The sequence below is a fragment of the Lentimicrobiaceae bacterium genome, from assembly GCA_023227965.1.
Taxonomy (GTDB): domain Bacteria; phylum Bacteroidota; class Bacteroidia; order Bacteroidales; family JALOCA01; genus JALOCA01.
Window position 1 is genome coordinate 1 of record JALOCA010000003.1, and the last position, 57,671, is coordinate 57,671.

At 34.9% G+C, this 57,671-nt stretch carries 41 protein-coding genes and 1 tRNA gene (1 of these 42 running past the window's edge); 17 read left to right on the forward strand and 25 right to left on the reverse strand.

What is annotated here, in order from left to right:
- Positions 1–425 precede the first annotated feature (425 nt).
- The 5 genes from M0R21_01550 to M0R21_01570 form a co-directional block, all read right to left on the reverse strand.
- The gene (locus tag M0R21_01550) at positions 426–4,010 is read right to left on the reverse strand and encodes an ATP-binding protein (GenBank protein ID MCK9616500.1); all 3,585 of its coding nucleotides are present in this window, start codon (positions 4,008–4,010) and stop codon (positions 426–428) included.
- 216 nt (positions 4,011–4,226) lie between these two features.
- On the reverse strand, positions 4,227–5,111 hold the full coding sequence (locus M0R21_01555; protein ID MCK9616501.1) for a class I SAM-dependent methyltransferase: 885 nt from the start codon (positions 5,109–5,111) through the stop codon (positions 4,227–4,229).
- Between the two features lie 25 nt (positions 5,112–5,136).
- The gene (gene mnmG / locus M0R21_01560; protein ID MCK9616502.1) at positions 5,137–7,008 is read right to left on the reverse strand and encodes a tRNA uridine-5-carboxymethylaminomethyl(34) synthesis enzyme MnmG; all 1,872 of its coding nucleotides are present in this window, start codon (positions 7,006–7,008) and stop codon (positions 5,137–5,139) included.
- 3 nt (positions 7,009–7,011) lie between these two features.
- Positions 7,012–7,434 (reverse strand): rRNA maturation RNase YbeY, encoded by a 423-nt coding sequence (ybeY, locus tag M0R21_01565; protein ID MCK9616503.1) that lies wholly within the window; start codon positions 7,432–7,434, stop codon positions 7,012–7,014.
- Position 7,435: 1 nt separating this feature from the next.
- The gene (locus M0R21_01570; protein ID MCK9616504.1) at positions 7,436–10,753 is read right to left on the reverse strand and encodes a hypothetical protein; all 3,318 of its coding nucleotides are present in this window, start codon (positions 10,751–10,753) and stop codon (positions 7,436–7,438) included.
- Between the two features lie 94 nt (positions 10,754–10,847).
- Between M0R21_01570 and M0R21_01575 the strand changes: the two genes are divergently transcribed.
- Positions 10,848–12,809, forward strand: coding sequence for a T9SS type A sorting domain-containing protein (locus M0R21_01575; protein MCK9616505.1), 1,962 nt, complete (start codon positions 10,848–10,850; stop codon positions 12,807–12,809).
- A 34-nt stretch (positions 12,810–12,843) separates the two neighbouring features.
- Positions 12,844–14,367 (forward strand): glutamate--tRNA ligase, encoded by a 1,524-nt coding sequence (gene gltX, locus M0R21_01580; GenBank protein MCK9616506.1) that lies wholly within the window; start codon positions 12,844–12,846, stop codon positions 14,365–14,367.
- Positions 14,368–14,499: 132 nt separating this feature from the next.
- Here the strand turns inward: gltX and M0R21_01585 are convergent, their stop codons facing one another.
- From M0R21_01585 to nadA, 4 genes are all read right to left on the reverse strand, one after another.
- Complete coding sequence (locus M0R21_01585; GenBank protein MCK9616507.1) at positions 14,500–15,393, reverse strand: hypothetical protein; 894 nt, start codon at positions 15,391–15,393, stop codon at positions 14,500–14,502.
- Between the two features lie 23 nt (positions 15,394–15,416).
- Positions 15,417–16,112: a hypothetical protein gene (locus M0R21_01590; protein MCK9616508.1), complete on the reverse strand. Its 696-nt coding sequence runs from the start codon at positions 16,110–16,112 to the stop codon at positions 15,417–15,419.
- A 600-nt stretch (positions 16,113–16,712) separates the two neighbouring features.
- Positions 16,713–18,257, reverse strand: a complete 1,545-nt coding sequence (locus tag M0R21_01595) for a toxin-antitoxin system YwqK family antitoxin (protein ID MCK9616509.1) — start codon at positions 18,255–18,257, stop codon at positions 16,713–16,715.
- A 71-nt stretch (positions 18,258–18,328) separates the two neighbouring features.
- Positions 18,329–19,273 (reverse strand): quinolinate synthase NadA, encoded by a 945-nt coding sequence (gene nadA / locus M0R21_01600; protein ID MCK9616510.1) that lies wholly within the window; start codon positions 19,271–19,273, stop codon positions 18,329–18,331.
- Positions 19,274–19,790: 517 nt separating this feature from the next.
- Here nadA and rpiB point away from each other — a divergent pair.
- Together rpiB and M0R21_01610 are read left to right on the forward strand one after the other, a co-directional pair.
- A complete protein-coding gene (gene rpiB / locus M0R21_01605; GenBank protein ID MCK9616511.1) occupies positions 19,791–20,231 on the forward strand; it encodes a ribose 5-phosphate isomerase B in 441 nt (146 codons plus the stop codon).
- 3 nt (positions 20,232–20,234) lie between these two features.
- A complete protein-coding gene (locus M0R21_01610; GenBank protein ID MCK9616512.1) occupies positions 20,235–21,611 on the forward strand; it encodes a lactate utilization protein in 1,377 nt (458 codons plus the stop codon).
- Here M0R21_01610 and M0R21_01615 read toward each other — a convergent pair.
- Genes M0R21_01615 through M0R21_01625 form a run of 3 tightly spaced genes read right to left on the reverse strand, consistent with a single transcriptional unit; the run spans position 21,608 to position 23,512 of the window.
- Positions 21,608–22,486: a fructosamine kinase family protein gene (locus tag M0R21_01615; GenBank protein ID MCK9616513.1), complete on the reverse strand. Its 879-nt coding sequence runs from the start codon at positions 22,484–22,486 to the stop codon at positions 21,608–21,610. The two genes, M0R21_01610 and M0R21_01615, sit on opposite strands and share 4 nt — an antisense overlap.
- A 2-nt stretch (positions 22,487–22,488) precedes the next feature.
- A complete protein-coding gene (locus M0R21_01620; protein MCK9616514.1) occupies positions 22,489–22,929 on the reverse strand; it encodes a hypothetical protein in 441 nt (146 codons plus the stop codon).
- Positions 22,930–22,939: 10 nt separating this feature from the next.
- Positions 22,940–23,512, reverse strand: coding sequence for a sigma-70 family RNA polymerase sigma factor (locus M0R21_01625; GenBank protein MCK9616515.1), 573 nt, complete (start codon positions 23,510–23,512; stop codon positions 22,940–22,942).
- A gap of 129 nt (positions 23,513–23,641) precedes the next feature.
- Between M0R21_01625 and M0R21_01630 the strand changes: the two genes are divergently transcribed.
- Positions 23,642–23,998 carry a hypothetical protein gene (locus tag M0R21_01630; protein MCK9616516.1) on the forward strand — a complete coding sequence of 119 codons (357 nt, stop codon included), beginning with the start codon at positions 23,642–23,644 and terminating at the stop codon, positions 23,996–23,998.
- On the opposite strand, the gene thpR is transcribed toward M0R21_01630, so the two are convergent.
- A complete protein-coding gene (gene thpR / locus M0R21_01635) occupies positions 23,952–24,530 on the reverse strand; it encodes an RNA 2',3'-cyclic phosphodiesterase (GenBank protein ID MCK9616517.1) in 579 nt (192 codons plus the stop codon). The two genes, M0R21_01630 and thpR, sit on opposite strands and share 47 nt — an antisense overlap.
- Positions 24,531–24,685: 155 nt before the next feature.
- On the opposite strand from thpR, the gene M0R21_01640 reads away from it, so the two are divergent.
- Positions 24,686–24,759: transfer RNA gene (locus tag M0R21_01640), tRNA-Ala, on the forward strand.
- A 227-nt stretch (positions 24,760–24,986) separates the two neighbouring features.
- Here M0R21_01640 and M0R21_01645 read toward each other — a convergent pair.
- From M0R21_01645 to M0R21_01660, 4 genes are all read right to left on the reverse strand, one after another.
- Positions 24,987–26,279, reverse strand: coding sequence for a cysteate synthase (locus tag M0R21_01645; GenBank protein MCK9616518.1), 1,293 nt, complete (start codon positions 26,277–26,279; stop codon positions 24,987–24,989).
- 81 nt (positions 26,280–26,360) lie between these two features.
- Positions 26,361–28,199: a glutamine--fructose-6-phosphate transaminase (isomerizing) gene (glmS, locus tag M0R21_01650; GenBank protein MCK9616519.1), complete on the reverse strand. Its 1,839-nt coding sequence runs from the start codon at positions 28,197–28,199 to the stop codon at positions 26,361–26,363.
- A gap of 117 nt (positions 28,200–28,316) precedes the next feature.
- Positions 28,317–29,627 (reverse strand): DUF4270 domain-containing protein, encoded by a 1,311-nt coding sequence (locus tag M0R21_01655; protein ID MCK9616520.1) that lies wholly within the window; start codon positions 29,625–29,627, stop codon positions 28,317–28,319.
- A 32-nt stretch (positions 29,628–29,659) separates the two neighbouring features.
- Positions 29,660–30,481: a glycogen/starch synthase gene (locus M0R21_01660; GenBank protein ID MCK9616521.1), complete on the reverse strand. Its 822-nt coding sequence runs from the start codon at positions 30,479–30,481 to the stop codon at positions 29,660–29,662.
- A 314-nt stretch (positions 30,482–30,795) separates the two neighbouring features.
- Between M0R21_01660 and M0R21_01665 the strand changes: the two genes are divergently transcribed.
- From M0R21_01665 to M0R21_01695, 7 genes are all read left to right on the forward strand, one after another.
- Positions 30,796–34,032: an FAD-dependent oxidoreductase gene (locus tag M0R21_01665; protein MCK9616522.1), complete on the forward strand. Its 3,237-nt coding sequence runs from the start codon at positions 30,796–30,798 to the stop codon at positions 34,030–34,032.
- Positions 34,033–34,092: 60 nt separating this feature from the next.
- Positions 34,093–34,632 (forward strand): DUF177 domain-containing protein, encoded by a 540-nt coding sequence (locus M0R21_01670; protein ID MCK9616523.1) that lies wholly within the window; start codon positions 34,093–34,095, stop codon positions 34,630–34,632.
- Positions 34,633–34,650: 18 nt separating this feature from the next.
- A complete protein-coding gene (gene rpmF, locus M0R21_01675; GenBank protein MCK9616524.1) occupies positions 34,651–34,836 on the forward strand; it encodes a 50S ribosomal protein L32 in 186 nt (61 codons plus the stop codon).
- A 33-nt stretch (positions 34,837–34,869) separates the two neighbouring features.
- Positions 34,870–35,832: a phosphate acyltransferase PlsX gene (plsX, locus tag M0R21_01680; GenBank protein ID MCK9616525.1), complete on the forward strand. Its 963-nt coding sequence runs from the start codon at positions 34,870–34,872 to the stop codon at positions 35,830–35,832.
- 17 nt (positions 35,833–35,849) lie between these two features.
- A complete protein-coding gene (locus M0R21_01685) occupies positions 35,850–36,848 on the forward strand; it encodes a ketoacyl-ACP synthase III (protein ID MCK9616526.1) in 999 nt (332 codons plus the stop codon).
- A gap of 214 nt (positions 36,849–37,062) precedes the next feature.
- Entirely contained in the window at positions 37,063–37,671 is a 609-nt protein-coding gene (locus M0R21_01690; GenBank protein MCK9616527.1) for a PorT family protein, read from the forward strand.
- Positions 37,672–37,682: 11 nt separating this feature from the next.
- The gene (locus tag M0R21_01695; GenBank protein ID MCK9616528.1) at positions 37,683–38,258 is read left to right on the forward strand and encodes a UbiX family flavin prenyltransferase; all 576 of its coding nucleotides are present in this window, start codon (positions 37,683–37,685) and stop codon (positions 38,256–38,258) included.
- Between the two features lie 6 nt (positions 38,259–38,264).
- On the opposite strand, the gene gldE is transcribed toward M0R21_01695, so the two are convergent.
- The 3 genes from gldE to M0R21_01710 form a co-directional block, all read right to left on the reverse strand.
- Entirely contained in the window at positions 38,265–39,578 is a 1,314-nt protein-coding gene (gene gldE / locus M0R21_01700) for a gliding motility-associated protein GldE (GenBank protein ID MCK9616529.1), read from the reverse strand.
- 88 nt (positions 39,579–39,666) lie between these two features.
- Positions 39,667–40,098, reverse strand: coding sequence for a single-stranded DNA-binding protein (gene ssb, locus M0R21_01705; protein MCK9616530.1), 432 nt, complete (start codon positions 40,096–40,098; stop codon positions 39,667–39,669).
- A gap of 109 nt (positions 40,099–40,207) precedes the next feature.
- The gene (locus tag M0R21_01710; GenBank protein ID MCK9616531.1) at positions 40,208–41,161 is read right to left on the reverse strand and encodes an NUDIX domain-containing protein; all 954 of its coding nucleotides are present in this window, start codon (positions 41,159–41,161) and stop codon (positions 40,208–40,210) included.
- Between the two features lie 254 nt (positions 41,162–41,415).
- On the opposite strand from M0R21_01710, the gene M0R21_01715 reads away from it, so the two are divergent.
- The 4 genes from M0R21_01715 to M0R21_01730 all read left to right on the forward strand — a co-directional run bounded on the left by M0R21_01715 (position 41,416) and on the right by M0R21_01730 (position 45,517).
- Positions 41,416–41,700: an integration host factor subunit beta gene (locus M0R21_01715; GenBank protein MCK9616532.1), complete on the forward strand. Its 285-nt coding sequence runs from the start codon at positions 41,416–41,418 to the stop codon at positions 41,698–41,700.
- A 288-nt stretch (positions 41,701–41,988) separates the two neighbouring features.
- Positions 41,989–43,536: an Rne/Rng family ribonuclease gene (locus M0R21_01720; GenBank protein ID MCK9616533.1), complete on the forward strand. Its 1,548-nt coding sequence runs from the start codon at positions 41,989–41,991 to the stop codon at positions 43,534–43,536.
- Between the two features lie 12 nt (positions 43,537–43,548).
- Positions 43,549–44,544 (forward strand): tryptophan--tRNA ligase, encoded by a 996-nt coding sequence (gene trpS, locus M0R21_01725; GenBank protein MCK9616534.1) that lies wholly within the window; start codon positions 43,549–43,551, stop codon positions 44,542–44,544.
- Between the two features lie 400 nt (positions 44,545–44,944).
- Positions 44,945–45,517: a hypothetical protein gene (locus M0R21_01730; protein ID MCK9616535.1), complete on the forward strand. Its 573-nt coding sequence runs from the start codon at positions 44,945–44,947 to the stop codon at positions 45,515–45,517.
- Positions 45,518–45,680: 163 nt separating this feature from the next.
- Here the strand turns inward: M0R21_01730 and M0R21_01735 are convergent, their stop codons facing one another.
- From M0R21_01735 to M0R21_01755, 5 genes are all read right to left on the reverse strand, one after another.
- A complete protein-coding gene (locus tag M0R21_01735) occupies positions 45,681–49,604 on the reverse strand; it encodes a T9SS type A sorting domain-containing protein (protein ID MCK9616536.1) in 3,924 nt (1,307 codons plus the stop codon).
- Between the two features lie 14 nt (positions 49,605–49,618).
- Positions 49,619–53,065, reverse strand: coding sequence for a C25 family cysteine peptidase (locus M0R21_01740; protein MCK9616537.1), 3,447 nt, complete (start codon positions 53,063–53,065; stop codon positions 49,619–49,621).
- 142 nt (positions 53,066–53,207) lie between these two features.
- Positions 53,208–55,274 carry an Omp28-related outer membrane protein gene (locus M0R21_01745; GenBank protein MCK9616538.1) on the reverse strand — a complete coding sequence of 689 codons (2,067 nt, stop codon included), beginning with the start codon at positions 55,272–55,274 and terminating at the stop codon, positions 53,208–53,210.
- 393 nt (positions 55,275–55,667) lie between these two features.
- Positions 55,668–56,405 (reverse strand): rhamnulose-1-phosphate aldolase, encoded by a 738-nt coding sequence (gene rhaD, locus M0R21_01750; GenBank protein ID MCK9616539.1) that lies wholly within the window; start codon positions 56,403–56,405, stop codon positions 55,668–55,670.
- 6 nt (positions 56,406–56,411) lie between these two features.
- Positions 56,412–57,671, reverse strand: partial view of a hypothetical protein gene (locus M0R21_01755; GenBank protein ID MCK9616540.1) — the 3' portion only. 468 nt of this gene lie beyond the right edge of the window; the window shows 1,260 of its 1,728 coding nt (coding positions 469–1,728); the start codon falls outside the window, past its right edge; its stop codon occupies positions 56,412–56,414.

The window sequence follows — 57,671 nt, forward strand, 5'->3', positions numbered from 1 at the left end:
ATTTATGACGCATTGAACTACAAATATGCACCCTTCCTCCGAAAAAAATCTGTAGTGCCCAAGCCTCCTCCTCAAAAAAATCAATCCCTTGATAACATCCATTTTATTCCCGGATAACTGCAAAAAGGGTTAATATTTCAAGAACATTTACCATTGTTAAACCCAAATCGTTTAAAAATATGTAATTTGTAAATTATTATTTTGAGCGTAATCGAAAAGTGAAGAAAACACAACTTTTGTAACAGTTTTGAATAGTTATTCTAAATCCATCGTTAGAAAGTACATTAAATTGTTTATCAAATATTGATTTATAATTTTCTAATGATGATCGTCAGAAAATTCTTCATTTATTTCATTGATTAAACGTATTATATTTCAAACTATCAGTGTTTAAATGGCGAGTCTGGGATAAATAAATTAGTTTTCTAAAAATTTATTTCAGGCAAAACAATGGTGAAAGTTGTACCTTTTTCTTGTGTTGATTTAAATGTAATTTCACCACCGGTTTCAGTAATAATATTTTTTACAATGGCTAAGCCAAGGCCCATTCCCCCCGATTTTGTGGTAAAATTTGGAGAAAATATTTTTCCCATCTGGTCATCTCTAATTCCATGTCCGTTATCAGAAACCATTATAAATACTTTTTTGTTAAGTAATTTTATCTGAATATCAATCTTACCTTTTTCATTATACCCGATTGCCTGAATAGAATTTTTTATAAGGTTTACAAAAACCCTGTTAAGTTGTTTTTTATCTGCAAAAACATATATAGGTTGTACTTGCTCAAATACTATTTCTATATTATTAGATGTATTTTTGTATAAGTTAACTACATTTGAAATAACATCCGTTATTTCTATTTTTTCTTTTTTACCCTGAGGCATTTGGGCAAAATCCGAAAAAGCAGATGCGATATCTGAAAGTGCATCAATTTGTTCTGTTAAAGTTTGTGTGAAGGTTAATAGTCTTTTTTCCCAATCTTCAGCTTTATCATTCCAAGCTTTTTGAAGATATTGTACGCTCAGTTTCATTGGTGTTAGTGGATTCTTTATTTCATGTGCAACTTGTTTTGCCATTTCCTGCCAGGCATCCTCTCTTTCACTTTTAGCTAGTAACTTTGCACTGGTTTCTAATTTATCAATCATTTTATTATATTCCTCAACAAGACTTCCGATTTCGTCCTTAGGGTTCCTCCATTCAATATGTTCGTTTTGTTTTCCAAGTTTTATCTTGCTTAATTTTTCAATAATTAGGCGTAATGGCATTGTGATATGATTAATAACAATTAATGCAATCGTTATTGCCAGTACGATTATTATAATGTAAATGTTAATATATGATACAAGAAAGCTCGATATTTCTTGCTTATATTCTTCTTCTTTTGCAAAATTGGGTAAGTTTAAATATCCAATTATTTTATTTTGATAATTTCTAAAAGGGCAGTAGGCAGATAAAAATTTATAATTTCCGATATATTCATTTTGTACAAATAATGATTTTTTATTATTAACAAGTAATTTATATGCGTTTTCATTTATTATTTCAGATTGTAGCTTTTTTGCAAATATCTCTTTTCTTGAAGTAGCGATAAGCTGTCCATTTAAATTATACAAATTAATATCAGAAAAATATATATAAGATAATTTTACAAGTAAATCATTTAAATCTTGCGTTGTTTCCTTATTAAAATTAACTTTTGTAGTTAATTTATTTTCAATTTCAATTAAAACCGAATGTGTTTTTTCTCTTAAATTATCTTTATTCTTATCTGTATTTAAATCTGTAATATATTTTAATGAAGATATTCCGATTACCATAAAGGAAACAACGATTATACTAATAATAGATATTTGTATCTTGTCACCAAAACCTAAAGCAAGATATTTCTTTTTAAAAATGAAAATGTCTGCCAATTTCCATATTACTAACAATAAACAATAAATAATAAATAAATATGAGAAAGAAGCAATGTTTTCGATTGAACTTAAGCTCTTCTTACTGATAATGATACTTCTTTCTTGGTTTATTCTATAAAGTAAGTGATTGTATTCATTTTGATTAAAGTATGTAATCTGTTCTTTAGCTATAACATTATCTGTAAGTTTCGATCTGTAATAATACTTCCCAACATTTTTTGTTAATTCATTATTTATATAAAACGCATAGGAATAACCAGATAAATCAGGATGTTTTTCTGATTTACCACTTAAAAGTAATTCTGGATACCCCAATCCTCTTGGAATAAATTTCGAATTGAATTCGATATATAATGTAATGCTTTTCTTTTTACCATTGATTGGAATTACAGATAAATAATTAACCTCATCTGTTCCATTATTTATGAAATATATTTTCTCATTTAATGTTTTTTCTCCATTCTCATTTATTATTTTGTTAAAATAAGTATTACATCCTAAAACAACATTATCCGGTTGGATAGAAAGAAGTTTATTGCTATCACATATGGTTATATTAAAGTTATATTTTGCCAATAATCCATTTAAATATTTACTATTTATATAGTTGCAAATTGTTGATTCACCATTTTGATTATTCTGGTTTTTTGACACTATATTGTATAATATATCATCTTTTTCTATTTCTTCTATCGTTTTATCAAACAAATATTCTGCATATCTGTCCCTTTGATAACATATTTTTTCCGCTATTAATCTTCTCTTTCCTTTTTCCTTAAAATTATTCTCATTTTGCAGGTTAAACGAGGATATAAAGGCAAATATTAATACAATAAATATTAATTTGAAAGTATTTAAATGTTTCAATTTTGTTTTTTCAAATAAATAAAATACTATATAGAATAACAATAATGATAGTGCATTGACAACAATGGCTTTATTATCCAAATTAAGATATAAAAGAATAGAAACAAATAAAATAACCAAAATGGAATAATACCATTTATTTTTTTTATATACAATAATTCTATTTAATATTTTAAAAATCACATAAAAAGAATATACTGTTAACGCGATTATTATCAATCCAATAAAACTATAAATATCTAAGCTAAAAATATTATTAAAATCCAAAGAAAATGAAGAATCAATAACAAGTCTTTTAATTAATTCAATAATTCCTACATATAAAAAAGATGTAATAGTAATGAAACCCAATATAATTACAGAAGTTATTATCTTGCTCCTCGTTTTAAAAAGTAATAAATAATTCCGCTTAATAAATAATACTATAATTAATAATGTGATTATGTGAAGTAATGTATCTCCAAGTGAAAAAAGAAAATTGGAAGAAGCAAATAATATTGGACTGAAAATATCTGAACTGAAAACACAGGTTGGGAACCTGAAATATCCAACAACCCATCTTATAAGTAAAATATCTACTAAAAAAGAAAGTATAAAAAGATGAGGATATGGGAATTGTGGTCGTATCCGTTCATACAATACTCGTAAAAACGAAAGAAAGAAAATGTATGAAATTATAAATAATAAAGCTAATATAGATACTATTTGGGTAGGCATTTTAACTGCAATAGTTAACGGGATAGAAAACAGATATTCATTATTATAAGAGTATATTGCATTTGATTTTTCTTTAACAATATCTATTTCTTCTGGAATAAGAAATGCTCTCTCAAACTTATTTTTTAAATATTCATTATTTTCTTGATAATTATATTTAATTAATATCAGTACATAATATTCTATATCTTTTACTTTTCTACTTCTTATCTCATACCAGCCATTATTAAGTATTTCTACTTTTTCCCTAAAATAATTTGGATTTTTCACATAGACTATGGACGGAACATTCGTTGACCAGTATTTTAATGTGTCTTTTTTATAAATAATGATCGCCAGACCTTTTTTTTCAAAAACTTGTTCAAATCTATTTTCGGAAAAATAAGCTTTCGGATCCTTCTCGGAATTTTTTATCAATTCACTCAAAATTCCATCCGCAGCCTTTTCTTTTTTATGTAAAGTTTTTTCAATGGCATTCCTATATACTTCCCTCTGTTGATTTTGTTTCATAAAATAATTTATTAACAAAATATTTCCCAGAAGAAGCATAGAAATAAAAAACAGTATAAAAACGCTATTTTTTCTTCTTTTTGGAGAGCTCATTTTCTAAAATATTAAAAAACAATGTATAAATACGACTCAAAATAAAGCCTTCTTTTAAACTTTTTCAGCAAAAATGAGTGGTGGCACCACACCTAACCCAGCGTAAGCCGTAGGGTCTTATTTTTAGTTTTTATTTTTAATCACAAAAATCAGGCTAGAATAATTATTTTTTCTTTTTGCCTGACAATTTGATTTCAGTCCATTTAAAAATGCTTTCAAATAATTGTTCTTTCCCCTTTTATATTTTTCGCTTAATATGCTTACGTAAAATGCATCCAATTTCATTGGCAATACTTCTTGAATTTCGAAATTATATTTTTTAAAAAGTGTTTTTATTGATGATTTGCTAAAATGATAAAAGTGCCTTGGTACATCGTAAGCCGCCCAATATTTTTCATAAATTTTAGCATCTGGTGCTTCTGAATTTGGTACTGCGATAATTAATGTCCCATTTTTCTTCAATATTCTCTTTATTTGCAAAATCCGTTCTTCCAAATTTGCCACATGTTCTAAAACATGCCACATTGTAATCACATCGAACGAACCAGCCAAAAAACCATCAATAGTACATTCATCATTTACTTCGATTCCATAATTTTCTCTTGCAAAGTGCTGTGCCTTCTTGCTGGGTTCTATCCCCTGAGTCGTCCAACCTCTTTTTTTAAACTCATTCAAAAACTCACCCGTAGCACAGCCTATATCCAGAATTGCATTTCCATCGGTATTTTTTTTAACCAATAGATATTTTCGATGATGTGTATATTTTCGTACTGTTTTATAAACTACATCAAATAAACTTTTATTATCATCGGAATGCGATATATAGTCTGGAGAATTATAATAATTGCCTATTTTGCCTATTTCCGGGCGAGAATTGGTTAAAAGAAGGCCACATAAGCTACATTTTTGAATTGTAAATTCTTCTCTGGTCAAAAAAAAATCTTTGGTTTTAAGAAAGTTTTGAAATTGTTTCGATCCACAAACTGGGCATTGTTCTATCTTTTCCATAAATGTTGTTTCACGTGAAACTAAATTATCTGCCTAAATAAACTATTAATACAGAAATATCTGCCGGGGATACTCCACTTATTCTGGAAGCTTGGCCAATTGTTCTAGGTTTTATTTTATTCAGTTTTTCTCTTGCTTCAAAAGAAAGAGATTTCATTTGTTGATAATTAAAATCATCTTTAAGCTCAATATCTTCAAATTTTGACAATTTATCTACAACAATCTGTTCTTTTTCGATGTATCCGCCATATTTTATTAATATTTCTACCTCTTCCAAATGTTCACTTTTAAAATCAGGCAAGTCTAATAAAAATCTATTTAACGAATCTAAATGATTTTTTAAACACATTAAGTTAACTTGTGGCCGTAGTATCAAATTGACAATCTTTGTTTTTTGTGTTATTAATGCGGTATTAATATCTTCTAAATAATTATTCACATCCTCTGGCTGTACACTCGTTTCTTTTACAAAACGAATTATCTTTTCAATATTTTGTTTCTTTTTTTCAACTTTTTCAAGACTCTCTTTTGAAGCTAATCCTAAGTTATAGCCAAGCGGGGTTAATCGAATATCAGCATTATCTTGTCTCAATAATATCCGATATTCAGCTCTCGATGTAAACATTCTATAAGGTTCATCAACCCCTTTTGTTATTAAATCATCTATTAATACGCCTATATAAGCTTCTGATCTTGATAAAATAAAATCTTTTTTACTATTTAGCTTATTATGTGCATTTATTCCAGCAATCAAACCCTGACCAGCAGCTTCTTCATATCCTGTAGTACCATTTATTTGACCAGCGAAAAATAAATTCTCAACTTTTTTAGTTTCCAAAGTAGGTTTTAATTGTATTGGTGGGAAATAATCATATTCTATTGCATATCCAGGCCTGAATATTTTTGCATTTTCAAATCCAGGAATATTTACCAAAGCTTTGTATTGAATATCTTCCGGCAAAGAAGATGAAAAACCGTTTAAATAATATTCAACCGTATTCCAGCCTTCTGGTTCAACAAATAATTGGTGTCTCGTTTTATCAGAGAATCTTACAATTTTATCTTCAATAGAAGGGCAATATCTTGGGCCAACCCCCTCTATCCTACCAGTAAACAGGGGTGAATCGGAAAAACCAGTTTTCAGTATATCATGAACTTTGTTATTTGTATAAGTAAGAAAACAACTTTTCTGCTTGTTTAACCGTGGTGTATCAGAAAAGGAAAATCTTTGGGGGTATTCATCTCCTTTTTGTTCTTCCATTTTTGAAAAATTAATGGTCCTTCCATCTATTCTTACAGGTGTTCCTGTTTTCATTCTTTTAAATTCAAAGCCCAATTTATTCAAACATTCTGTTAAACCGTATGAAGAAACATCTCCCATTCTTCCTCCACCAAAATGTTTTTTGCCAATATAAATTATTCCGTTTAGAAAAGTTCCACTTGTAAGTATTACAGATTTTGTCTCTATCTCTAATCCAATAGCTGTTTTTACAGAAGCAATTTTGCCATCAATGGTATTTATTTCTGTTACCATATCCTGCCAGAAATCTAAATTAGGCAAAGATTCCAGTATTTGCCGCCATTTATAAGAAAACAACCAACGGTCGTTTTGAGATCTTGGGCTCCACATTGCAGGTCCCTTCGATTTATTCAACATTCTAAACTGAATCATTGTATGGTCCGTTACTATTCCCGTAAAGCCCCCGAGTGCATCAATTTCTCTTACAATTTGCCCCTTTGCAACTCCACCGATAGCAGGATTACACGACATTTGTGCAATGGATTGCATATTTATCGTTATAAGCAAAACGGAAGAGCCAAGATTTGCTGCAGCTGCAGCTGCCTCACACCCTGCATGCCCTGCACCTATAACGATTACATCATATTTTTTAAACATACCTTACTCTCGTTTCACGTGGAACATCAAACATTCATCTTCCATCCTTCTCATTTCCATTTTATCCCGTTTTGTTTTATCCTTAAAGCCTAACAAATGCAAAATACCGTGAATCATAACCCTTTCCAACTCATCGTCAAATGGAATACTCAAATTTTCAGCATTTTCTTTTACTCTATAAATACTTATAAATATATCACCAGAAATTTTTTTATTTTCGTTATAGTTGAATGTAATAATATCTGTTAATGTATTATGTTTTAGGTAACTTATATTCTTCTCTAATAAATATTCATCACTACAAAAAATATAATTTATATCACCCGCTGTTATTCCATATTTCTGAATAACAGATTTTATCCAGCATTTTACATTATTTTTTCTTTTCAAAGAAAACGTAATATCTTCATAAAAAAAACTAATCATTTTAGAATTTTATATTATACTCATTAATTTTTCTTTTATAAAATGATTTAAACTCCGGTATTTGAGTTCTAATCTTTTCTACATCATTTTCTTTATATAGTAATTCTTTTGAGTATTTTGCTTTATTCTGTAAGTAAGTTACATCAGCCTCCCTTGATTCTCTTTTTGTATCTTTTTCTCTTTGATCCAATGCCTTTTCTGATTCCAACATCCTTGTTAAAATTTCTTTCTGGCGTTTTAACGTTTCATTGGAAATATTTTTGTTAACTAAGTCTTTTTCCGTTTTTCCCATTTGGTTCGTTAAGCTTTTAAAAGTTCCGTTACCACCTCCTTCATCCTTTTGCATTTCATCGCTTAATTCCTGTAGTTGTTTTCTTATCGCCTCCTGCTCTGCAGCCATCCTTGCAAATTGTTCACTGTTTGACCTTGAATTTTTACCTTCTTTTCCGTTTTTCATTAACGATTGTTTCATTTGCTCCATCTGTTGGTTTAACTGCTGCTGCATTTGTTTCATCGTTTTTAAAGATGGTTTCCCAGCTCCAGGTTTTGTACATTTACTTTTCCCTTTCCCTGAACTTTGCATATTCATCTGATTCTGCATTTGCTTCAGTGCTTCATTCAGTAATAATGCAAGATTATTTACCGAAGTCATTATATACTGTTGCTTTGTAGCAGCTATACTAGTATTTCTATCTTCTAAATATTGTAACGTTTGATCTTGAGATAAATTAATATTAGATAGTTCTTTAAGGATAAAAGGTTGAATCATAATTTGTCTTTTACTTAAAGCAGTTAATGAATCTCCAACCATTTTAAAATCATCATTTATGTTTTTTTGTTCCTGAATTATTTTAAGATAATTAGGATCATTCATCGAAATTTTATTCGTCTTTTTTATCAAGTTTTCCTGCTGAAACGAAACTTCTATACAATTTTCCAGTATTTCCCTTAAGGCTGACATGTCTTCTGAAAGACTTTCATCTTCCATTTCCGCCATTTGTTTTTCCAGTTCCTGGCTTAATTCATCCATTTTTTCAGCAGCTTCTTTCTGGGGTTTTGTTGCCTTCGTGTTATTATTTTTGTTAAGTTTTTCTAAACTTTCTTCTATTTTTTTATCTACTTCTTTTTTTATTTCGTCAGCCTTTTCTAAATCTAAATTTTGATCCTGTTCCTTACTCTTTTCCTGCAATTCTTTTAAATCCTTTGATATATCATCAGAATTTTTTTTAATTTCTTCTTGTTTATTTATAAGATCTGTGTCTTTTTCTTGTTTTTTGGTTTCTTCCATTAAACTTTTTTGTTCATCGCTTAATTTCTTAACCTTATCAATAGTTTCTTCAAACTTTTTTTCAAATTGCAATTGTTTAAATAATTCCAAATTTCTATCTAATTCTTTTTCTAGTTCTTTAGCAGACATTTTCATTTTATCGAGCATATCGTTTACCTGTTTCTTATTGGCTTCTTCCAATAACTTTTTCATATCTTCGATCTGCGCCTTCATTTCATCAGGTAGCACCTCTTGAAATAATCGCTCAAGCTCTTTCTTTTTCTGCAATATTTCGTCACTATCTGTATTATACTGTTCTTCTCTTAAGCTTTTTTCTATGTTCTCTTTATTGATTTTCTCTATCCTTTCCTGAATTTGTTTTTGTTTATCTAATAAATTGCTCAATTGTTTTTTGTCCTGCCATGATAAGGTTTTTTTATCATATAACTTTTTTGTCAACTCGCTTATTTTCTGTTGTAATAATTTTGATTCTTCTATAGCTTTCTGAATATCATTTTGTATTTCCGTGTTACTTTTTTCTGTAGCCTTTTCCATTTCTTCTACAGAAGGTAATTTATAGGTCATTTTATTACTTTTTGTTTTCTTTTTTCCATTTACAGCATCATTATCTGAAACCTCAAAATAATATGTAATTTCATCTCCAGGTTGAATATTTAATTTTGACCAATCCACAGAATAGAAAAAATGTTGTTGTATTTTATCCTTTTCAATTAATAAAGTATCTAAATCATATTTATTTTTATCATCTTTTTTATAATAAAATATAAGATTGCTAAAACCATAATCATCTTTTATTGTACCATTAAAGTATAACCGATTATCATAAACAGAATCTCTAATTTCCTGTACATTTATCAAAGGATAAGCGTCTGGGATAACAATTACATTAAAAAAAAGTGAATCATTATTATTTATGAATTGATTAAGCGAATGTATAGAATACCTGCAACTCTTGCGAAATAACCTTGAGTAACCAAAAGTGTTGTCTTTTCCAGAATTCAGCGAAACCCGATTGCCATCAAAACTTAATCTTAACTGGCGGGTATCTTTTGTAAAAAATTTCCAGTTAACCAATGTTCCTTCCGGAATTTGTAAATCACCATTATTATAAACCCTTTCATTTACTTTTTTTATGTAAGCCGGATATACTAAGTTCTCTTCAAAACTCAATATTACAGGTTTTGGAAAAACTCTCAGTAAATAATCCCCGGATGTAAAACCATCTGCTAAAAGTTTAAAATCTATATCTTTCTGTACATTTTTAAAATCATAATGAAAATTTACAGTGTTGTCTTTTCCCGTTTTATAAACGGATCCATCAATTACAATAGATACTTCAGCCGGTATTTCCTCCCCCTTCAGATGTATTTTTAAATGAAAATCTTCCTGCTGAACAGCCTGAAGTGTATTATTTAATATCTCAACAGTAAAAGGAACCTTTTTTTCATACGGCTTATTGAAATGTATAATCCGGTTAGTCGGTTCTATAATCACTGCCGGAAAGGCTATTAATAAACAAAAAATGATGATCAGGGGCAAAATTGCATATTTCAGATATTTTTTGTTCTTCTTAAAATCAATGGCATTTAAAAAAGGAAATGGACGAATTCTTTCTATTTTCTGATTTATTCCAGCTTCAATCAGCTCTCTGCTTTCCGGCATATTTTCAGCAAGTTCATGCAGTTCAAGCGTATTTATAAGAACATCTTTAACTTCATTAAAATGATTTCCAATGATTGTTGCTGCCTGATCATGGGTAATGGTTTTTCCAATTTTTAATAACTTAAAAAATGGAAACAGGATAAATTTAACTATAAAAACAGAAATAATTAATAAAAAAGTATAAAAAAGTATTGTTCTGGCAGCAATTCCCAACCAACCATAATATTCTAACAGAACTATCAGCAAATATAAAATCAGCAGGGTGGAAGTAGAATAAATCGCGCCACGTAGTATTTGATTCTTATAATACTTTCGTATGAACTGATCTAACTTCTGTATTAACAGCCGGTAATTATCATTCTTTTCCAAGCTCAAAACGTTTTAATTTTCATTACTTTTGATTCCATCTAACCAAACCAGCAAAAGTACTCATAAATTGGTTTTTAAAGCTCAAATTTGGAAAATGAATCATGTCTCCAATTTCCCACATAAATTGAAGCTGATTTTATTATTACTTCTTGGGTTTAGCTGCCATGTGATGCCTCAAAATGCTTTGCGGGAATACAACCATTGGTTAGCCCCTAAAGTGAAACACGGTTCGGAAAACTATGATTCATTTTTAAACAAATATGATGTAAGTTTCTACAAAATTGATCTTTCCATGGAACGGTTTAATATCAACCTCTCCGGAAACACCACCATTTTGGCCAAAGTTACCTCTGCGGTTTTGGATACTTTTTGCTTTGAATTATCCTCTATAATAAGCATAGATTCGGTTTTATTTAATCAAAATGCATTTGTTTTCACAAGAAATGACGATTTCGTAATGATTGCATTGGATTTGCAACCTAAAAGTGGTGATCTAATCTCTGTTCAGGTTTTTTACCACGGAACACCTCCTTCTTCCGACGGATTTTGGGGCATTAAAAATGCTTATACCTACGACACGCAAATTACCTGGACTTTATCAGAACCTTTTGCTGCCAAATATTGGTTCCCATGCAAACAAGTGCTGGAAGATAAAGCTGATTCGGCTTATATTTTTATTACGACGGACTCAACCAGCAAAGTTGCTTCCAACGGTTTGCTTTGCAATGTTAAAAAACTTTCCAATAATAAGGTAAAATACGAATGGAAAACCCATATTCCTATTGCTTATTACCTTATATGTGTTTCTGTTTGCAATTACCAGGAATATAATTTCTATGTAAAGCCAGAAAATTACCATGATTCTATTTTTGTTCAGAATTTCATTTTAAAAACACCCAATTATCTTTTGAATAATAAAGAAACCATTGACCGGCTTCACGATTATCTGAACTTATTCTCCAATTTATACGGTTTATATCCCTTTAACAAAGAAAAATACGGCACCTGTATCACTGCTCAGACCGGCGGAATGGAACATCAAACCATGACTTCGCTTCAAAACCATAATTTTGCTCTTTCTGTTCACGAACTAAGCCATCAATGGTTTGGAGATAATGTTACCTGCGGCACATGGAATGATATTTGGCTCAATGAAGGTTTTGCCACTTACTCCGAATACCTTTCATATCAATATCTAAACAATCCACCAGTAACTATTGATGTATGGCTTGCCGAAAAACAGCGGACTGTACTTACCGAAACAGATGGCAGCGTTTATATCCCTATTACAGAAAAGCTCACCGAAGATAGAATTTTCAATGGAAGACTATCTTATACGAAAGGCGGACTTATTCTACATCAACTACGGGCAGAAATAAACGATGACAGCATCTTTTTTGCCATATTCAGGGCGTATCAGGAGAAATTTGGAGGCAGAACGGCTATAAGCAATGACTTCATTAACATTGTAGATAGTTTAACCGGAAAAAATTTCGCCTTTTTCTTCAATCAATGGCTTTATGGCGAAGGGTATCCTGAATTTACAATAATATGGAATCAACAAAATGATTCATTGTTTATTAAATCGTGGCAAAATGGCTCTTCTCCTACTACTTCTCTATTTGAAATGTCTTTAGATTTTACTATTCATTATATTGATGGAGATACTACTTTACGATTGCAGCAATCTGAAAATTATAATTCATTTGCTATTCCGGTAAATAGGATTGTTTCTTCGATTGAGTTGGATAAAGAGAACTTTTTTATGAAAAAAATCATCAGTATTAAAAAAATTAACCAGGCTAACAATAATTCTGAGGGTTTTTTAATTTTTCCCAATCCTGCCGAATCGGAAGTTTCATTATATTTTTTTAATCCTATAACTGAAAATGTATCTCTTAAAATAAGAGATATAAATGGCAGGCTTATTTCTATATCTGGAATTACAAAAAATTTCCAGTATATTGATATTTCATACCTTAAAAAGGGAATTTATTTCTTTACTATTATTAAAAACGGACTAACTTCAACGCAAAAGGTGATTAAAACCCTCTGAGCTTTTTCTTACTTTTGCAGCTAAATTTACAAAGATGAATAAAAGAGTTCGTGTGCGCTTTGCACCAAGTCCTACGGGTCCATTGCACATTGGCGGTATAAGAACTGCCTTGTATAATTACCTTTTTGCTAAAAAACATAATGGTGATTTTATTTTAAGGATAGAAGACACTGATCAGAACCGTTATGTTCCTGGTGCAGAGGATTATATTATTGATTCGCTAAGATGGTGTGGATTGCAATACAACGAAGGTGTAGGTATAGGTGGACCTCATGCTCCTTATCGCCAATCGGAACGTAAACATTTGTATAAACAATATGCCGATGCACTGGTAGAAAAAGGGTTTGCTTATTATGCTTTTGATACTCCGGATGAGTTGGAGAATATTCGTAAACAATTGGAGGCTCAAAAGATAACGTTTCAGTATAATCCGGCTACCCGCAGTAGTATGAAGAATTCAATTACGCTTAATGAGGCAGAAGTTAAGCGTCTTTTGCTTGCTGATACGCCCTATGTTATCCGGATTAAGATACCGGAACATGAAGAAATAATTGTTAATGATATAATTCGTGGTGAAGTGCGGGTGCATTCTTCTCTGATGGATGATAAAGTACTTTATAAGAGTGATGGAATGCCTACTTATCATCTTGCTAACGTGGTGGATGATTATCTTATGGAAATATCACATGTCATCCGCGGCGAGGAATGGCTCCCTTCTGCCCCTCTTCATGTGCTTTTATACCGTTATTTTGGCTGGGAATCTTCCATGCCACAGTTTGCACACCTCCCTCTGCTGCTAAAACCCGAAGGCAATGGCAAGCTTAGCAAACGTGATGGCGATCGCCTGGGTTTTCCCGTTTTCCCACTACAATGGACGGATCCAAAATCAGGAGAAATATCCTCAGGATACCGCGAATCGGGCTATTTTCCCGAAGCTTTCATTAATATGCTTTCATTACTTGGCTGGCATCCGGAAACAGAACAGGAAATATTCACCATCGAAGAGCTTATCCAGGTTTTTTCGCTCGAAAGAGCAAGCAAATCAGGTGCAAAATTTGACCCCGAAAAGGCAAAATGGTTCAACCACCAATATCTTATTACCAAAAGCAACGCTGAATTAGCCATTTGCCTTAAATCTATCCTTATAAAAAAGGATATCCACGTTGATGATGATAAAATAGAAAAGATTTGTGGGCTGATTAAAGAACGCGCCAACCTTATCTCCGACTTGTGGAACCAGAGTGATTATTTCTTTGTTGCCCCTGATACTTACGACGAGAAGACGATTAAAAAATACTGGAAAGAAAATACTCCTTCACTTCTTAACGAACTGAAAAGCCTTCTTCTATCGCTTGATGATTTTAAAAAGGAAACCATAGAAACCGCTATTCATCGCTATATTGAAGAAAATGGTTTAAGCATGGGGCAGGTAATGAACTCCTGGAGGCTTACTTTGGTAGGAACTGCCAAAGGACCTGGTATGGCTGATATTGCTTCAATACTTGGCAGGGAAGAAGTACTTGCAAGGATGAATAAAGCGTTGATTGAGCTTAAATAAATCATTTCGTTCATTACATCTATTATTTACATAAGCAAAATCACTGCATAAAATTTCATTAAAAAAGCCTATATGCTATTATAGGCTTTTATTTTTTTCGGTATAAACATTTAATCGCTCGATATTATAGTTTTAATCGCAGTATAAATTATATATTTTTTTTATATTTAATTCTGTATTAATATTATTTATAGCTTGTAAAACGGGATTTAAAAAATGCCAGTAAAAACTTATACCATCAGCTTTTTCGCTCGTACATTGATATAACAAAATTTTTCTGCTTGCTATGTCAAACAGAACAAGATGAACAATAACAAGTTCATTTACTTTGCTCATGTAATCAACAAAAGTAATAATTCCAATTCCCCTTTTCGATTCGCTTTTTAAATTTTTAATAACATTCCTTATTGTATCAAGATTTATTCCATTTCCATCGGTAGCATGATATTGCGAGGTAACATTTATTTTTTTATTCCTTTCTTTTATTCCCGACAAATCTTGTATAATGCTTCCCGGAAAGATATTTCCGTATTCATTTATGATAAGCTGATTTTTAAAATGCTCGTCTGTCTGAACAAATTTGTTAAATTGCTCGGTATAGTTATTAGTTGAAAAATATTGCTTTAAAGTTATATTTTCAAAATCGAGTTTTGTAAATGTATAATCAATTCCATACCATATAAATAGGCTTTTATATTTTACTATTTGCCTTTTTAAATTATCAGAAAAAAAACTAAACATATCACATATTTGAAATGTAGAATCAGATACATTAGGGGGATCGAAAACCACTTTTTTTACTTTATTAACCGGAATAATATTGGGTGTTGTTTCACCATTTAAAACATAAGTAATGATTTTTGTATCATTATTTATTATCCGACAATCAATGGTGTTTTCCTTCTTTCCCTTTCCTGTTATTATTTTATCAATCTGTGAAAAAGCCTCTGTTGAAAAAAAGGAAATAAATAAAAGCATAAATAATGCGAGCTCTAAGTTCTTATAATTTAAACGCAATTTTTTCATAATTTAAAAACTTAATTGTCTTATTATTCATTTGTTATTGTTTCTTTGCCTTCTTCTTCCGGTTCATCGCCCTTGCTCCAGCCGCCAATATAGCGGGCATTCTGATAACCAAGATAAAAATCAGGATTTTCCTCTTCATACATGGCTATAAGCGGATCTAATTTTTCTGTAAAAATAGCATTCGATAAGGCAAATAATCCATCCAGTTTTTCTGTCGAATTTTTTATTTCGGTGCGTGCTTCTTGGGGTGCTGTTATTACGCTATAAAATTCTTCGGTAGCAACTCTTTGTTTTTCCAGCATTTCTGGCTTTATCTTATATTCTAATAAAGCTCCAGCCAAAGGATTAACAATTTCATAAACCTTTTTACAGCGGTTGTAGCACTCCTGGTCACTTCCTTCTCCCAAGTCGCTTATCGAAAAATTTACACTTGCCTTTAACCCATCATTTTTAGCAAAGGCTGCATACGCTTTAGTTCCGGAACACAACGGAAAAGTTGCATCAATCATCGTTTTCTTTTTCTGTTTTTTGTCCTCGGTAACTACATTTGTACTGTTTTGCTGATTCTTACTTTCTTCATTTATCTCAGATTCAAGATCTGATAGTTCAGTTTTCGCAGCCATAAGTGGCTTTGAATCATTCCATACGTCCAGGTATGTAGCTAAATATTTCAGCACAACCCTGATCATGTTCAATTTTTTGATGTAATATCTTTTCATGGCACATAATTTTTATACAAATATATAACATATTATATGATTTTTTACAATTTTATTCATTTTTATAAAATCTTTTTACAAAAATTTATTTTCTGCATTATAAAATAAGTAAGCAAGCTCTGTTTTAAACATTTTATCTCTCGATAATTATTAAAAATATATTATAATATATTTATAATATGGATATTAAAAAATACAATGTTATGATGTTTTTGATTTTTGAAAACAATTTTATGAAAAGAGTTTAATAATGCCATTATTCCATTAATAAACAGTTAATCCATAAAATGTTACTTGTTTAAAATAGCTTAAAACAGTTTATGAAAGTCTATATATTAGTTATATATATTCATTTTGATAAATAAAATATTAAAAATATGTTTTTTCTGTTAAAAAATAGACTTTATTTATCAAAAAATATGTTTTTTATGTTAAAAAAGATGTTTTATGCATTGTGAAAGATATTTTCTGTTGTCAACATGGCATCTTTTGTATTGTAAAATACATTTAACACTGTTAATCTGGCATCTCTTGTAATGTAAAATACATCTATTATATTCAAAAATGAGTTTTTTATGTTTTAAAATGAGTTTTCTTCTTCTATTCTTCCGTTGGTTCTGGTTTTATCTTTATACCGTCGTAACTTTTTTCTATTCCGTTTTTATAGCTGATTACCAAAAATGGTGTTCCATCATAATTAAATGTTATCCAATCGCCATCTTTGCGACCCATGATGAATTTTCCTTCATCTTTGCGGTTTCCATTATCCCAATACCAGGTATGCCTTCCATTAGGATTATCATCAATATAGTTTCCTTCAAAGCTCTGTTTACCATCCGGATAATATGATTTCCATTCTCCGTTTCGCATACCTCCGCGGTAGGTTCCTTCCTCCCATCGGTCACCTGTATGGTACGTCCACTTGCCTTCTTCCAATCCGGCTATATACTCTCCCTGGCATATGATCTTGCTCTGTTCGTCATACTCTGTCATTATACCTTCCGAAAGCCCGTTAAGGAAGTTCTCTTCGCGTTTCAGGCTACCATCCGGGTAATTCCATTTCCATAATCCATCGGGTTTGCCGTTTTTGTTATATTTTCCCGATTGTTCCACCTGACCATTGTTGTGATAAAACTTCCATTCCCCTACCCTTTTGTCTTTATCATACGTTCCTTCAGATTTTAACTGACCATCTTTATAAAAATCTTTCCATGGTCCGTTTTTAATGCCTTCTTCATCAATAATTCCTTGCGAAATTATTTTTCCTCCCTCAAACATATAACCTGCCGTTACTTTTCCATCTTCCGAAAATTCGCGCCGAACGCCTTCCGGAACATTTTTCCGGTAACTTGCTATGGTTTTTGGCTTTCCACTGGGATAATAATCTGTCTTTACTTCTAATTTAATTACTTCTTTGGCTTCTTCCTGACGGATATCATCAATATATTTAACTACTTCTGTAAGGTTTCCATCCTGTGAATATTGTTTAAAATAGCCGTTCTTTTTATTATCTTTATAAGTGATTTCCCATTTTACATTTCCGTTTTCATAAAAATCTTTCCATACGCCTTGTTTCCAACCATTTTTATTGCTGCGATTTATTCTTTCATAATTGGTTACAAAACCCCTTTTATATTCATAAAGTGCGATGATATTTCCGATAGTATCATATTCCCGCGCAATCCCACTCTCCAGTCCATTCTCAAAATTAACGGCTTTTTTAATTCTCCCATTAGGATAATAAATGCGTGTTATTCCTTGCTTTACATCATTTATAAAATTTTCTTCCGTTATTTCCTGCTCACGGTAGGTTTTCTTTATTCCATTCTTTTTATCATTTTTATAATTTATCTCTATCAGAAGTTTGCCAGTTTCATCACAAAATTTCCATGTACTGTCGAGCAGATAGTTTTTACGGTTTCCTTCCGATTTTAATGTACCATTCTCATTGTAATTTTTCCAGTATCCATCGGGTTTACCATCTCGTATATTGCCTTCGCTTTGTTTTTTACCGTTTTTATAATAAAAAACATTGTATCCGTTAGGATTAGTTGTTTGCTGTCCAAAAGCAAATACATCAATTGCAATAAAAAATATAACTGTAAGAATATAACTTATTACCTTACATTTTGATTTACGGTACATAACGATATTTAATTTTTAATTTCAAATGTCGGATATTTAATCATCACTTCTTCATTTTTAACTCTTATTTCTCACTTTATAATATTTGCCTTTTTAGATATATCAAGCATCCGCTGAATGGGTATTCTCGCCTTATTCATTAACTCTTCATTCATTAAAATTTCAGGAGTTTCATTTTTCAGTGCAAGATATAATTTTTCCATGGTATTCATTTTCATGTAAGGACAATCATTACAAGCACAAGTTTCATCTTTCGGCACCAAAATAAACTCTTTTTCCGGCGAAGCTTTTTTCATCTGGTGAATAATCCCGGTTTCTGTAGCGACAATAAACTGTTTAGCCTCATTTTTCATAGTATAATTTAATAAAGCGGTAGTTGAACCAATAAAATCTGCTAACACAAGTATTTGCGCTTTACATTCAGGATGAGCAATTAATTTTGCATCTGGATTTTCTGCTTTTAACTGTATCACTTTTTCAGTTGATAAAATATCATGTACCTCACAACTCCCGTTCCAAAGCACCATATTTCTGCCAGTTAAATTATTAATATATCCACCTAAGTTTTTATCTGGTGCAAATATCAATTGCTGATCAACAGGAAACGATTCCACTATCTTTATTGCGTTGCTCGATGTACAAATTACATCCGACAAAGTCTTTACTGCTGATGAACAGTTGATGTAGGATATTACCTTATGTCCTGGATAATTATTAATAAATTGTTGTAAATCTTCTGCCTGACAACTATCTGCCAGCGAACAGCCTGCATTTAAATCAGGCATTATTACCTTTTTTGTCGGGTTTAAAATTTTTGCTGTCTCCGCCATAAAGTGTACTCCCGCAAATAAAATTATATTTGCATCCGTTTCCACAGCATTTTGTGAAAGTTGCAAACTATCACCTATATAATCAGCTAAGTCTTGTATTTCTGGAACTTGATAATAATGCGCCAGAATTACAGCGTTTTTTTCTTCTTTCAGTCGAAGTATTTTATCTCTGAGATTGTTTTTCATAAATAATATATATCATTATAAAAGTTTATTATTATTATATATTCTGTTAGTAACGTTGGTAACTTTTTTTAAAATTATTTTGAAATAAACTTTTTCTATTTTCATCAACGGGTTATTAACAGCTATTTTTTTAATAAATTTTTGATTAAATGGTTATTGTATGTTATTAACAATGTAATTTAACGATTGTTATTGTTGAAAAATTATTTTTAAAGTAGTGTTTTAAATTGTTGAATACTCCTGTTTTAATAATGATAAGTAATGATAACAATGGTATTTTAAATAAAGATAGACAAATAAAGTATAAAACGTAATACTTTTTAGAAATTTGTAACAAAATTACACAGATATACACAAAATATTGTTAATAAAATTAAAAGGTTGAAAATAAAAAAGGTAAACGGAAAGTGGATATATAAAAATGTTTATAAAAACATTTAAACTCATAATTATAAATAAGTAGCTTAAATTTGATTTAAATTTGTGAGATTTTTAGTTATTAACAATGGATGAAAAAATGAATGTTTTAGCAATAGGTAGTGATCATGCCGGATTTATACTTAAAGAATTTCTTATTGAAAAACTTAAAAATAAAGGGTTTATAGTAATAGATAAAGGCACATTTTCAATGGAAAGTGTAGATTATCCGGATTTTGCACATAAAGTTGCTTTCGCAGTGGATAATGGAGAAGTGAATAAAGCCATACTTATCTGCGGAAGTGGTAATGGAGTAAATATTACGGCAAATAAATACAAAAACGTACGCAGTGCTCTTTGTTGGAACGAAAAAATTGCCGAACTTGCTAGGCTGCATAATGATGCAAATATTATTGCCCTCCCTGCCCGGTTTATAAGTAATTTATCAGGGTGGAATATAGTAGAAAAGTTTTTAAATACAGCTTTTGAAGGAGGAAGACATACGAGAAGGGTGGAAAAAATTAATCAAATATTAAGATAAACAATGGCAGAATTGTACGAAAAATTTTTAAAAGAAGCTGAAGAAAAAGCTTTTGATAGTAACCACCGAAAAAAGCTTGATTTTAATATTTCAAAATATGATTTGGCGGTCGTAAATGGGAAAAAACAATATAGTAATTTAGAAACTGCTAAAAAAAGAGCGGCACATATAAAACATAAAGTAATTAATGAACTGGATAAGTATTTAATAGAATTCGAACTGAATTTTGAGAAAAGAGGCGGAAAGGTAATTTGGGCAATCGATGCAGAAGATGCAGTAAAAGAGATTTTATTCATCATGAAACGTCATCATGCGAAACATGTGGTAAAATCAAAGTCAATGATAAGTGAAGAACTTGAATTGAATGAAAATCTTGAAAAAAATAAAATAGAATCCCTTGAAACCGATTTAGGAGAATTTATCGTGCAGATAGCCGGTGAAAAACCTTACCATTTACTTACTCCAGCTATGCATAAATCAAAAGAGGATATAGCAGAATTATTTCATAAAAAATACGGGTTAAATCCTCAAAGTAAACCGGAAGAAATTACTGTATTTGTAAGACAATTATTGCGGGAAAAATTTTATACATCGGATATAGGAATCACTGGAGGCAACTTTATCATTGCTGATATAGGTGCGGTTGCATTGACCGAAAATGAAGGAAACGGAGTGATGTCCATTGCTTTTCCAAAAGTGCATATCGTAGTTACTGGAATAGAAAAAGTGATACCTTCAATTAAAGACCTTAGTCTTTTTTGGCCACTGCTTTCCACGCATGGTACGGGGCAAAAACTTACAGTGTATAATTCCATTATAAGCGGACCAAAACAGGATGAAGAATCAGATGGTCCCGAAAGCATGTATGTTATTTTACTTGATAATAACCGTTCAGAAGTTCTTTCTCATATAAAACAGCGCAGAGCAATGTCGTGTATCCGTTGCGGAGCCTGCGTTAATGCATGTCCTATTTACCGGAGTATAGGTGGATATGTTTATAATACTACTTACAGCGGCCCAATAGGATCAGTAATTTCACCACACCTCAGAGGTATGGACGATTATAAACATTTAAGTTTTGCTTCCTCGCTTTGTGGCAGATGCACCGAAGTATGTCCAATGAAAATTAATCTCCACGAATTACTTTTATATAATCGCGACCTTTCTGTGAAACAACATTACAACAAAACTTCAGAAAAAATCTTGATGTTTGGTATGAAAAAAGTATTGTTAAGTAGAAAATTGATGAATACCGGAGCAGGTGTTAAAAACAAACTATTTACCCGTTTTTTTGCAAAAACATGGGGTCGAAGAAGATCATTGCCCATTTTTCCTCCAAAAAATTTTAATCAGCTCTGGATGGAAAAGAAAAGCAATTAATATTTGTCAAGAATTGTTTCTATAGAAGATAAGTAGCTTCCACCGAACAAATTTACATGAACAAGCAAGGGATACAGATTACAAATATCCATTCTTTGTTTCCAACCTTTTTCTAAGGGATATACAGAATTGTAGGATTCGTAAAAAACAGGAGAAAACCCTCCAAACAGAAGGCTCATTGCTAAATCCATTTCCCGATGCCCGAAATAAATTGCCGGATCAAAAATACAAGCTTTCCCCTTGGAATCTACCATAAAATTACCATTCCACAAATCTCCATGCAATAGTGCCGGTGGTTCAATAGGAAATATTTCATGTAGTTTATTATATAATCGTTCGAACTTATTAGCTATTTTTTTAGGTACATTATCATTTTTTAGTGCAAGTTGTAACTGAAAATCCAACCTTTCAGTTATAAAAAAATCTATCCAGTTATCATGTTTATTATTTTTTTGAACCAATGAACCAATGTAATTACTGTTATCAAGCCCAAAATGAGAATCAGAAACCCGGTGAAGGCAAGCTAAGGCAATTCCAAAATCATCCCAAAAGTTTTTAACCCTTTCAACCGATTCAATAAATTCAAGTAAAAGAAAAGAATGATCCCATGTATTACTTTGAAAAATAACTTGCGGAACTGTTATTATTCCTGTTTCATTTAATTGGGTTAATCCTTTTGCTTCTGATGCAAACATTTCAGGATAACGATTTACGGAATTCCATTTAAGAAAATATTTTTTATAATTGGTTTGGAAGCAAACGGCTTCGTTAATACAACCTCCCTGTAAACTATAGCTTCCGATAAAAGAAATAGAAGGACTAATATTTTTTTTAAAAAAGACAAGAATCTTTTCTTCTATTGCATGGGGTACCATTCTCAGAATATTGAATACATTTTTCCGGTTTGGGGTTTATTAATTAATTTATCAAATCCGATAAGGAAGGGTATCGCAATAAGAAAGGGTACAACAACTGAAAACTGACGTAAAAAATTAAGAAGCTTATTAATTTGATGAACCCAATTAGTAATTGCAACGGAAATATTATTCAGAAATGAAAAGTTCAGCACAATATCACGGAATTCAAATGTCCTGAAATCGAAGAGAATGAAAAAAATGCAGCCGACAAAAAGGAATAGGGATAAAAATATCCATTTCAGTATGTCTGATAAGTGTTTTGTTTCTATTTTTTCCGTTACGGGAAGCTGATGAATTTTTTCCATAAGAGAAACTGTAAAATCCATCGAAGGAGATTCATTTATTTTATTTTCACAAACTTTCCGGATCAAAGGGTCCTTGATAAATTCCTGTTTTTTCATAGTTCTGTTATTAATATACTGTCATTTTATTTTGTGTAATTTCACAAATACTATCATATAGCTTTTTTCGTATCCTGTGAAGTTTCACTTTAACATTTGAAGAACTTAATCCTGTAATTTCGGCAATTTCTTCAATAGTATTGTTGTTTTTATAAAATAGAGTAAGCAGCAGACTTTCATTGTCCGGAAGTTCATTTATTGCCCTATTCATAAATTTGAATTGTTCGTCATCAGATAAATAATCAACATTAATACTGATTTCATCCTCGGTAAAATTGTTGATAATAGTATCGTCCAGCACAGTCCATTCCAATGCTTTTTTCCGGGTTTTTGAAATGGCTGTATTGTACACGATGCGGTATAGCCATGTAGCAAATTTTGCTTCTCCTTTAAAAGATGACAAAGAACGGAAAATTTTTAAAAATGAATCCTGAGAAATTTCTTCGGCATCCTCACGGTTTTTCACAATTTTATATGCGATAGTAAAAACCAAATCTTTGTGTTTTTCTATCAGATAAGCAAAAGAAGAAACATCACCATTAACAACTTTGCTTATATAAAAATTGTCGTCTTCGTACTTCATCCGGATTATTAGACGCACAAATGGAAAATGGGTTACAAGGTAATAAAATTTTTCCAAAATGTAACCTTGTGATATAATCTGCGTCAATAAAAGCAGGAAGACAAATATTAACTTATTAAATTATCAATTATGGAAGGGTTTTTAATAACAACAGCATTTTTTGTAACGGTTTATGGAATAGTACGTTTAGCTATTAGAAGAAAGGAAAGAATGGCTGCAATTGAAAAAGGGTTGAATCCGATGGAATGGGAGAAAAAAGAAAATCCTACGTTGGCTGCCTTAAAATTAGGTTTAGTGCTCATTGGCATCGGAACCGGCGTGTTAATCGGCAGTATTCTTGTGGAAACAACTACAATTAACCCCGATCAAGCTTTTTTTTCTATGATTTGCCTGGGAGGTGGCATTGCCTTGGTTCTTAATTATGTACTTGGGAAAAAAATTATGACAGAGCAGCAGAAGAATCAAGAAAATCAAAATGTTCAATAATCTTGTATAAAGGACCTTCGCGCCTGAGAATGCTTTCGTAAAGAGTAAAACTATTTACGAAGGCATCCTGCAAACAGACTGTTTTATATTTTTCTAAGGTTTGCTGAAACAGCTTTTTATCGGTAATGTAACGGATTCTGCCAATGGTAAGGTGGGGAACAAAATTTTGCCTGTCGGTTTCATAACCGATGTTTTGCAATTCTTCCGCGATATTCCAGAATAATTTTTGCAACAAAGGATTTTCGTCAATTCCAAACCATATAACTTTAGGCTGGTACGAACTGCCGAAAATACCTGTTCGGTTTATTTTTAAGATAAAAGAAGAATTTTTTGCCACAACATTCATAAAAATTTTGCAAATAGCCGGAATTTTCTGTTCGTCTGTTTCACCAAAGAATTTCAGGGTGATGTGAATGTTTTCTCTTTCTACAAATTTAATATTGTCGTGACGAAAGTCTCTTATAAGTTGATCGTAAATACTTAAAAATTGCTGGGAAGGATGAATTTTTATAGCTGCGAAGAGACGTTTCATAAATGGGTATTAAGTTGTTAATTATTAGGTTACTTGAAGTTGTTATTATTATTTTGCCGAAAATAAAAATTGTTTATTTTTGCAGTCTGTTTGATTTTTGAGAAACGAAGATAAAAAGGATCCCCAATCTTAAATCAAAAATCTGCAATTTTCTTGGGGTATTAGCTCAGTTGGCTAGAGCGTTTGACTGGCAGTCAAGAGGTCAGGGGTTCGACTCCCCTATACTCCACAATTTTTAATGAATGCCACTCGTAAATTAACAGTTTATAGATGGCTTTTTCGCAGCCTCCAACAGTTTAATGGCTTTTAGGAGATCGGGGTTTTGAAGCACAATTAATAACTATTGTACTTATTTTACATTTTTTTTATTTATGTTTAGATAGTTGTGTAATTAGTTGAATGTAAACCGTTTGAAATTTATTAAAAAATCTGCTTACAGACATTTATGAACGAAAGTTAGTATTTGCTTTCAATCCATTGGCAAATATCTTCTTTGGTTGCATCAATATCGAATACATGGTGGGGCTGCAGATAAAACAACTTCTTATTTGCTTTGAAAAGGTGCTCCCCACCCCCGGTTATATTAAGCATTACAATAGCATCTTCTTCTATCTTAAGCTCTTTTATATTCTTCATCAGTGAAGCCGTAGCTACTGCTGCTGCCGGGTGAATATCTATTCCTTCGGTTTTGGCAAACAACTTAGCTGCAATGGTTGTTTCCCTGTTGGTAATGGCAATAACATCTCCATTGGTATCTTTTAGTGCATCAAACAATCCCCCGGTAACTCCGTAAGGTGGTTTACGGTTCGAAAGCACTTTTGCCTTTATTTTCCGGATCTGTTTTCGGGCAATGCTATCTTCCATCGGAAGAATATTTCTCGAATCAGCTTTCCAAGCTTCGTAAATGGGTACAAACGGAAGGTTTTGTGAAACCATCAGTTTCATCTTCTTGTTTCCGAAACGTCCATCGCCTATCAGCCGCTGGTTGGCTTCCCATGCGGCAATACCTCCAGTTCCGCTTCCTACTGCTTGGAAATAATAATCCGGGATTTGACCTATGTGTGTAACCGCCGATAACACTGTGGTAGCCATTCCGTCGCGGCGAGCCACATTTTTTGCCCCGCCTTCAGGCAAAAATTTTGTGTGTGCACACACAAGGTTGGATAAGTTAATGGCATCGAAGTAATCGCTGCCACTACGGGTAACTATTAGTTTTACACATTCGCTTACCGGCTCGTCGAACCACATGGCATCCAGAGAATCTTGGGGCATGCAAAGTAAAAGTGGTATTTGATTGTCTGAACAAACCTTTGCGAAAGCCCTTGCGGTATTTCCTGCCGAGGCTACCACCAAGATTTTATCATTATTTGAATTCAAGCGGGCACATACGGAGTAAGCTTCCGTTTCTTTAAAAGAACAGGTCTTCATTAATGCACCCATTTCAGGCCAATATCCGCTGAAAGTGATATATAAATTATTTAATCCCAACGAATTTGCAAGCCCTATGCTTTTATAGGTAACCGGAGCACACGATCCGTTCAGTATCCTGTTCACTGGAAGCCAGTCGGCAAATTTGTATAAACCAGAAAATTCGTTTACCGTGTTTAATTGTTTCTTTTGATAATTTGTTCTGATGAGTGAAGGTTTTTCTTCCTTTTCTGCATCCAGACACCAACCTGCATCTTCAAATTCTTTACCACTAAGTACAGATTGCAGGGTGTATAGTGTTTTAGTAAAATGTTCTGACATAACTTTCCTTATAAGTCAAAGATTTGACTATTGAATAATCCGGCAGTAAAACTAAAAAAACAGGGTGAATTTTTTAACAAATTATTCTACTGTTACCGATTTTGCAAGATTCCTCGGCTGATCTACATTGTTACCGCGCATTACAGCAATATGATAAGCCAAAAGCTGAAGCGGAATGGTTGCCAGTAATGGAACCAGCATTTCTTCTGTTTCTGGGATTTCGATAGAATAGTCTACAAGGTTTTTTACCTGAGTATCGCCCTCGGTAACGATGGCAATGATTATCCCTTTTCTTGCTTTTATTTCTTCTATATTCGAAACCACCTTTTCGTAAATACCATGTTTAGTTGCAATTACAACAACAGGCATATTTTTATCAATCAAAGCGATAGGACCATGTTTCATTTCAGCAGCAGGATAGCCCTCGGCGTGAATATAAGAGATTTCCTTGAGTTTAAGTGCGCCCTCCAGTGCTACCGGGAAATTATAACCACGTCCCAGGTAAAGAGCATTAGTGGAATCTTTAAGGATTTTCGAAAGTTCAACAATCTGGTCATTTACCAATAGCGTTTTTTCCACCTTTTGGGGAATGTTTTCCAATTCGTTGATGAGCTGCTGAAAGTGGGAGCGGGAAATGGTTCCGCTTTTGTGTGCAATGGATAAAGCCATGAGGGTAAGTACGGTTACTTGTGCAGTAAAAGCTTTGGTAGAAGCAACTCCGATTTCCGGTCCTGCATGGGTATAACTGCCTGCATGCGTTGCACGGGCAATAGAAGATCCCACTACATTGCATATACCTATAATGGTAGCTCCTTTGGATTTGGCAAGTTCAATAGCAGCCAGGGTATCAGCGGTTTCTCCCGATTGTGATATGGCAATCACCACATCTTTTTCACATATGATGGGATTACGATACCTGAATTCCGATGCGTATTCTACTTCTACCGGAACGCGTGCCAGTTCTTCAAACAGATACTCTCCAACAAGTGCCGCGTGCCAGGAAGTTCCACATGCAATGAAAACGATACGTTCCGCATTCATTATCTTTTGTTCAAATTCGGCAATACCGCCTAATTGTACAAAACCTTGTTGTGAATGTATTCTTCCGCGCATACTATCCTGAATAGAACGGGGCTGTTCATAAATTTCTTTCAGCATAAAATGCGGATATCCTTCTCTTTCCAATGCACTGAGGTTTATTTCCAGATGCTGGATATAAGGTGTTTTATCCTTATTGGCAATGGTTTTAATCTTAAGAGGTTTGTTACGCCGGACGATGGCAATTTCTTCCTCGTTCAGATAAACCACATTATTTGTATATTCTATTATAGGCGTGGCATCAGAAGCTACAAAGTATTCATCTTTACCAATACCAACAACCAAGGGGCTTCCTTTTTTGGCAGCAAGTAACATATCCGGGTAATCTTCAGATATTACTACAATGGCATAAGCTCCAACCACCTGCGATAAAGCCATCCGGAAGGCTTCTTCCAACATAACCTTTTCATTTACCTGTATATCTTCGATAAGGTGAATTAAAACTTCGGTATCCGTCTTGCTGGTAAAAACAGATCCTCTTTTTTCCAGTTCTTTTTTCAGGGAAGCATAATTTTCGATGATGCCATTATGTATAATAGCCATTTTTTTGGAAGGAGAGAAATGGGGATGTGCATTTATTGTATTGGGTTCCCCGTGGGTTGCCCAGCGTGTATGTGCTATTCCGATAGTTCCACTTACGTCTTTATCTTTAATAAGTTCTTCTAACTCCTGAACTTTTCCCTGGCTTTTAAAAAGTTTCAGATTACCGTTGATTACAGCAATTCCGGCACTGTCGTATCCTCTGTATTCCAAGCGATGCAATCCTTTCATAAGGATAGGCTGTGCTTGCCGGGGTCCTAAATAGGCAACAATTCCACACATAACAACAAATTTAATAATGCAAAGTTATAAAATATGCTTGCATTATTATAATGCAAATGTATATTCGCTGTTAATATACGTTAAAATCGTGGTAATTTCCGAAGTATTCGCTTTGGGTTAATTTTTCAGATGGGTATAAAATATCTGCAGACGTAACCTGTCAACCGGAGTAGTTCTGCCGTTAATCATAACACGGTACGCTTTATTTCGGGTGAACAAAAACAGCTCCTGATTTGGTTCAGCATCCTCTTCAAACATGGATTGTACATAACGGGTTATGCGAAAGCGATATTCATTTTTATTGTTTAAAGTACCGCCAAAATAGCCACTTCCTTCTGTCTCGTCAATAAGTACACTCATGCTTGTATCGTTGAGATTTTTTCTTAATGTCAATGATGGTGGGGCTGATAAATATTTGCTTCCCCCAAATGTTGGCATGTCAGCTTTTACAACAAGTTCTGCCTGGTTAATAACTATTTTTCCTGACTTAGCTAATTGTAACAGGTAGGGGATACGGAATTTAACCTTAGTACCACCCATTGATTGCAGGTAGAGTTTTCTCTGTGCTGCAACAGAATCTCCGGCAAGTTGCGCCTTAAGTTCATTGGAGGCATGAGCATATCCATAGTGATCAAAATGAGTGAAAAAGGCAGCATATTGGTTTATTACAAAATTTTGTTTCAATGAATTAGCGCTATCATTTTGATAATAAAGCACCATTTCGCTTTGTGGGTTCAGCAGATTAAAATACAGCATAGCTCCTTTTCCTATTGTATTTACAGGATCAGAAAATATACATATACCCTTTAAAAATCTCAGAAAGGCTTCATTATTGAGGAAAATACTGTCAGCAGCATGGATAAATTTATTGCCAAATTCGTCAGATAAGCGGATTCGTAAATGGGGTGCATAGTTTATGGTATCAATTTTTACGCTGTCGTATGGGTGTGGAAAAAAAGTGACATTGCCAATTGCCTGGTCGTAATGCGGTTTTGTCTGATTGGAATAATAAGCGGTATCTTTTATAAGGTTGCCGGAAAGTTCATAAACGGTAAAATGCTGTGGTGTATTTGTTTCGCCATAAATCCCATCGTATTGCAGTTTTAAAACAATAGAATCCAATGTGGGATTTTCGCCAAAGCTAATATCTGTTGATTTTAACCGCAACTGTGTGTAGATGCTGGCTGTAGTTTTTCCGAACTCTGGGTCGTAAAACGAACCTAAAATTACAGGTGACGTTTCGTCAGTACGAATCGAGTCATCTAATATGGTTCTGGCATCAATAGTGAGCGTATCGCAATATTCAAAATTCAATTGATCGCCAGCAGGAGTAATATCCAATCCAAGTTCAGAAGGTTCTTTTTTGCAGGATTGAAACAGGAAAGTGGTTATAATCGTCAATAATACAAGCTTTGTTCTGATGTTCACGTGAGTACAAATTAAAAAGTTCAGTTTTTGTTTTAATCAATAGTCTCTTTCGTCAGGATTTCATTATAAAAATTGGAATATTTTTCAATAAAGTTATCAATGGGCTGATAGGGCAAAAAAGGTTTTCTTGAATTGGTTAGATAATCAGACACTTCCGCATTTATTGTTTCACAACTAATTATTAAACCGTCAGAATAGTCAATAGCACTTTGCATTAAACTAACGAAGTTTGATTTTTTATAGTATTTGAGATCTTTATTTGTTATTCCTTCCATTTTAATTTTCTGGGAAAAATCTTTGCTCATGTTTCCCTCGAAAGCATCATCATAAACAGAATAAATCACTTTTGTTTCTGCAAAAAGAGGGTTATCCCTGTAGGCACGTTTAACATACAAAGGCAATAAACTGGTCATCCAGCCATGACAGTGAATAATATCGGGCGACCAACCTAATTTTTTAACCGTTTCAAGCACTCCGCGAACAAAGAAAATAGCCCGTTCATCATTATCTTTAAAAAACTTCTGGTTTTTGTCGTGAAAAATAAATTTTCTTTGAAAATAATCTTCATTGTCAATGAAATAAATTTGCATCCGGGCACTTTGAATTGAAGCAACTTTGATGATAAGAGGATGGTCTGTATTGTCAATTATCAGGTTCATACCCGAAAGACGGATTACTTCATGCAGTTGATTTCTCCTTTCGTTAATGTTTCCAAACCGGGGCATAAAAGTCCTGATTTCTTTTCCATTTTCCTGTACCGCTTGTGGCAAATACCGGCAAATGGTTCCCATATTACTCTCCGGTAGGTAAGGTGTAATTTCCTGGGTTACAAATAATATCCTGGTTTTTTCCATGCTTTTTTCCTACTTTATATAAAATAATTTGCAAAAATACTAAAAATAATTTGCAATTCATTTTTAAATCATTAGTAAAACGCAAGATAAGTAAAAATAGTGTGTATATCTGTTTGTTCTATAATGATATCCGGATGAGGGAAAAGTATTTGTGAAAACAGACTTAAATTTGTGAAAAAGCGATGCTGGTACAAAAGAAAAATTTTTCAGAACCCTTTTCCCGTTTAAAACTTAATAAATGATAATTTTGCCACCGATTTTTCTGAGAGAAAAAACGAATTTAATTATATTATTCTGATAATAAATCAATTATCATGCATAAAATCGAAAAACATCCCATACTTGATGTTCCTGTAACCGAAAAAACCACTTTTCTTTTCAACGGAAAAAAAATAATGGGTGAAAAAGGTTTTACCATTGCTGCAGCACTGCACCAGGCAGGATACCCTGTACACAGCCACAGTCTTTCTAACCGGGAGCGTAGCCTCGAATGTGGAATTGGGAAATGTGGTGCATGCGAAATGCTTGTTGATGGTGAAATAAAACGCATATGTATTACCACCGTTGATGGTATAAAAAATGTAAGTGAAATACCCAAAAACTTTATCCCCAATATTATTGAGGTGGGTAAAAACGAGCCGGTAAAAATTTATAAAACTACCGTAACGATAATTGGCGCAGGACCTGCGGGTCTTGCTGTAAGAGAAGAACTGAATCGGCATAAGATTGATAATATTGTAATTGACAATAATTCAAAAATTGGCGGGCAGTTTAATATGCAAACGCATCAATTTTTCTTTTTCGAAAAAGAAAAAAAATTTGGCGGTATGCGCGGTTTTGAAATTGCCCAAACTTTAGCAGGAAAAGACTTGAACGGAATATTTTTGAATTCTACTGTTTGGGATATTTTGGAAGGGAAAAAACTGGCAATTAAAAACATTAAAACCAACGAAATATTTTATATAGAAGCACAATACCTTGTAATATCAACAGGCGCAGTGCCATTTATGCCAACTTTTGAAAATGATGATCTGCCGGGGGTATATACAGCAGCCGTTGTACAGAAAATGATGAATACTGAATTTACCCTTTTGGGTAAAAATGTACTCACCGTAGGTGCAGGAAATATAGGATACCTTACATCTTACCAACTGATGCAAGCTGGTGCTCATGTAAAAGCCATCATAGAAGCCCAGCTAACAGAAGGAGGTTTTCCGGTGCAGGCAAACAGGGTACGAAGACTCGGCATCCCAATTTTAACATCCCATATTTTGCTTAAAGCTATTCCCAATGCTGATCATGATGGAATAATTGGAGCCGTGGTTGCTGAATGTGAAAATTTTAAACCCATACCAGGCACGGAAAAAATAATTGAAGGAATAGATGCCATTAATATTTGTACCGGTTTGGTTCCAGATGACCAGTTATTGATAAAAGGTAATGAAGTTTTTGGAAGAAATTGTTACGGTGCGGGCGATGCTTTAAGAATAGGAGAAGGCACAAGTGCTGTTTTAAGAGGCAAACAGGTTGCCTACGAAATTCTGGAAGCATTGGATGAACATTATTTGTATGATGATTATCTTGCACTTTCAAAAGAATATATTGATTCGCAACAGCATCCTTTAAAGGTGATAGATATACCTTTCTGTCCTTCTGATGAAAGAATAAAAAGTAAACCATTTGTTCAGATTGACTGTCTGTATGGTTTTGCCTGTAATCCCTGCGAATTTGCCTGTCCACATGGCGCCATCACCAAAACCTCTACGAGTACAGTTCCGCAAATTGATTTTGACAAATGCATAGGGTGCATGGATTGCGTTTACCAATGTCCCGGGCTTGCAATTTTTGGATATGCTGTAAATAAAGACTGGTTGTTTCTTCCCATTGAATACGAAGCCTCGGAAAAAGCGGAAGTTTACCTGGTGGATAACTATGGTAAAAAGCTGGGAGAAGGAATAATTGAAAAAATTCTTTATAAACCAAATAAAACAAATATAGCCAGGATAAAAGCCCTGGATATCCACGGGAAAGATCTTTTGCAGATAAGAGGATTTATTGTAAAAAAACAATATCCCAAGCCTATCGAAATGATTCCTACCCAATACCAATACAATGCCAATCCCTATGTTTGTCATTGCGACGATGTTACACTAACAGAAATTTTAGATACCATCACTGATAGAAAATTTATTTCTGTTGATGAAATAAAGCATACCACCCGTTTGGGTATGGGTGCCTGTAGGGGAAAAAGATGTATAAAAAGACTAAAACAAACTTTGATTGGCTCAGGTATTTCGATAGTGGGGGAGGCTACACCGAGAGGTCCTCTCTCCAATCAATTATCATTAGGCGAATTGTTTCCGAGAACAGAAAAAGATAAAATTATTCCCTATCTAATTGGAAAAGAAATTAAAAAGGAAATCGTGCAATCTTTTGTTGCAGGAGGAGGAATTGGAGGAAGCGCTCTTTTCCGGTATCTTTCCGAAGCCAGATTAAAACCTATAATGATTAATTTTGAAAGAGGTTCTTCGTGGCGAAATATTGCCGGTGGACGACCAGCCTTCAGCTTGCCTGAAATAGCAGAAATAGCCCGCAAAAACCATGAAATATTCGCCGAATTACAAAAAATTCACAATATTAATTTTCGCAATACCCGGTATGTAACTTTTGCGCACGACGCACCCACTTACAAATCTCTTGAAGAATCCTGCTCCTGGTCGGATGCCTACATGGTTGAACCCCGTGATTTTTCAAAAGAAATTTCACCTTTTATTAACCCGAAACTCAATGAGACTTATTTGTCGGCTTTAATAACCCGTGATTGCTGGCAAGCAACTCCAGGCAAGGTAATTGACCTGATTCGCCGAATAGGTTTGGATAATGGAGGTCAAATCCTTGAAGATTGTAAGTTGATAGATGTAAAAAAAGAAAACTCTACCTATTACATACTCATACAAAACCATAACAAAGAGTATGTGGAATACCAGAGCGAAATTTTTGTAAATGCAATGGGAGCCGGAGGCGAAATTTTTGCCCGGAAATTAGGCATAGAAACAGGATTGTACTCGATAAAACATCAAGCGTTTATTACCCGGCGCTTACCCATGATGGGCATAAACGGAAGTCCACTCGACATGATAATTGACCGTCGGAAATACAAAGGTTTTAGTGCCGTTTATGGACAACAATTAGGCGAAACAGGTCAAATAATAGGCTGTGCTTCACCGGCTGTAGAGCCTTTGGAAGCAGATAAAAATTTAAAAATCAATTCCAAAGAGTTCCTCGAAATTTCTGCCGAAATATTTGTCAACTGGTTTCCAAAACTTTCTTCGGTGGGTTTCCAGGCGGTATGGGCTGGTTATTATGTTGAACCCCGCATGTACATTGACCCCGAACTCGGATTATTCCTCGGTTTACGTGGACATGGGTTTATGTTAAGTCAATACCTTGCAAAAATGTATGTTGACAAACTCACGGGAAAAGAAATTCCCACTTATTTTGAAAGACTTAAACTGCAAGGCGACGGGCTGCTGGAAAGCGCTTTTAAATAAATATTTGTTATTCATAATATTAATTTTTAATTTTGCCCCCCTATTTTCAAAAATATGAAGATGGATTACATAAACGGTTTCGTAGTCCAATTCAGTGGGTTAAGTTTAGGCTTACATCCATTTGATTTTGAAATTGACCAAAGGTTCTTTGACCAAATTGAATATTCCGAAATTCGGAATGGTAACATAAAAGTGCATCTTGACTTCGACAAGCATGAACGAATGTTTATTCTCGATTTTCACATATCGGGTGAAATTGAAGTGATATGCAATCGTTGTGCAGAACTTTTTGCATATCCCATTCAGGGCAAAGAAAGGCTTATTGTTAAAATAGGGGAGACCACACCAGAAAATACAGAAGAAGATATTTTGATAATAAGCGAAACAGAATACAAATTAGATTTAAGCGGATTGCTTTATGAGTATATCAGTTTGATGCTACCGTTTCGTGTTGTTCATCCTGAAGATGAATATGGAAATAGCAAGTGCAACCCGGAAATGATTAAAAAAATTGAAGAAATGGCTCCCCGGCAACAACCCGATCCCCGGTGGGATTCGCTGAAAAAACTGATTAATAATGAACAAGAAAATAATAATTAATAATAATATTTAAGAACCATGCCAAATCCAAAACACAGGTTTTCAAAAACAAGAAGCGCAAAAAGACGCACGCATTACAAAGCAGAAGCACCTACGATTATTGTTTGTTCAAATTGTGGCGCATCTGTTCTTTATCACAGGGTTTGCCCCGAATGCGGTTATTATAAAGGGAAATTAGCTATTGAGAAAGAAGCAACTGCTTAAATATAGCATATTCATTTATTAAAAAATGCTTCCATGAAAATCGGTTTAGATGTAATGGGAGGTGATTTTGCTCCTAACGCAACCATTGCTGGTGCAATTCTTGCTCACAAGCAATTGCCTGCAACCGACAAAATTATACTTATCGGAGATGAAAAAATTATCGTAGAAATATTGCATCATGAAAATTATGCACCTGATAATTTCATTATTGCTCATGCTCCAGATGTAATAAGTATGGGAGAACACCCAACAAAAGCGTTGCTTAAAAAGCCACACTCAAGTATTGGCGTTGGTTTTCACCTTCTTAAAAATAAAAAAATTGATTCTTTTGCCAGTGCCGGAAGTAGCGGTGCGATGCTTGTAGGATCCATTTTTAGTGTTAATACCGTTCAGGGGGTCATCCGACCTTGCACTTCCGCAATTTTGCCTCAGGAAAACGGTAAAACAAGCATTCTACTTGATATAGGCACAAACCCTGATGTGAAACCAGATATACTGTACCAATTTGCTTTACTGGGTTCATTATTTTCGCAATATGTTTATAAAATTTCTCAACCCAGGGTAGCATTGCTCAACATCGGAGAAGAGGAAGAAAAGGGCAATATAACCTGCCAATCTGCATTCAAATTAATGTACAATTCCAAAGATTTTAATTTTATAGGTAATGTTGAAGGCAGAGATCTTTTTAAAAGCAAAGCAGATGTTATCGTTTGCGATGGATTTACCGGAAATATCGTCCTCAAAAGCGTCGAAGCAATGTACCGTCTGATGGTTAAAAGAGGCTTTTCTGATGATTATTTTAAGAGATTTAATTATGAAAATTATGGAGGAACACCCTTACTGGGAATAAATGCTCCTATAATTTTAGGACATGGAATCTCAAACGATATTGCGATAAAAAACATGATTTTGCTTTCTAAAGAAGTATATATGGCAAAACTTCCCCAAAAAATTAAAAATGCCATTCAAAACTACAACGATACCAACGAAGTGTAGTATTTAATAATTTAAATATGAGAACGATTAAAGCAGCTATTACCGGAGTGGGAGCCTACCTGCCGGAATATATCCTGAAAAATGACGAACTCAGCCGAATGGTGGACACATCCGATGAATGGATAATGACCCGGATTGGTATCAAGGAAAGAAGAATCTTGAAAGGAGAGGGAAAAGGAACCTCTGATTTGGGAAGTAAAGCGGTAAAGGACTTGCTTAAAAAAACCGGAGTTCAGCCGGAAGAAATAGATTTGCTGATTTGCGCTACCGTAACCCCCGATATGCAGTTTCCGGCTACAGCCAACATTATCAGCGAAAAGTGTGGTATTAAAAATGCCTTTAGCTACGATTTAAATGCCGGTTGTTCGGGTTTTTTATATGCCCTTACCACTGCTTCCAAATTTGTGGAATGCGGTACCAATAAAAAAGTAATTGTTGTCGGAGCAGAGAAAATGTCTTCTATCGTTGACTATAGCGATCGTGCTACCTGCCCAATTTTTGGAGATGGCGCTGGTGCAGTTCTGCTTGAACCAACCTTCGAGGATATAGGAATTATTGACACATTGCTGCAAACCGACGGCTCGGGAAAAATACATTTACACCAGAAAGCAGGAGGCTCAGTACTTCCTCCTTCGCACGAAACTATTGATGCACGATTGCATTATATTTACCAGGAGGGACAACCGGTTTTCAAATGGGCGGTATCGAAAATGGCTGATGTTGCCGTTGAAATGATGAACAGGCACAATCTGAAACCAGAAGATATTGCGTGGTTAGTTCCCCATCAGGCAAATATGCGGATTATTGAAGCAACAGCTAATAGGATGAAAATCAGCAAAGACCAGGTTATGATAAATATTCAGAAATATGGGAATACCACTGCTGCTACACTTCCTTTGTGTTTATGGGAATGGGAAAAAAATTTATATAAGGAAGATAAGATTATTCTTGCTACCTTTGGAGCAGGATTTACTTGGGGTGCCATATACCTGAAATGGGCATACAATCCCCGGTAATCTTTCATTGTTTTCATGGTTTTTTGGTTGAAGACTGCCCTCCCAATGAGGGTGGTCTTTTTTTATTCAATACATTTGCATTTATTTGATAAAATTGCAAGATGAAATATCCATAAGAATAATGCTCCTACAAACCGAAGATGATATTTTATGGATATTTCCCAGAGTTATCGGGACAAGCGATGTAACCAATAAATTAAAGAATTAAAAACACATGAAAAAAAGGGTTTTTTCTTTAGGTATTATATTGTTAACCATTTTATTAATGCCAAATGTACAAGCACAAAAATTTGGAGGCGGGTTTCAGTTTGGGCTTAGTACCAGTGAAATTTCTGGCGACAGATTTAATGGACCAAGCAAAGCAGGAATTTATTTAGGCGCATTTACCAACTTAAGGTTATCAACAAAAACTTCATTGCAACTTGAATTAAATTATGTGCAAAAAGGCAGCAGAAAGGTTCCGGATTCTACTTCTACCGATTCATATTTATTAAGAATAAATTATATGGAACTTCCTTTATTTGTTAAATATGACATTACTTCAAAAATAATCTTCGAAGCAGGTCCCTATATTGGATTCTTAATTCACCATTATGAAGAACAAAATTATGAGGAAGTGATTTCAGATCCACCGTTTGAAAAAACAGATATTGGTGCTAATATAGGGTTATATTATACTTTGTTAAAACATTTGCGTGCCAATGTTCGCTATTCCAATACCCTGTTTTTCCCAGTTCAAAAAAGAGGTTCGGGAAATACTTACTGGCTTAAAAAAGGCAGGTATAACGAAGTGTTGAGCTTTACCCTACATTACAATTTTTAAAATTTCGATGTATGCGTTTTCTGTTGAAAATAATTGTTGGAATAACCGGAGCCAGTGGCACGGTTTACGGACAAATGTTGCTTAATAAATTACAACAACTTACTGCGCAAATTGCTGATTGCCGGGTAATTTTTTCTTCTACTGCAAAACAGGTTTGGGAATACGAACTACAAAACAAAGCATTTACCAACATACCATTTACTGTACACGAACCTGACGATTTTTTTGCCCCCTTTGCGTCAGGATCTTCATCCTACGATGCCATGATAATATGTCCATGTTCCATGGGAACCTTAGGAAGAATTGCTGCCGGCACTTCGGGCGATTTGTTAACACGTGCTGCCGATGTTATGCTGAAAGAAAGAAAAAAATTGTTGCTGGTTACTCGCGAATCACCGCTTAGTCTTATACATATCAACAATATGAAAACGGTAACCGAAGCAGGTGGCATTATTTTTCCGGCATCTCCGTCGTTTTATAACCGTCCACAAAACATTGATGAACTCGTTGCTACGATTATTGACCGGGTATTACTGCATGTTGGCTTCGATATGGAAATTTCCGCCTGGGGAAGCAAAGAGCATTGATAGATTTTATCCGTAAACAACCTTGATCTTTTTTATCCGTCTTTTATCCGATGCTTCTATAGTAAACAGATATTCATCAATTTTTAGGCTGAATCCTTTTTCAGGGATCTGTCCGCTGTGTTCGAGTATTAAACCGGCTAAGGTATCGGAATCCCCCTTGTATTTATCAAATGTCGTATCACTTATGTTGAGAATTTTATAAAAATCGTTTAAACTGGTTTTGGCTTCAAAAATATAAGTGTTTTCGTCAATTTGTTGGTAACGGATTTCATCGTTTTCGGTATCCAGCTCGTCGCTGATTTCCCCGACAATTTCCTCAATAATATCTTCAAAAGTAACAATTCCGGAGGTGCCTCCATATTCATCCACCACTATTGCCATGTGAATTTTTTTCTCCTGAAAATCACTCAATAAGTCATTAATTTTTTTGTTTTCAGGTACAAAATAAGCGGGACGAACTAACGACAGCCAAATATTATCATGAGATTTATCAAGATAGGGCAATAAGTCTTTGGTGTATAAAATTCCGGAAATGTTGTCAATCGAGTCGGTATAAACGGGTATTCTTGAATACCCTGAATCAAGGATTACCTTTAAAACTTCTTCAAAGGATAATTCAGTATTTATTGCAGTTACGTCTATTCGGGCTTTCATAATTTCTTTAACTTCAATATCACCGAATTTAACGATTCCTTCCAACATTTTTCTTTCGCCTTCGGGTGAGTTTTCATCAGCGGTAAGTTCAATGGCTTTTGATAGTTCGTCTTTTGAAATGGTTATTCCTTTTTTCACCAGCCTGTGGTCAATAAGGTTTGAAGAGGAAACAAGCAACCAACTTAGGGGATATATTATTTTTACGAGTATTTGCAGCGGTTGTGCCATGAAATGTGCAACATGCAATGAATACCTGGCAGCAAAAACTTTAGGAAGTATTTCTGCGAAAAGTAAAATTAAAGAGGTGATGATAACAACCTGAACGATAAACTCCAGAACAGGATAGGTTCCAAGGTGGAAAATTTCAGAACCCAGCAAAGTGGACAGAATTACAAATGTGATATTAATAAAATTATTACAAATAAGTATTGTAGCCAGGAGTAATTTAGGTTTGTCAAGCAGTCTTACGATGACATCATCCTTTGGATTTTCGTTGGTTCTGATTGATTTTAGTTGGGAGGGAGAAAGTGAAAAAAAAGCAACTTCACAAGCCGAAATTAAAGCCGATGCAAATAACAATAAGGGCAAAAGAATAAAAAGAAAAATAATGCCTAATGAAACCACACTTGTTAAATTATTGTATGAATATATACTCTCCAGACTCATAAATTCTGGAATCAGAATTATTTTTTACGAAAAAATCTTCCCTTAAATTGTCAAACAGAAGGAAGCGTAAACAATAAATTGCAATATACTAAAATGGCAAATCATCTTCCGGCAGATTTGTATTGCCGGCGTGATTGTTATAATCATCATTCATTACCGAACCTTCAACCACAGGATGTTCGCTTTTCGGACTTCCAACAAGAACAAGGTTTTCGCCGATGATTTCGGTAATATACCGTTTGTTGCCATCTTTGTCTTCCCATGAGCGTGTACGGATTTTACCTTCAAGATATACCTGTTTACCTTTTAGAAGATATTTTTCGGCAATTTCAGCTAAACCTCTCCATAATACTACATTATGCCATTCTGTTTGTGCTGTTTTGCTTCCGTCTTTGTTTTTTATAACTTCAGACGTTGCTAAAGAAAATGTAGCCTTTTTAACGCCATTTTCCAGGTTTTGAATATCCGGGTCCCTGCCCAGATTGCCCACTAAAATTACTTTGTTTACTCCAGATGCCATTGTACATAGATTTAATTAAACCAAATTTACTTTTACAAAGATTTACAAATATAGACTAATCTTTTTCCAAAAGCAAATATTTTTTATAAAGCTGTTTAACAATAGAGGATTAAGTATGAAAAAACCAATGATCATATTTGCTTAAAAAAGTTTTAATCAAACTGGATACAGGATAGTTCTGTAATAATTCAGTATTTATCATTTTTGCTTCGGGAAAAAAGTTGTTTCCGCTTGCTGTTATTTTGTAAAATGTAGCGTTAATTATTTGATGGGTAAGTATATGCTTGAATATTTCGGATTGTCCGATAACAGAATCAACCCAAGAACTATCTTTTTCGAATTTGTTTATATATTCAGGTAATTGTCTGACAGATACTGGTATTTCAGTTTCTATCAGTGGAAAATCATATAATCCGTTCCAGATATCTTTTTTATTTCTTTTTCCGAATAAGGTGTAAGTGGAGTTTTCTTTTGGAATGATAAAGACCAGGTAATGAAAAAATCTGTTTTTTATGTTAATGGTTTTATTTTTAAGAGGAAGGGTATTTACTTCGTTTGATAAAAAAGCACTGCAATAATTTTGCAAGAGACATGATACACATTGTGGCGATACCTTTTTACAAACGAGCGCGCCAAAATCCATCAATGCAGAATTAAAAATACCAGGTTCGCTTTTAAGCAAAAGCTTATCGGCAAGCAGGTAAATTTGTGCTATGCCCGTTGCGGTATCCACAGGAGTTTTTACACCAAAAATTCTGCTGATAATTCGTATTACATTGGTATCCACGGTAGCATACGGAACATTATAAGCCAGCGATATTATGGCAGCAGCGGTATATTTACCCACACCTTTTAGTGAAAGAATTTCTTTATAGGTGGAAGGAAAAATACCATGAAATTCATTAACTATTTTTTTTGCTGTCAGGTGAATGTTTTTTGCACGTGAATAGTACCCCAGTCCTTGCCAATATTTCAAAACTTCGTCTTCAGTGGCGGATGCCAATTGAAATATTGTGGGGAAACGGGTAATAAAACGTTCGTAAAATACAAAACCTTGGCTGATTCGGGTTTGCTGGAGTATAATTTCGGAAATCCATATTTTGTAGGGGTCAGTAGTATCTCTTCATGGGAAATCCCGTTTATGTTCAGTAAACCAGTGTAGTATGAGGTTTTGTATTTTGCTGAAAGTTATTTTATTGGGGTGATTTATCATTTTTTGTGAAAAAATTTATATTTTTTTTCTAATTGAATTAAAATGAATTATATTTGCAGCCATATTAAAAATTTTATTTTCAAAACTTTAAAAACCTTTGAAGTATGACAAAAGCAGAAATCGTAGCAGACATTGCTAGCAAAACCGGCGTAGAAAAAGTAGCCGTTCAAGCAGTTGTAGAATCCTTCATGGATTCTGTAAAGGATTCATTATCAAAAGGCGAAAACGTTTATTTGAGAGGCTTTGGCAGCTTTACAATTAAACGTCGTGCTGAAAAAACCGGAAGAAATATTTCAAAAAACACCACCATTATTATTCCGGCACATAATATTCCTGCATTTAAACCGGCAAAAACCTTTGTTGTTGAAGTAAAAAACAAAGTTAAATAATTTTCTACGTTTACAAAATTAGTATCATGCCTAGCGGTAAAAAAAGAAAAAGACACAAAATGTCGACGCACAAGCGTAAAAAGCGCCTGCGCAAAAACAGACACAAGAAGAAATAGGCTTTACCGCCAATTTTTGATGAGGCTGTCCAAAAAGTATTCGGTTTCATATTATTGTCGAGTATTTTTTGGACGCCCTCTTTTAATACTCCTTGTTTCCCGTTCTCCTTAACCCACCGGTACTTTATCTCTGCATTTCGCTGGTAGCAATCATTCATTAAACTGATTTGTTTTGAATAAGGAGTTAATCATAGATTCAAATTCTTCCGAAGTCAATGTTGCATTGCTCGAAGAAAAATGCCTTGTTGAGTTAAACAAGGAAAAAAATGATCATAGCTTTTCCGTGGGTGATGTGTATCTTGGGAAGGTTCGTAAAATTATGCCCGGACTTAATGCCGCTTTTATTGACGTAGGTCATGAAAAAGATGCTTTTTTGCATTATTTGGATCTGGGACCGCAAATAAGTTCACTCAATAAGTATACCAGGATTGCTTTAGCCGGAAAAACCCCCAATCTTGCAACCAATTTTAATCTGGAACCAGACATTGAAAAAACTGGGAAAATTTCATCAGTACTCAATCCGGGGCAACAAATACTGGTGCAAATAGCTAAAGAACCCATTTCGACTAAAGGACCCAGGGTTACTTCCGAAATTTCCTTTGCCGGTCGTTTTCTCGTTCTTGTTCCTTTTTCTAACCGGATTTCTATTTCTCAGAAAATTAAAAGTCTGGATGAGAGAAATAGACTAAAACGTTTAATTACAAGCATTAAACCCAAACACTTCGGAATTATTATCCGTACTGTTGCCGAAAATAAAAAGGTCGCCGACCTGGATGCAGATTTAATTAGCCTGTTAAATAAATGGGAAAGTATAAGTACACAGTTACCCGGTGCGAAAGCTCCGTTAAAAGTTATAAGCGAAATGGCTCGTACTTCGGCTATTCTTCGTGATGTACTAAATGAAACTTTTAACAATATTCATGTTAATGATATTGTCCTATACGAAGAAATAAAAAATTATATACGAACCATTGCATCCGAAAAATTGGATATTGTAAAACTTTACAAAGGGAAAGTTCCTATTTTCGAGCACTTTGGAGTAGAGAAACAAATAAAAAATTCTTTTGGTAAAATCATCACTATCAAAAGTGGTGTGTATTTAATCATTGAACACACTGAAGCTTTGCATGTTATTGATGTTAACAGTGGGCATAGGGTGAATGCACAAAATTCACAGGAAGTAAATGCTTTGGATGTAAACATCGAAGCGGCTATAGAAACAGCTCGGCAATTACGCCTTCGCGATATGGGCGGGATTATAGTTATTGATTTTATTGATATGCACGAACCGGGAAACCGCCGCAAACTCTACCAAAAACTGAAAGAGGAAATGGCTAGAGACCGGGCAAAACATACCATTTTGCCTCCCAGCAAATTCGGTTTAGTGCAAATTACAAGACAAAGGGTAAGACCGGAAACCAATGTGCAAATCGTTGAAAAGTGTCCTTCGTGCGAGGGTACCGGCGAAATAAAACCCAGTATTATTTTAACCGATGAAATTGAAAATAACCTCAGGTATTTGATTCATGATCAAAATGAAAAAAAGCTAAAACTCAATGTCCACCCCTTTATTCATGCTTACCTTACCAAGGGAATTTTTTCCATCAGGTGGAAGTGGTTTTTAAAATACGGGAAATCAATATCAATAGGCAGTATGCAATCGTATCATTTTTTGGAATATCATTTTTTCAATAAAAACAACGACGAAATCAAAATGTAATTTTATTGCTATATGGAAATAGTAGTTAGCGGAATACGGTCTACCGGAGATTTACATCTGGGGAATTATTTTGGAGCCATCAGGAATTTTGTGAAAATGCAATACGAAAACTATTGTTATTTTTTTATAGCAGATTATCACTCGCTTACGACGCACCCCACTCCCAACGACCTACATGGCAACGTAGAAAAAGTATTAGTTAATTTTTTAGCTTGCGGACTGGATCCGGAAAAGACGACACTGTATATTCAAAGTGACCTTCCCGAAGTTGCCGAGCTTTATCTTTTATTAAACATGAATGCTTACCTTGGAGAGCTGGAACGCGTAACTTCGTTCAAGGATAAAGTTCGCAAGCAACCAGACAATATTAATGCCGGGCTGCTTACTTATCCTACCCTCATGGCTGCAGATATTATTATTCATAAGGCACATAAAGTGCCGGTGGGCAAAGACCAAGAGCAACACCTTGAAATGACACGGACTTTTGCCAATCGTTTTAACAGAATGTATAAAGTAGATTATTTTCCGGAACCCCAAGCATATAATTTTGGAGAAGCATTGGTAAAAATACCAGGTTTGGATGGCGGCGGGAAAATGGGAAAATCGGAAGGAGAGGGGAATGCCATTTTCCTTTCCGATACACCTGAAATGATACGTAAAAAAGTAATGAGGGCAGTTACCGACTTCGGTCCGGTACAAATGTGCCAGAAAAAACCAGATGCCATAGCAAATTTATTTACTCTTTTATCAGTTGTTTCTACTCCCGAAACCGTGGAATATTTCGATAATTTATACAATAAATGCCAAATACGTTATGGAGATTTAAAAAAACAACTTGCCGAAGATATTATTAAATTTACTCAACCATTCAGAGAAAAAATTACAGAATTATCGGCAAATAAATCCTACCTTCGAAAAGTAGTAACCATGGGCGCCGAAAAAGCTCGGGTAAGTGCTGCACAAACCATTAAAGATGTGCGTTCAATTATTGGGTTTAAGTCATTTTAATGCAATGTCATGCCATCACAACGAAAAACATTGGTACAATTTACAGAATGGTTTTTAAGAATTGCTATAATAATATATTGCTTTTCTTTTTTATACAATGTTAATAACGATCTTTCTTTGGAGAATAATTTTTGGGATGGATTTGTAAAAATTGTGTTACTGCTTATTTTCATAATATTACTCGTTATTCTGATTTCCATTAGCCGTTCAAATTTTGAAACATTCGGTTTTTTTCTTGTGTTTATCGGAACATTATATAACATATTTCAGATTATTTTTGTAAAGGGTTTTTCATCCGAAATAGCCCTGCATTTTTTGCTGATTTCCGTTTCTTTTTATTTTCTAACAAAACCTATCCGAAGCAAGAAGAAACAAATTACTACATTTTAACCATCATGCAGTGAGTATAATAAAACGAATAGCGGCAATTTTATTTGTGTTGGCTATTGTGGTTATTATATTATTGTGGTATGTTGGCTTTTTTGGTTCTTATGGGGTAATGGAGAAACTGGTTGGTCCATATATTTTTGTCTATGAAAATGTAAATGAAAAGATTGAGAACTCACAAGAAGTTCAAAACCGTGTTTTTAATACATTGCGTTCCGATGGATTTCATCCTCGTAAACATTTTGGAATTTATATTTTCGGGAAAGCAAAAAAACAAGATTCGATAAAAGCAGGTTGTTTAATAGAGACAGAGGATTCTATTAAATTAAATAATTACGAAAATAAATACAAAATTTTACGTTTTGAAAAACAATTTGCCCTTACGGCGGAATTTCCATATCAAAACAGGTATTCTACTATTTCGGGAATGATAAGAGTTTATCCTTCCATAAAGAAATACGCTAAAATTAAGAGCTTTGTACTTCTCCCCATCATTGAAATTTATGATTTACCACAAAAAAATATTATTTACATAATGCCAATACAATCATCAAGGTTCAATCCAGTTGACGCATTAACGCAATAAACCGATAATATAATTTGTATGTAAATGTTTTTTAAATCTTTCGTGTCTATCCGCATTCTTATAAGTTTTAGGAAAATTTAGGATGATTTGGTTTTTTACCGAAGAAAGATAAAAAAGGCTGCCCGGTGAAAGACAGCCTTTGTATGGTTTTTAAATTAATTTTTTACTGAATAATTAATTTTTGGGTAAGAGTTTCCGTACCACATTTCAAAGTAAGCATATAAACACCCCTTGACTGATTTTTCAGGTTTATCGTTTTGTTGACTTTATCAGTGAAGGAGAATGACTTTTCGCTAAACACTACCTTACCTTCAGGGTTTGTTATGGTAATATCAACTTGTTTCTGTTTTACAGTCTTGAATGAAATTTCAAAAATACCATTGTTGGGATTAGGGTATACTTTTAATGAAGCAAATGCTGAAATTTCATCTATACCTTCACAATTGCTCATTGTAACCACAATTTCATCAGTTGCCTGACATCCTTTATTGTCGGTAATGGTTACTAAAAATGTATTTGCACCAAGGTTAGCGTTAGTTGAGTCAACTATAATCGTTTGCCATGTTGAGCCATCACTCCAGCTATAGGTTACAAAACCGGCTCCGGCATCGAGAGTATGGTTATGGTAAATACACATTATAGTATCGTTACCCAAAAATACAGTTGGCAAAGGATTAACGGTAATTTGTGCTATACCTGTTCCCGAATTGCTGCACAAGTGTGCATCAAGTACAGATGTTACTGAAAAATCGGAATTGGATTCAGGTGTAACTTCAAGTGTATAAGGGGTGGTTTCGGTTGTCAATGTATCTGTAGAGGTATTCATAACGAAATTCCATGGTGCAGTTCCTGTGAAATCTATGGAAAGCAAAGCCGGTTCTCCTTTACAAATTTCTGTTGTGCCGGATATTGTAGCCGTAGGTAAGGGAAATACAGAAATTTCGAGGGGCAAAGAGGGTGTCCCGCTACCGCAGAGATTATTTCCGGTTACAGTAATTTGTGCCTGACCGGTAAATCCGGCATTCCAAAATACTTCTGCCTGTAAATTGTTAGCTGTAACTGTACCAGCGGTTTCTGGTATTAGTGTCCATGTGTAAGAAATTGCCTGTGGTAAGGAGTTTATTGTATAAATTTCTGAAACGGTCGTAGCGCAAATTTGTGTTTCTCCAATAGGAGTTTCTGCCATACCGGGAACGGTGAATATCGAAAGTGCCATGTTATCAACATCATTACCCATGTTTCCCAAACCAGTAAGGGTTAAAATTACCAAACCATTGCTAATATCGTTTGTACCAGGGGTATATTCTGGAGTTAGTAATGTGGGGTCGGAAAATGTTCCATCGCCAGAAGTTGTCCATGCAATAGACGTATAATCAGAACCACTGCCACTTAAAATGTAGTTTGAACCGGTGCAAACAGAAGCATCTTCTCCGGCATTTACTGTAGGAACGGTAAAGGGAGGAAGAACAATATAATCAACCCAGGCGGCATCGCTGCCATTGCTTTGGGAAACGTCTTTATTATAAATCCAGCTTAACGTATGGCTTCCTTCACTTATAGGATATGCTACTCTTGTCCAGTCAACTTCGCCAGACCATTGTGCAATGACAACACCATCAATGTAAAAAGTAAGAAAATCGTAGTCTGGTTCTGAGGATACTTTGCAGAAAAATGAAATACTATCGTTACTGGCACATTCCCATTGCAGATTCAGTTCACTAGAACCCATGTCTGCAATAGTACCTGATATGGCACTGAATGCACCTTCATAAATATTTTCATTCGAAACTTCCCATCCGGCATCGCCACCCGATGTCCAGTCGAATTGAGTAAAATCTCCTGTTTCCCAGTCTTCGAGAATAAGACCAATATTGCTGACAAAAGATTTAGCAGCAGAGTACAATCCGGCTGTTACATTATAATTAAACTGAACAGCCGTTCCTACCGGAGCATCTTCGCTAACTGTAATATTAAAAATAGCATTTGCTGTTTCCCCTGGTGTAAGAGTGTCATGTTCAAAGCTTGTATTATTTAATGTAACATATTCGCTGTTTTCAGAGATAATCCCCACGATATTAAGAACGTCAAAATCACCAGAATTGGTTGTAGCTATCCTGATGTCAGCGGTTTCTCCGGGATCAAGCCGGTTATTATTATTTCCCAGCGGGTCGGAAACAGACAATGTACCGATTTCAATTGCTGGTGCATGAGCTGTAAGAGTGAATTTGCTTGTCCAGGTACTGTCGCCGTCAGTTACATTGATGTCAAAATCAACCTTCATTTCGTCTGGAATATTTGGAGCAACGGTAAAAGTATAAGCATCGGGAACGAAAACCGTATCAGGAACATTGAAGCTGCCAAACGATTCCTGGTTATCGCTGATTGTAATATAAGGATTTGATGTAGATATTGTTGCAGTTACATTGTCTGCGGGCTGGTCGCCAAGATTCATTAAACTAATTCCCAGGTTGATGGTTTCGCCATAGTCCATTTGTCCGTTTCCGTTTCCGCCCGTAATGTCATTAATTTGATTTGATTGGTAAACAATCCAGGGCTGATTGGGTGGAGGACCGGTTTCGAATGGAGAAGTAAAAGACATTGCATGTCCTGTACGATTGTCGGTCCAAACAGGATATACTTTGCGTCCGTGAGCTGTAATACCCAGATAATCTCCAAAATAACTTGAAGCAAGCCCGGAAATTGGCTCAGGGGTAAAGGCTACATCGCTAACTTTAAAATCTTCCCATGTTTGACCTCCATCTGTTGAATTGGCAACAAAAACTTCACATTGACTGGAAGAAACATTGCGGTCGTCGTAGAAAATAACGCTCAGATAACCCGAAACATCATCACAGCAAATCCAGGGGAAGAAATGTTGTTTTCCTTGTCCTGGCAAATCCTGATTAACTTTTAAAGGTGTTGACCATGTTGCACCCTGGTCAGTAGATTTTATCATATAAACATCAATATCGCCGTCAGCATTGATACCAGGAACGCCGATATTGGTCCAGAGAACATAAATAGCTCCACGGTTTGGTCCGTTGCTTATGTCAACAGTCATTGAAGGGAATGAGTTGACACGCATGTTTTTAGAAGTCCCCGAAGTACGTATTCCCCTGATGTCTCCAATGATGCGGGTAGCAGGTTGCCATGTTGCACCTCCATCAAGTGATTTGGAAAAGCCTATGGCACTTTCATCGGTTGGCCATCCGTCATAGATTGCCCAAATAGCGTAAACTTCACCATTCGGACCTGTATGCAGGTTAACACCTTGATTATGACTTCCTGCATTAACGGCAGAACTTACATTTACAGCGCTTGACCAGGTATCCCCACCATCAGTAGTACGAGATACTTCTATTTCGTTATTATTGGTTCCTCCAAAATTAGTCCATGCATCGTACAAATTACCGGCATAAGGGCTCGAAGTGCTGTTATCTATCCAAAGATGATTTTTATCGAGCATATTTCCCCATCCTGATGGAGGGTTAGCAACTAATTTTGCAGTCCAGTTTTGACCTCCATCGTTGGAATAAGAAACACCTTGTCCGGAATTAGCATGAATATACCCAACATACATTCTGCCGGTCAAGCTAATAGCTGTTGTTGGGTCACCGGAGTTTGCTCCACCAGCACCTTCTACTTCGCCTTCCCAGGATTCGCCTCCATTGGTAGTATAAAAATCATTGGCTCCGTAAAGATCACCTACCGGGTTTTCTGTTGAATTATTTGAATTCAAAACATGATCCTTGTCATTAGGATTAACAAAAACAGAATTTTCACTTTGTGTTGAATTAACTTCGGTTAATGGAATATCAGGTGAGTCATCAACCAAAACGGATTTTGCATTTATCCCACTCCCTGTGTTAACGGCTTTAGGAACTGGTAAATCTGGTGCAACCGGGGTTAACCCCAATTTTGCCATGTTTTTCCAGTACCGCATGTTGTCCACTCGGGTATCAACAGTAAGCCTGTCCGGATATTTTTTCTTCAGGTTCTTTTTTGCATTTTGTTGTGCAAATAAGGAAAGAGATAAAAAAGAAAATATCAAACAAAAAATAAAGGCAAATTTAATTTTCTTCATCATGTGTGTATTTATTATTATTTTTGAATAATTAGTTTCTTGCTTTTAATCATGGAGTTGTTATTGACGATAATAGTATATATTCCCTCAGATAAATTATTAATATTTAATGGGAATTCATTATTGTTTAACGATACATTTTTATTATACATTATATTTCCAACAGAATTCATAATTTTTATATTAACATCTGATTTTGCGGTTTGTTCAAAATGTAGCATTATTGAACCTTTGCATGGATTGGGATAAAATGAGAAAAATTCATCATTTGCAGGTTTTTCTGAGATACTGGTTTCAAAATCCACAGGGGGAAATACGATGTAATCAATATTTGCCTGGTCGTTGCCGCCACTTTCCATCCAGTCTTTTGAGTAAATCCACGAAAACGTATGTATTCCGACTGTAACAGGATACTGTACCAATACCCAGTCTTTTTCTCCTGACCATTCGTCCATTTGCTGATTATCAATGTAAAATCTGAGGAAATCATAATCTTCTTCGGAAGAAACCTTGCGGAAAAATGAAATTGTATCGGCTGAAATCACTTCGGCGGTAAGTGAAAATTCCGACGACTGATTATCCGTTATTATTCCGGATTGTACACAATATGTACCCTCGTAAGGATTGGTAGAATTGATAATCCAGGGTTGATCGCCTCCATTTTGCCAATCATATTTTGTAAAATCACCCGTTTCGAAATCCTCAAAAATTAAGCCTACCGATATGTTGTAAGTACGTTGTAATCCATAATTCCCTTCAATCAAATAAAGAAAATCCACCACCGTTCCGATAGGTGTAACGTTATCAACTGTTACCTCATAAGTTGCTGTAACTGCATTTCCGGCTGTGATGTTTTCAATATTAAAGGAGGGGTTTATGATGTTAACATAAGGATTTGTTGTGCTCAACATTGCCGTAAGTCCTGAAATATCACTAAGTCCTGAGTTGGTGGTTTGAATTTGTAAAGTTGCTGTTTCTCCGGGATCAAGCTGATGATTACCATTGCCACCGGCAATATCGTCGATGCTGATATTTCCTGTAACCAGAGAGGGTGCATTGGCAGAAAGTGTAAAGGAAGAATTCCAAGAACCGCCGCCTTCGGCAGTGATATTAAATTCGATAAGGTGATTATTGGGGATATTATTTGCAACCGTGAAGGTAAAAGCATTGTCTTTAGAAACTGATTGTCCGGCATTAATGTCCCCGTAATTTTCGGTATTGTCAGTAAGGGTTATGTAGGTGTCGTTTGTTGTAAGAGTTGCCATAACATTTGGGGCGGTAAAAGAGCCTACATTATTTAATGTTACTGTTAGCTGAATATTTTCGCCATAGTCCAACATCCCATTGTTATTTCCCTGGGAATCGTTGATAGTATTGGAAAGATAAATTACATAAGCCGTTCCGCTGGGGATTACAGTTATCGTGAAATGGTGAGGAAGACAGTTGTTACCTGAAATAATCAAATCGGCATCACCAGGAAGGGTAATTGCCGGGTCAATGGCAATTTCAGCTTGTCCGTTTTCATCTGTTGTAGCAGTGCCATAGACTATTCCGTCTTTCATCAAAACACAATTAAACAAAGCAAGTGGTGAGCCGTTACTGGTTACTGTTACTGGCATTGATATCTGCCCGATTGTGATAGATGTGGGATAAGTAGCTTGGATGCTAATGGGTTCAACAGTCCAAATGCGCATGGCGGGATCTCCCAGCACATTGCAATCGTAGAAACACCAGCGCAATGCACCATCTTCCCATTGTCCTGGTGCATTCACCCAGGGAGAGGTGGCGGCTTTAGATTCGGCATGTGCTTGTCCGATTTGCAACAGATGATCATTATATAAGGCATCTACAAATTCCCTGTGCAAATGGGCGGAGGGTCCTTCAGTTTGCCCTTCGTTAAACCATCCATATCTTGAATTTCCCACAAAAGCAGCAGCAAAATTGGCAATACCTACCATTTCTTCTGCAATACAATCGTTATAATCAAATGAGCCACATAAACATCCGTGTGTGTAAATTAATGCATAGTTGTGTGTTGTTCCGTTTACGGCATAAAAATTCTGATCGGTGATATCACTATTCGATAAATACATTACGTAAGTTTCATTAGCATGCCCCACATGATGTAAAAAAGATTTACCAGTGTTAAGTTGTTCAATCAGATCGCCTCCGGACCAATTTACATGTTCTGAGAACATTGAATCTATTACATTGTCAGAAGTAATACCATCGGTGGTATAACCATTATCTTCGTGGTGTCCGATAATCATACGCAGGTAATCGCTTCCTTCGGTATTGGGTTCATCATACAAATGTTCTCCGGCGAGCAATGGATTGGTCATTTCACCAAGCACAGGGTTACCCTGGTAACTCATGGTTTTGTTAAGCATATGAGTAAGCTCAGTTTGTGTGCTGAATGGCATCCGGGCTACAGAAACATCCGGCAGTAAGTCGTCTTCCCCAATTTCTCCCCATTTGTCGTCGCCATCGGTATTCCAGTTGCCATCTAAGGATGAATAATAAAGGTCGGAAGGAATATTGCTGTCCTCCTGATTTCCCCCTCCGGAAGTTACAAAACAATAAAAGCCGCGGTAAGGAACTATTTCCACATCACCAGCGAGCAATACGTATTGAATGCTTTTTTCCTGATATTGCTGAATTATATAATTACGAATTTTTTCAGGCAAATCCTGTCCCGCAATCTGTGAACTAATAGCATCCGTTGTAACTTCCTGTACTTTTAACCCCCTTATCTGGTAAAAATTAATCAAGGACAAAAATTGTCCGGAGAACGCGTTAGAGGTAATGATAAGCATGTCGTAAGAATCTGTCCTCGGTTTTTGTATGGGGTATGATGCAATGAATTCGGGATTTTGTGCGAGATTTTTAACAGATTGCCGTACATTTTCTTTTGAATTCAGGTTTTTAAGTGCGTCGGCAGCATCTTTGCCTGAAGCTGCAACAATACGGATAGTAACCTTTTTATAATAGAACAATTTACCTGAAACAGGGTTGTATTTTACAGGTGTGAATGCCGACTGGGCAAATCCGTAACCATTCATAAACTGGGTACTCAAATGTCCATAGGCTTTGACAGGATAATCTGCATTTTTGTTGTAAATGATTTCATCCAATGCAAATTTTCCGCTTTTACCTTTGGAAATAGGACGCGAATACTGTTGTGGGTACAATTTGAAGAAGCCGTTGATGGCTACTTCATTTTCGCAGATTACCTCAATACTTATTGCACTTTCACCAGGAGGTAGCAACAGAGATACCGACTGATAGGGCAGTGCGGGTTGTCCGGCTATTCCGGTTAACAAAGTGTTTTTGAATATAATAGATTGATAATCGCCATGATTTGCGATCTGGTAATCCGAAAAATAATAGGTCTTTTCAATAACCGTTGCCTGTACAGATACAATGGCCATAATAGCACATAAAGCAAGTAAAATTCTTTTCATACAATTGATTAATAAAATGTGCCCAAATGTAGATAATATCTTTTTATGAAAAAGCATTCCGTGTGCTCAATTGCAAAAAACAGCAATAAAAAAGCCATTCTGATTTTTCAGAACGGCTTTCTCATATAAAATAAAACAGTAACTAACGAATAATCAATTTTTCAGACGATATGCTATTTCCATGTTGAATAACAAGGAGATAAATTCCGGAAGGAAGATTCAGATTAAATATTTCATTAGAAGAACCCATAACTCCTGTTTTTTCAAAAACGACAGCATTATAAGCATTTACAACTTTCACGGTTGCTTTATCTGTGGTTGCTTTAAACATAACTGAAAAAGTTCCATTATTGGGGTTCGGAATAATTGAAGGTTTACTATTGTTATTTTCGGTAATGCCATCACAGATAAGAACCGATACCTGTAGTTCAGAGGAAAAAGCACTTTCGCCACAGTCGTTTATACCTTTTACTTTAACAGTAGCCAATCCAGTGTAGGAAGTATTCCAAGTTACGGTGGCTGTTAATCCGTTGCCATCTATGGTTCCGGCTTCAGCAGGAAGTAATTCCCAGCTATAAGACAAAACATTGTTTGCTTCCTGTGTGGTATAAGTGGTAAATGGCTCTTCAGCAGGACATATTTCGACATTGCCTGTCGGGGTCTGGGGTATTTCAGGCAGCAAGTTCTTGATTATGGTTGTCGAACCCTGCATAGGCTGCTCGCAATATTGCCCATAGCTATAAGCTTTTACTGTATAACTGCCTTCTAAAATCTGGTTGCCAAAACTGAGGGCTTCTCCTGTACCTGGTACCGGATTTCCTGTAGAAGTTTCATTCAAAAAAAGTTGATATGTTTTTCCTGATTCTGAATTCGATAGACCTACTTCTACGCCCAAAGTTCCTTCGCAATAACTGCCGCCTCCGGTGATTTCAAAAACAGTGGGAGCAGACAATTTTGTAATTTCCAAATTATCGGAGGAAAATCCTTCGCCACAAGTATTTGACCCTTTTACAGAAACGTAAGCTGTTCCTGTATAATTGTCGTTCCATGTAACTGTACCCACGGTGTCATTACCGACAATTTCCCCGGCTTCCAAAGGAGATAATTGCCAGATATACGAATTCGCCTTGGTGGCTCCAGAAGTAAGGTATTCGGAAACAGAAGTATTCGTACATACAATCGTTTCTCCGTAAGGAATTCCTGCTTGTGTAGGTACTGAATTTACTGTTATAAAATCGGCACGTAAAGTAGTATTGCTTGCTAACCCGTTAGTTACAGTAAGGCTTACATTGTAATTCCCAGAGGTAAGATAGGTTACCACGGGATTTTGTTCTGTTGATGTGGCCGGATCTCCGCCTGGGAAACTCCAGTTCCATGTTGTAGGAGGCAGTGGACTTGCAGTTGAAAGGTCGGTATAATGTACAATTCCTGCTTCACAAACTGTGGTAGTATCCGTATCAAAGTCCGCGATTACTGTACCGGAAGACAGTTCTTCAAGTGCTACTTTGGTTCCCTGTAAAATTTCTTTGCTTGTATTGTCCTGTATAAAGGCAACTAATTCACAATTTTCTGCAGGCCATGCTGTATTAAGGGTAAAAGTAAGCGTAACCAACTGGGTAGAATCAGTAGGATCAAGTGCAACAGTAGTACCCGACTGATTGGGCATCATTAACCGGTTTACAAAATTAAGTTCTGTTTGCCCTTGCCAGTTGTAGGCAATTTCCGATTGTGTTAAAGCCAGGTGAATTTTCATATTTGTGCTGGTAGTAGCTGCAACCTGTTTGGCTTTAACCAAAACAGTGTAATCAGCACCCGTATTGGAACCAAAAATTTCGAGCGTAAAAGAAGATGGAATTGCTTTACGTTGGTTATACTTTGGCAAATATGATGAATACATACTTTGGGTATGGTTTCCCCCTACTACCGTCAGCACTCCATCAAATTTTGCAGTCGGGAAACTCGAAATACCGTAATAACTATTCCTTGCATTCGAATAGGTGTTGGCAAAAATATCGCCGTTATGATTTTCAACTACAGCTACATCCTTGCCATTAGTGATTAAATCGTCAGCACCAAGAGCTGCACCGGGACAATATTGGCACCACGTTCCTGTGCCAATTTCAAGGACAACCATATCTCTTTCTACTTGCTGGGCATGTACCCATAGTATAGAAAAGAACATACAGATAAAAAGTACACTTTTTTTCATTTTGTAAATGCTTGTTAATTAATAATTAAATTGCAATGAAATATAAACCTGCAAATCTATATAAATTATTCTATATATAGATATATAGATAAGAAAAATATTTTTCAATAAAACGATACCAGAAATTCATTTAACCTTCATATAATGAACAATTATAACTAAAAAAGGTTGAGGTTTGTTTCTTTTAATAATTTATTAAAATGAAACCCGCATGCATTGCATCCGTAAAAAGCGCCAATGAAACTAATTTTCTGGATTATGGGTTTCTCTGGAAATCTTGAATGAACATAAACCAATTAAACACAGATTAAATAGTATATGATTTAAAAGCAGATATTTACATTATTCAACCTTTTTCAAACCAGATCATCTGGTTTGCTCGTATTGAATTTTTTATTGAAATTTTGAACGGGATAGCAAATAAATGTAAGCAGCTTTCGCAGTAATATCTAAATAATCAAATGCTTCACCAACTGTTTGTCCAACAGAGATGCACCCATGTTTTTCCCAAACAGCTACTTTATGTTTTTCCAGTGCTTGTAGTGTTTTTTCTGCAAGAACATGGCTTCCCGGCTCAGAAAAAGGAACAAATCCCACTCCATCAGGAATAAACAATGAAATTTCAGGATGCATGGAAAACAAAAGTGTGTTCAGCGCTTTTTCCTGGTTGAGCCCAGGAATATGTGTTAGAGCAATCATCTCCGTAACATGTGAATGCAATACTGCTTTTTCTTTTGCATTTTGCGCCACCAGTTGGTTTTGGATAGCCAAATGGGTCGAAAGCTCTGAAGTTGGGGTTGCATTGGAATTTTTACCGGGGATGTAAATAGTGGCTTTATTTCCCTCGGAATTGATGGATAGCAGGCAAATGTTTTCACTGTTTTTTTGCGAAAAACGGCGCATCTGGCTACCTGAAATAGTAACAACCAACGTATTGCAGGAAAGATAATGAAAAGGATATTCTAACGAAATTTCTATGAAATTATGTGTCGGATATATTTTCGAAGGAACCAGCCCGGTAACATTTACCGAAATATTTCCTGCATTTCGTTCCGCCCAGCCTTTGTTCCACAAAAATCCCCCAATTTCATCAATTTCCGATAAGATATCGTGAATATATGTTTGAAACATTGATAATTAATGCTGAATAACGATTTTAATTACGCATGGCATTCCATTAACCGATAGAACTCCTAAATACGTTCCGTTTGACAACGGGGAACCCTGATCAGATTTTCCGTCCCAGTTGAATTTTTGTACTCCTGCCGGCAAATTTCCATTGAAAACCGTTTTGCATTTTGTACCGGTAGCAGAAAAAACTTCCATTTTTACTAACGAAGTTTCTTTAAGTATGAACACGATTTCTGTTTTGTTGTACAGTGGATTGGGAGAAACGAACAAATCATAAACATTTTTTGGTAAATTCTGAATACCTACTGATACAGGGCCCAATAATCCGTTGGCTTGCAGATTCTGGGCATAAATATCGGATTCTCCGTTTCTTTGGTCTTCCCAAGCCATAATCCATTGATAATTATTCAGGATACCCGTATATCTGTGTACTTTATCACTTTGTACCGAACAAATTTCAACCATTTGCGGATTCCAAACAAAGGAACCGGATTCGTCCACCTTAGTACACATTACTCTACTATCAGTTACATTTCCAAAGTTGTAGTCGTCATAAATTACAACTGCATCATTTTCAAAGCATTTTGTAGTAACAAAACTAATTTGCTTGTCCGACAGATCAATAAACTTCTTCCCCAAATCTCCCCATAATTTGGTTCCATCAGGTGTAACCAATTGCCCGGATAAACCTTGGTTGTCCTGATTGGCATTTTGTTCACTCCAAAAAACAAAGAGTTTGTCTGATTGTGGATTGTATTTTACTGTAGCGTCCAGATGCTGTCTTGAATTATCTGTGCTCATTTCCACTCCATCGGCAGGCATAAGTAAATTACCATCATTATCCGTATGCTGAACAAAGGTGCTGTAATTCCAGTCGGCATTTCTGTCATCAAACCAGCTTATGTAAAATCCACCGTTTTCATCATAATCTGTGCTATAAGTTTGTGGGTAAAAAGGGATTCCGGTTCCTTCATAAACCACTTTTTCCTGTTGCCAGAGTAAGATTCCGTCAGGACCAATTTTTTGAAAATAGATATATTTTTCACCCATATAGCTGCCATATTGTTTTGAGTAGATCATAAAAACATTTCCATTTCCGGCATTCATAAGTATGGGAAAAGAATATAAACATGCGGTGTCGGGCTGATAAACAATGCCGTCACCCCACAATTTTTCTCCAGAGGGGGAAATTTTTTGAAGCATAATATATTCATTGCCGGTGTCGGGCGATCGGTTCCATGCTACGATGGTATTGCCTTCACTATC

What these genes read in the sequence shown, in the direction of transcription:
- M0R21_01575 (MCK9616505.1), top strand. Translation starts at nt 10,848, where the DNA reads ATGAATCATGTCTCCAATTTCCCACATAAATTGAAGCTGATTTTATTA.
- rpmF (MCK9616524.1), top strand. Translation starts at nt 34,651, where the DNA reads ATGCCAAATCCAAAACACAGGTTTTCAAAAACAAGAAGCGCAAAAAGA.
- ybeY (MCK9616503.1), bottom strand. Translation starts at nt 7,434, where the DNA reads ATGATTAGTTTTTTTTATGAAGATATTACGTTTTCTTTGAAAAGAAAA.
- rhaD (MCK9616539.1), bottom strand. Translation starts at nt 56,405, where the DNA reads ATGTTTCAAACATATATTCACGATATCTTATCGGAAATTGATGAAATT.
- trpS (MCK9616534.1), top strand. Translation starts at nt 43,549, where the DNA reads ATGGAAATAGTAGTTAGCGGAATACGGTCTACCGGAGATTTACATCTG.
- M0R21_01745 (MCK9616538.1), bottom strand. Translation starts at nt 55,274, where the DNA reads ATGAAAAAAAGTGTACTTTTTATCTGTATGTTCTTTTCTATACTATGG.
- mnmG (MCK9616502.1), bottom strand. Translation starts at nt 7,008, where the DNA reads ATGTTTAAAAAATATGATGTAATCGTTATAGGTGCAGGGCATGCAGGG.
- M0R21_01585 (MCK9616507.1), bottom strand. Translation starts at nt 15,393, where the DNA reads ATGAAAAAATTGCGTTTAAATTATAAGAACTTAGAGCTCGCATTATTT.
- gltX (MCK9616506.1), top strand. Translation starts at nt 12,844, where the DNA reads ATGAATAAAAGAGTTCGTGTGCGCTTTGCACCAAGTCCTACGGGTCCA.
- M0R21_01715 (MCK9616532.1), top strand. Translation starts at nt 41,416, where the DNA reads ATGACAAAAGCAGAAATCGTAGCAGACATTGCTAGCAAAACCGGCGTA.
- M0R21_01685 (MCK9616526.1), top strand. Translation starts at nt 35,850, where the DNA reads ATGAGAACGATTAAAGCAGCTATTACCGGAGTGGGAGCCTACCTGCCG.
- M0R21_01645 (MCK9616518.1), bottom strand. Translation starts at nt 26,279, where the DNA reads ATGTCAGAACATTTTACTAAAACACTATACACCCTGCAATCTGTACTT.
- M0R21_01595 (MCK9616509.1), bottom strand. Translation starts at nt 18,257, where the DNA reads ATGTACCGTAAATCAAAATGTAAGGTAATAAGTTATATTCTTACAGTT.
- M0R21_01690 (MCK9616527.1), top strand. Translation starts at nt 37,063, where the DNA reads ATGAAAAAAAGGGTTTTTTCTTTAGGTATTATATTGTTAACCATTTTA.
- M0R21_01630 (MCK9616516.1), top strand. Translation starts at nt 23,642, where the DNA reads ATGGAAGGGTTTTTAATAACAACAGCATTTTTTGTAACGGTTTATGGA.
- gldE (MCK9616529.1), bottom strand. Translation starts at nt 39,578, where the DNA reads ATGAGTCTGGAGAGTATATATTCATACAATAATTTAACAAGTGTGGTT.
- M0R21_01740 (MCK9616537.1), bottom strand. Translation starts at nt 53,065, where the DNA reads ATGAAAAGAATTTTACTTGCTTTATGTGCTATTATGGCCATTGTATCT.
- M0R21_01695 (MCK9616528.1), top strand. Translation starts at nt 37,683, where the DNA reads ATGCGTTTTCTGTTGAAAATAATTGTTGGAATAACCGGAGCCAGTGGC.
- rpiB (MCK9616511.1), top strand. Translation starts at nt 19,791, where the DNA reads ATGAATGTTTTAGCAATAGGTAGTGATCATGCCGGATTTATACTTAAA.
- M0R21_01620 (MCK9616514.1), bottom strand. Translation starts at nt 22,929, where the DNA reads ATGAAAAAACAGGAATTTATCAAGGACCCTTTGATCCGGAAAGTTTGT.
- thpR (MCK9616517.1), bottom strand. Translation starts at nt 24,530, where the DNA reads ATGAAACGTCTCTTCGCAGCTATAAAAATTCATCCTTCCCAGCAATTT.
- M0R21_01550 (MCK9616500.1), bottom strand. Translation starts at nt 4,010, where the DNA reads ATGAAACAAAATCAACAGAGGGAAGTATATAGGAATGCCATTGAAAAA.
- glmS (MCK9616519.1), bottom strand. Translation starts at nt 28,199, where the DNA reads ATGTGTGGAATTGTTGCCTATTTAGGACCCCGGCAAGCACAGCCTATC.
- M0R21_01555 (MCK9616501.1), bottom strand. Translation starts at nt 5,111, where the DNA reads ATGGAAAAGATAGAACAATGCCCAGTTTGTGGATCGAAACAATTTCAA.
- M0R21_01615 (MCK9616513.1), bottom strand. Translation starts at nt 22,486, where the DNA reads ATGGTACCCCATGCAATAGAAGAAAAGATTCTTGTCTTTTTTAAAAAA.
- M0R21_01735 (MCK9616536.1), bottom strand. Translation starts at nt 49,604, where the DNA reads ATGATGAAGAAAATTAAATTTGCCTTTATTTTTTGTTTGATATTTTCT.
- M0R21_01660 (MCK9616521.1), bottom strand. Translation starts at nt 30,481, where the DNA reads ATGGAAAAAACCAGGATATTATTTGTAACCCAGGAAATTACACCTTAC.
- M0R21_01590 (MCK9616508.1), bottom strand. Translation starts at nt 16,112, where the DNA reads ATGAAAAGATATTACATCAAAAAATTGAACATGATCAGGGTTGTGCTG.
- M0R21_01610 (MCK9616512.1), top strand. Translation starts at nt 20,235, where the DNA reads ATGGCAGAATTGTACGAAAAATTTTTAAAAGAAGCTGAAGAAAAAGCT.
- M0R21_01670 (MCK9616523.1), top strand. Translation starts at nt 34,093, where the DNA reads ATGGATTACATAAACGGTTTCGTAGTCCAATTCAGTGGGTTAAGTTTA.
- M0R21_01665 (MCK9616522.1), top strand. Translation starts at nt 30,796, where the DNA reads ATGCATAAAATCGAAAAACATCCCATACTTGATGTTCCTGTAACCGAA.
- plsX (MCK9616525.1), top strand. Translation starts at nt 34,870, where the DNA reads ATGAAAATCGGTTTAGATGTAATGGGAGGTGATTTTGCTCCTAACGCA.
- nadA (MCK9616510.1), bottom strand. Translation starts at nt 19,273, where the DNA reads ATGAAAAACAATCTCAGAGATAAAATACTTCGACTGAAAGAAGAAAAA.
- ssb (MCK9616530.1), bottom strand. Translation starts at nt 40,098, where the DNA reads ATGGCATCTGGAGTAAACAAAGTAATTTTAGTGGGCAATCTGGGCAGG.
- M0R21_01625 (MCK9616515.1), bottom strand. Translation starts at nt 23,512, where the DNA reads ATGAAGTACGAAGACGACAATTTTTATATAAGCAAAGTTGTTAATGGT.